The organism is Shewanella sp. GD04112, from assembly GCF_029835735.1.
Lineage (GTDB): Bacteria > Pseudomonadota > Gammaproteobacteria > Enterobacterales > Shewanellaceae > Shewanella.
This window is the reverse complement of sequence record NZ_JAOEAL010000001.1, coordinates 2,881,395-2,938,291: the sequence shown is the minus strand read 5'-3', so window position 1 is coordinate 2,938,291 and position 56,897 is coordinate 2,881,395. Positions and strand designations below refer to the sequence as shown.

The 56,897-nt window shown below is 47.6% G+C and carries 59 protein-coding genes (2 of these 59 cut by a window edge); 39 read left to right on the top strand and 20 right to left on the bottom strand.

Annotation, left to right across the window (positions count from 1 at the left end; all coding sequences use genetic code 11):
• Window positions 1-1,322, bottom strand: the 5' portion of a protein-coding gene (ggt, locus tag N7386_RS13045) for a gamma-glutamyltransferase (RefSeq protein WP_279771022.1). Its footprint begins 418 nt before the window's first position; the window shows 1,322 of its 1,740 coding nt (coding positions 1-1,322); its start codon is at window positions 1,320-1,322; its stop codon lies beyond the left edge, outside the window.
• A 108-nt stretch (window positions 1,323-1,430) separates the two neighbouring features.
• Between ggt and N7386_RS13040 the strand changes: the two genes are divergently transcribed.
• A complete protein-coding gene (locus N7386_RS13040) occupies window positions 1,431-2,699 on the top strand; it encodes a GNAT family N-acetyltransferase (RefSeq protein WP_279768931.1) in 1,269 nt (422 codons plus the stop codon).
• A 109-nt stretch (window positions 2,700-2,808) separates the two neighbouring features.
• Here N7386_RS13040 and N7386_RS13035 read toward each other — a convergent pair whose 3' ends face one another.
• Window positions 2,809-3,432 (bottom strand): LysE family translocator, encoded by a 624-nt coding sequence (locus tag N7386_RS13035; RefSeq protein WP_011626464.1) that lies wholly within the window; start codon window positions 3,430-3,432, stop codon window positions 2,809-2,811.
• 182 nt (window positions 3,433-3,614) lie between these two features.
• Complete coding sequence (locus tag N7386_RS13030) at window positions 3,615-4,064, bottom strand: hypothetical protein (RefSeq protein WP_279768928.1); 450 nt, start codon at window positions 4,062-4,064, stop codon at window positions 3,615-3,617.
• Between the two features lie 306 nt (window positions 4,065-4,370).
• On the opposite strand from N7386_RS13030, the gene N7386_RS13025 reads away from it, so the two are divergent.
• From N7386_RS13025 to N7386_RS12995, 7 genes are all read left to right on the top strand, one after another.
• Window positions 4,371-4,910, top strand: coding sequence for a YbhB/YbcL family Raf kinase inhibitor-like protein (locus tag N7386_RS13025; RefSeq protein ID WP_279768926.1), 540 nt, complete (start codon window positions 4,371-4,373; stop codon window positions 4,908-4,910).
• A 67-nt stretch (window positions 4,911-4,977) separates the two neighbouring features.
• A complete protein-coding gene (locus N7386_RS13020) occupies window positions 4,978-6,153 on the top strand; it encodes an L-dopachrome tautomerase-related protein (RefSeq protein WP_279768924.1) in 1,176 nt (391 codons plus the stop codon).
• Between the two features lie 22 nt (window positions 6,154-6,175).
• Window positions 6,176-6,637: a VOC family protein gene (locus N7386_RS13015; RefSeq protein ID WP_279768922.1), complete on the top strand. Its 462-nt coding sequence runs from the start codon at window positions 6,176-6,178 to the stop codon at window positions 6,635-6,637.
• Window positions 6,638-7,642, top strand: a complete 1,005-nt coding sequence (locus N7386_RS13010) for a glycine betaine ABC transporter substrate-binding protein (protein ID WP_279768920.1) — start codon at window positions 6,638-6,640, stop codon at window positions 7,640-7,642. It abuts the gene before it with no gap.
• Window positions 7,639-8,121 (top strand): Atu1372/SO_1960 family protein, encoded by a 483-nt coding sequence (locus N7386_RS13005; RefSeq protein WP_279768918.1) that lies wholly within the window; start codon window positions 7,639-7,641, stop codon window positions 8,119-8,121. The genes N7386_RS13010 and N7386_RS13005 overlap by 4 nt, the downstream gene beginning before the upstream one ends.
• A gap of 127 nt (window positions 8,122-8,248) precedes the next feature.
• A complete protein-coding gene (locus N7386_RS13000; protein WP_279768916.1) occupies window positions 8,249-8,806 on the top strand; it encodes a sugar O-acetyltransferase in 558 nt (185 codons plus the stop codon).
• A 241-nt stretch (window positions 8,807-9,047) separates the two neighbouring features.
• Window positions 9,048-10,451: a diguanylate cyclase gene (locus N7386_RS12995; protein WP_279768914.1), complete on the top strand. Its 1,404-nt coding sequence runs from the start codon at window positions 9,048-9,050 to the stop codon at window positions 10,449-10,451.
• A 181-nt stretch (window positions 10,452-10,632) separates the two neighbouring features.
• On the opposite strand, the gene hppD is transcribed toward N7386_RS12995, so the two are convergent.
• On the bottom strand, window positions 10,633-11,673 hold the full coding sequence (gene hppD / locus N7386_RS12990; protein WP_011623053.1) for a 4-hydroxyphenylpyruvate dioxygenase: 1,041 nt from the start codon (window positions 11,671-11,673) through the stop codon (window positions 10,633-10,635).
• A 113-nt stretch (window positions 11,674-11,786) separates the two neighbouring features.
• Window positions 11,787-12,947: a homogentisate 1,2-dioxygenase gene (locus N7386_RS12985; RefSeq protein WP_089067590.1), complete on the bottom strand. Its 1,161-nt coding sequence runs from the start codon at window positions 12,945-12,947 to the stop codon at window positions 11,787-11,789.
• Between the two features lie 214 nt (window positions 12,948-13,161).
• Here N7386_RS12985 and N7386_RS12980 point away from each other — a divergent pair, with 214 nt between their 5' ends.
• On the top strand, window positions 13,162-14,076 hold the full coding sequence (locus tag N7386_RS12980) for a LysR family transcriptional regulator (RefSeq protein WP_088211568.1): 915 nt from the start codon (window positions 13,162-13,164) through the stop codon (window positions 14,074-14,076).
• Between the two features lie 160 nt (window positions 14,077-14,236).
• A complete protein-coding gene (locus N7386_RS12975; RefSeq protein ID WP_279768909.1) occupies window positions 14,237-15,031 on the top strand; it encodes a TIGR00266 family protein in 795 nt (264 codons plus the stop codon).
• Between the two features lie 66 nt (window positions 15,032-15,097).
• Here N7386_RS12975 and N7386_RS12970 read toward each other — a convergent pair whose 3' ends face one another.
• Both N7386_RS12970 and N7386_RS12965 read right to left on the bottom strand, forming a co-directional pair.
• Window positions 15,098-15,436, bottom strand: coding sequence for a hypothetical protein (locus tag N7386_RS12970; RefSeq protein WP_279768906.1), 339 nt, complete (start codon window positions 15,434-15,436; stop codon window positions 15,098-15,100).
• Window positions 15,437-15,511: 75 nt separating this feature from the next.
• On the bottom strand, window positions 15,512-15,973 hold the full coding sequence (locus N7386_RS12965; protein ID WP_088211570.1) for an EVE domain-containing protein: 462 nt from the start codon (window positions 15,971-15,973) through the stop codon (window positions 15,512-15,514).
• Window positions 15,974-16,260: 287 nt separating this feature from the next.
• Here N7386_RS12965 and N7386_RS12960 point away from each other — a divergent pair, with 287 nt between their 5' ends.
• The gene (locus N7386_RS12960; RefSeq protein WP_088211571.1) at window positions 16,261-16,641 is read left to right on the top strand and encodes a DUF6508 domain-containing protein; all 381 of its coding nucleotides are present in this window, start codon (window positions 16,261-16,263) and stop codon (window positions 16,639-16,641) included.
• A 128-nt stretch (window positions 16,642-16,769) separates the two neighbouring features.
• Complete coding sequence (locus N7386_RS12955) at window positions 16,770-18,494, top strand: AMP-binding protein (RefSeq protein WP_279768900.1); 1,725 nt, start codon at window positions 16,770-16,772, stop codon at window positions 18,492-18,494.
• Between the two features lie 63 nt (window positions 18,495-18,557).
• Here N7386_RS12955 and N7386_RS12950 read toward each other — a convergent pair whose 3' ends face one another.
• Window positions 18,558-18,824: a PGPGW domain-containing protein gene (locus N7386_RS12950; protein WP_279768898.1), complete on the bottom strand. Its 267-nt coding sequence runs from the start codon at window positions 18,822-18,824 to the stop codon at window positions 18,558-18,560.
• A gap of 266 nt (window positions 18,825-19,090) precedes the next feature.
• On the opposite strand from N7386_RS12950, the gene N7386_RS12945 reads away from it, so the two are divergent.
• From N7386_RS12945 to N7386_RS12935, 3 genes are all read left to right on the top strand, one after another.
• A complete protein-coding gene (locus N7386_RS12945; protein ID WP_279768896.1) occupies window positions 19,091-19,843 on the top strand; it encodes an ABC transporter substrate-binding protein in 753 nt (250 codons plus the stop codon).
• Window positions 19,844-19,949: 106 nt separating this feature from the next.
• The gene (locus N7386_RS12940; RefSeq protein ID WP_279768894.1) at window positions 19,950-20,975 is read left to right on the top strand and encodes a M14 family metallopeptidase; all 1,026 of its coding nucleotides are present in this window, start codon (window positions 19,950-19,952) and stop codon (window positions 20,973-20,975) included.
• On the top strand, window positions 20,975-21,844 hold the full coding sequence (locus tag N7386_RS12935) for an alpha/beta hydrolase (protein WP_279768892.1): 870 nt from the start codon (window positions 20,975-20,977) through the stop codon (window positions 21,842-21,844). The genes N7386_RS12940 and N7386_RS12935 overlap by 1 nt, the downstream gene beginning before the upstream one ends.
• 62 nt (window positions 21,845-21,906) lie before the next feature.
• Here N7386_RS12935 and N7386_RS12930 read toward each other — a convergent pair whose 3' ends face one another.
• On the bottom strand, window positions 21,907-22,314 hold the full coding sequence (locus N7386_RS12930; protein ID WP_011626453.1) for a YccF domain-containing protein: 408 nt from the start codon (window positions 22,312-22,314) through the stop codon (window positions 21,907-21,909).
• 284 nt (window positions 22,315-22,598) lie between these two features.
• Here N7386_RS12930 and N7386_RS12925 point away from each other — a divergent pair, with 284 nt between their 5' ends.
• Window positions 22,599-23,546 carry a 1-aminocyclopropane-1-carboxylate deaminase/D-cysteine desulfhydrase gene (locus tag N7386_RS12925; protein WP_279771020.1) on the top strand — a complete coding sequence of 316 codons (948 nt, stop codon included), beginning with the start codon at window positions 22,599-22,601 and terminating at the stop codon, window positions 23,544-23,546.
• 3 nt (window positions 23,547-23,549) lie between these two features.
• On the opposite strand, the gene N7386_RS12920 is transcribed toward N7386_RS12925, so the two are convergent.
• The 5 genes from N7386_RS12920 to N7386_RS12900 all read right to left on the bottom strand — a co-directional run bounded on the left by N7386_RS12920 (window position 23,550) and on the right by N7386_RS12900 (window position 26,827).
• Complete coding sequence (locus tag N7386_RS12920) at window positions 23,550-23,810, bottom strand: hypothetical protein (protein ID WP_011717391.1); 261 nt, start codon at window positions 23,808-23,810, stop codon at window positions 23,550-23,552.
• 277 nt (window positions 23,811-24,087) lie between these two features.
• Window positions 24,088-24,261 (bottom strand): hypothetical protein, encoded by a 174-nt coding sequence (locus N7386_RS12915; RefSeq protein WP_023265706.1) that lies wholly within the window; start codon window positions 24,259-24,261, stop codon window positions 24,088-24,090.
• A gap of 535 nt (window positions 24,262-24,796) precedes the next feature.
• Window positions 24,797-25,492, bottom strand: a complete 696-nt coding sequence (locus tag N7386_RS12910) for a ChrR family anti-sigma-E factor (protein ID WP_279768884.1) — start codon at window positions 25,490-25,492, stop codon at window positions 24,797-24,799.
• Window positions 25,485-26,153, bottom strand: a complete 669-nt coding sequence (locus tag N7386_RS12905; protein WP_279768882.1) for a sigma-70 family RNA polymerase sigma factor — start codon at window positions 26,151-26,153, stop codon at window positions 25,485-25,487. Before N7386_RS12905 ends, N7386_RS12910 begins: the two co-directional genes overlap by 8 nt.
• A gap of 116 nt (window positions 26,154-26,269) precedes the next feature.
• A complete protein-coding gene (locus N7386_RS12900; RefSeq protein WP_279768880.1) occupies window positions 26,270-26,827 on the bottom strand; it encodes an LON peptidase substrate-binding domain-containing protein in 558 nt (185 codons plus the stop codon).
• A 96-nt stretch (window positions 26,828-26,923) separates the two neighbouring features.
• On the opposite strand from N7386_RS12900, the gene N7386_RS12895 reads away from it, so the two are divergent.
• On the top strand, window positions 26,924-27,538 hold the full coding sequence (locus N7386_RS12895; protein WP_279768878.1) for a class I SAM-dependent methyltransferase: 615 nt from the start codon (window positions 26,924-26,926) through the stop codon (window positions 27,536-27,538).
• Window positions 27,539-27,739: 201 nt separating this feature from the next.
• Window positions 27,740-28,684: a chemotaxis protein CheV gene (locus tag N7386_RS12890; RefSeq protein WP_011717385.1), complete on the top strand. Its 945-nt coding sequence runs from the start codon at window positions 27,740-27,742 to the stop codon at window positions 28,682-28,684.
• Window positions 28,685-28,884: 200 nt separating this feature from the next.
• Here N7386_RS12890 and N7386_RS12885 read toward each other — a convergent pair whose 3' ends face one another.
• Together N7386_RS12885 and N7386_RS12880 are read right to left on the bottom strand one after the other, a co-directional pair.
• Window positions 28,885-29,526: a hypothetical protein gene (locus N7386_RS12885; protein ID WP_279768874.1), complete on the bottom strand. Its 642-nt coding sequence runs from the start codon at window positions 29,524-29,526 to the stop codon at window positions 28,885-28,887.
• A gap of 57 nt (window positions 29,527-29,583) precedes the next feature.
• Window positions 29,584-29,943 carry a DUF2750 domain-containing protein gene (locus N7386_RS12880; RefSeq protein WP_011072081.1) on the bottom strand — a complete coding sequence of 120 codons (360 nt, stop codon included), beginning with the start codon at window positions 29,941-29,943 and terminating at the stop codon, window positions 29,584-29,586.
• 406 nt (window positions 29,944-30,349) lie between these two features.
• Here N7386_RS12880 and N7386_RS12875 point away from each other — a divergent pair, with 406 nt between their 5' ends.
• Window positions 30,350-31,642: a lytic murein transglycosylase gene (locus N7386_RS12875; RefSeq protein WP_279768871.1), complete on the top strand. Its 1,293-nt coding sequence runs from the start codon at window positions 30,350-30,352 to the stop codon at window positions 31,640-31,642.
• Between the two features lie 208 nt (window positions 31,643-31,850).
• On the top strand, window positions 31,851-32,339 hold the full coding sequence (locus tag N7386_RS12870) for a peptidylprolyl isomerase (protein WP_011623029.1): 489 nt from the start codon (window positions 31,851-31,853) through the stop codon (window positions 32,337-32,339).
• Between the two features lie 303 nt (window positions 32,340-32,642).
• Here N7386_RS12870 and N7386_RS12865 read toward each other — a convergent pair whose 3' ends face one another.
• On the bottom strand, window positions 32,643-34,571 hold the full coding sequence (locus tag N7386_RS12865) for a M1 family metallopeptidase (protein WP_279768868.1): 1,929 nt from the start codon (window positions 34,569-34,571) through the stop codon (window positions 32,643-32,645).
• A gap of 390 nt (window positions 34,572-34,961) precedes the next feature.
• Between N7386_RS12865 and N7386_RS12860 the strand changes: the two genes are divergently transcribed.
• The 3 genes from N7386_RS12860 to ushA all read left to right on the top strand — a co-directional run bounded on the left by N7386_RS12860 (window position 34,962) and on the right by ushA (window position 37,993).
• Window positions 34,962-35,189 carry a DUF3389 family protein gene (locus tag N7386_RS12860; protein ID WP_088211703.1) on the top strand — a complete coding sequence of 76 codons (228 nt, stop codon included), beginning with the start codon at window positions 34,962-34,964 and terminating at the stop codon, window positions 35,187-35,189.
• 52 nt (window positions 35,190-35,241) lie between these two features.
• Window positions 35,242-35,907: an alpha/beta hydrolase-fold protein gene (locus tag N7386_RS12855; RefSeq protein ID WP_279768865.1), complete on the top strand. Its 666-nt coding sequence runs from the start codon at window positions 35,242-35,244 to the stop codon at window positions 35,905-35,907.
• Between the two features lie 364 nt (window positions 35,908-36,271).
• On the top strand, window positions 36,272-37,993 hold the full coding sequence (gene ushA / locus N7386_RS12850; protein ID WP_279768863.1) for a bifunctional UDP-sugar hydrolase/5'-nucleotidase UshA: 1,722 nt from the start codon (window positions 36,272-36,274) through the stop codon (window positions 37,991-37,993).
• Between the two features lie 95 nt (window positions 37,994-38,088).
• Here ushA and N7386_RS12845 read toward each other — a convergent pair whose 3' ends face one another.
• Both N7386_RS12845 and N7386_RS12840 read right to left on the bottom strand, forming a co-directional pair.
• Window positions 38,089-38,448 (bottom strand): TraR/DksA C4-type zinc finger protein, encoded by a 360-nt coding sequence (locus N7386_RS12845; RefSeq protein WP_279768861.1) that lies wholly within the window; start codon window positions 38,446-38,448, stop codon window positions 38,089-38,091.
• Window positions 38,449-38,611: 163 nt separating this feature from the next.
• Entirely contained in the window at window positions 38,612-39,559 is a 948-nt protein-coding gene (locus N7386_RS12840) for a tRNA-dihydrouridine synthase (RefSeq protein WP_279768860.1), read from the bottom strand.
• Between the two features lie 258 nt (window positions 39,560-39,817).
• Here N7386_RS12840 and N7386_RS12835 point away from each other — a divergent pair, with 258 nt between their 5' ends.
• From N7386_RS12835 to nadE, 15 genes are all read left to right on the top strand, one after another.
• On the top strand, window positions 39,818-40,228 hold the full coding sequence (locus tag N7386_RS12835; protein WP_279768858.1) for a hypothetical protein: 411 nt from the start codon (window positions 39,818-39,820) through the stop codon (window positions 40,226-40,228).
• 135 nt (window positions 40,229-40,363) lie between these two features.
• Entirely contained in the window at window positions 40,364-41,203 is an 840-nt protein-coding gene (locus N7386_RS12830; RefSeq protein WP_279768855.1) for a DUF692 domain-containing protein, read from the top strand.
• Window positions 41,203-41,943 carry a putative DNA-binding domain-containing protein gene (locus N7386_RS12825; protein WP_279768853.1) on the top strand — a complete coding sequence of 247 codons (741 nt, stop codon included), beginning with the start codon at window positions 41,203-41,205 and terminating at the stop codon, window positions 41,941-41,943. The genes N7386_RS12830 and N7386_RS12825 overlap by 1 nt, the downstream gene beginning before the upstream one ends.
• 156 nt (window positions 41,944-42,099) lie before the next feature.
• Window positions 42,100-42,222, top strand: a complete 123-nt coding sequence (locus N7386_RS12820) for a hypothetical protein (RefSeq protein WP_011623018.1) — start codon at window positions 42,100-42,102, stop codon at window positions 42,220-42,222.
• 120 nt (window positions 42,223-42,342) lie between these two features.
• Window positions 42,343-42,711 carry a YbaN family protein gene (locus tag N7386_RS12815; protein WP_133181407.1) on the top strand — a complete coding sequence of 123 codons (369 nt, stop codon included), beginning with the start codon at window positions 42,343-42,345 and terminating at the stop codon, window positions 42,709-42,711.
• A gap of 181 nt (window positions 42,712-42,892) precedes the next feature.
• Window positions 42,893-43,444 carry an adenine phosphoribosyltransferase gene (apt, locus tag N7386_RS12810; RefSeq protein WP_023265726.1) on the top strand — a complete coding sequence of 184 codons (552 nt, stop codon included), beginning with the start codon at window positions 42,893-42,895 and terminating at the stop codon, window positions 43,442-43,444.
• A gap of 129 nt (window positions 43,445-43,573) precedes the next feature.
• Window positions 43,574-46,654, top strand: coding sequence for a DNA polymerase III subunit gamma/tau (gene dnaX, locus N7386_RS12805; RefSeq protein WP_279768848.1), 3,081 nt, complete (start codon window positions 43,574-43,576; stop codon window positions 46,652-46,654).
• 169 nt (window positions 46,655-46,823) lie between these two features.
• The gene (locus N7386_RS12800; protein WP_047540411.1) at window positions 46,824-47,153 is read left to right on the top strand and encodes a YbaB/EbfC family nucleoid-associated protein; all 330 of its coding nucleotides are present in this window, start codon (window positions 46,824-46,826) and stop codon (window positions 47,151-47,153) included.
• A 12-nt stretch (window positions 47,154-47,165) separates the two neighbouring features.
• On the top strand, window positions 47,166-47,765 hold the full coding sequence (gene recR / locus N7386_RS12795) for a recombination mediator RecR (RefSeq protein WP_023265729.1): 600 nt from the start codon (window positions 47,166-47,168) through the stop codon (window positions 47,763-47,765).
• Window positions 47,766-48,079: 314 nt separating this feature from the next.
• Entirely contained in the window at window positions 48,080-49,993 is a 1,914-nt protein-coding gene (gene htpG / locus N7386_RS12790) for a molecular chaperone HtpG (RefSeq protein WP_279768847.1), read from the top strand.
• Window positions 49,994-50,110: 117 nt separating this feature from the next.
• Window positions 50,111-50,974, top strand: coding sequence for a tetratricopeptide repeat protein (locus N7386_RS12785; protein WP_279768846.1), 864 nt, complete (start codon window positions 50,111-50,113; stop codon window positions 50,972-50,974).
• 141 nt (window positions 50,975-51,115) lie between these two features.
• Window positions 51,116-51,760 (top strand): adenylate kinase, encoded by a 645-nt coding sequence (gene adk, locus N7386_RS12780; RefSeq protein ID WP_011623010.1) that lies wholly within the window; start codon window positions 51,116-51,118, stop codon window positions 51,758-51,760.
• A 79-nt stretch (window positions 51,761-51,839) separates the two neighbouring features.
• Complete coding sequence (hemH, locus tag N7386_RS12775; protein WP_279768844.1) at window positions 51,840-52,886, top strand: ferrochelatase; 1,047 nt, start codon at window positions 51,840-51,842, stop codon at window positions 52,884-52,886.
• Between the two features lie 190 nt (window positions 52,887-53,076).
• Window positions 53,077-54,381, top strand: a complete 1,305-nt coding sequence (locus tag N7386_RS12770; RefSeq protein WP_279768842.1) for an inosine/guanosine kinase — start codon at window positions 53,077-53,079, stop codon at window positions 54,379-54,381.
• A 209-nt stretch (window positions 54,382-54,590) separates the two neighbouring features.
• Window positions 54,591-55,421: an ammonia-dependent NAD(+) synthetase gene (nadE, locus tag N7386_RS12765; RefSeq protein WP_279771018.1), complete on the top strand. Its 831-nt coding sequence runs from the start codon at window positions 54,591-54,593 to the stop codon at window positions 55,419-55,421.
• A 174-nt stretch (window positions 55,422-55,595) separates the two neighbouring features.
• Here the strand turns inward: nadE and N7386_RS12760 are convergent, their stop codons facing one another.
• Window positions 55,596-56,132 carry a hypothetical protein gene (locus N7386_RS12760; protein ID WP_279768840.1) on the bottom strand — a complete coding sequence of 179 codons (537 nt, stop codon included), beginning with the start codon at window positions 56,130-56,132 and terminating at the stop codon, window positions 55,596-55,598.
• A 164-nt stretch (window positions 56,133-56,296) separates the two neighbouring features.
• On the opposite strand from N7386_RS12760, the gene N7386_RS12755 reads away from it, so the two are divergent.
• Window positions 56,297-56,897, top strand: the start of a protein-coding gene (locus N7386_RS12755; RefSeq protein WP_126511503.1) for an alpha/beta fold hydrolase. 866 nt of this gene lie beyond the right edge of the window; the window shows 601 of its 1,467 coding nt (coding positions 1-601); its start codon is at window positions 56,297-56,299; its stop codon lies off the right edge, out of view.

Genomic DNA, 56,897 nt, shown 5'->3' with positions numbered 1-56,897 from the left:
GGGGTGCCAGGTTTAGCGGAGAAATCATCCATTTCGTTATTGAGTAAAATGCCCGTGCCTTTGGCAACTAAACCCGAGCCGTAGCTGAAGTTTAAGGTGTAAGTGTTAGACACCGCATTGCCCCATTTATCAACCACTGAGAAGTGGGTGGTTTGGTCACTCTCATAGGGCGCTAGATTACCGGGTTTGATTTCGGTACTAGGCGTGGTTTTGTTTAGCGCAATTTGGCTGGCAATCTTTTGAGCGTAGTCTTTATTGGTTAACTGCTTGACGGGCACCTTATAAAAATCGGGATCGCCTAAATACTCGCTGCGATCGGCGTAGGCATGCTTCATGGTTTCGGCCATGACATGAATGGTTTGCGCCGTATTGTGGCCGAATTGATCGATTGGGAACTGCTGCAGCACATTGAGCATTTCGATAATGTGCACGCCACCTGAGGATGGCGGTGGCATAGAAACCACCTCATATCCACGGTATTGACCGCGAACGGGTTCACGCTCGACGGCTTTGTAGTGTTGTAAGTCCGCTAAGGTCATGATGCCGCCAGCGTCTTGCACGGCCTTAACCAGTTTCTCTGCGGTTTCACCTTCGTAGAACCCTTTGGTGCCTTTCTCTGCGATAAGTTGCAGGGAGTGGGCAAGTTCTGGCTGCTTTAAAATATCATCCACTTGGTAGTCGCTGCCGTCGGCCTTATAGAAGATGGCTGCCGTGCTGGGCCATTGGCTCATGCGGCGTTTTAAGCCTGCGAGGGATACCGCCAGATCTGGGGTCACACTAATCCCTTCCTGCGCCATTTTGATGGCGGGCGCCGTGACTTGTGCCATGGTCATAGTGCCATATTTTTCAAGGGCTAAACTCATGCCCATCACAGTGCCGGGCACGCCAACTGCAAGGCCATGTTCACGGCTTAATTTAGTCACCGCATCGCCATTCTCATCGAGGAAAATATCTTTTTTCGCCTTTGACGGCGCCATTTCACGGTAATCGATGGCGATAGTTTTGTTTTCTTTGGCCAGATGGACGAGCATAAAGCCGCCGCCGCCAATATTGCCTGCGCGGGGTAAGGTCACGGCTAAACTGAATGCGACCGCCACAGCTGCATCGACGGCATTACCGCCTTGCTTCAAAATTTCGATGCCTGTGCGACTGGCCAGGGTTTCTTGGCTGGCGACCATGCCATGCTTTGCCCATACGGGTTGTGCCGTGGCCATTTGGCTGAAAATCGAAGGCTCTTCAGCATGGAGAGTGGGCGAAGACAACAAAGGCAGTGCCATGGCGATGGCGAGAATAAGAGGTTTAAAAGGTCCTGCGCGGCGCATATTCAATCCTGAATTTATTTTCATTTTGGCTATGCAATGTGCCGAGAATTAGGCTTAATTGCAACCTTGGATCTTGCTTAGTGTGTTTAACGGATAAGAATTCGCCTAATGAGACAACTCATTTTTGCCTTTGCCAGCGCGGCACAGAGTATTGACGCTAATAGCTGGGATAGCTTGATGGGGAAGGACAATCCCTTCTGCCAGCATGCCTATTATCTCAGCTTAGAGCAGAGTTTGTCAGCCTGTGTAGCTACGGGCTGGCGACCAAATCATTTATGTGTGTTCGACGCAACAGGCAGTGAATTAGCACAAGAATTAGCGCCAGATGCCGTGATTGTGAGCCAAAAAGATGCCGCAGATTTTATCGATTTACCCCTGCTGGCATTGATGCCGCTCTATCAAAAATCCCACTCCTACGGCGAGTATGTGTTTGATTGGGCATGGGCGCAGGCCTATGAGCGTCATGGTCTTGAATATTATCCTAAATTGTTAAATGCCATCCCGTTTACACCGGTGCAGGGGCGGCGGCTGGGGCTATCGCCTTCGCTTTCGGCAGAGGAGGTCAAGCAGCTAAGTCGCGCCGTATTTACGTGCTTAAATGAGCAATTAGCGAACGCGGATGTGCCTATTTCTTCTTGGCATTGCTTATTTGTCTCGTCTTCGCAGCAAACACTATTTGCAGAGGCATCTAATCCCACCGCGCTTCGGCGTTTAAGCACTCAGTTCCATTGGCATAATCGCGGCTATGCGGATTTTGACGCCTTTTTAGCGGCGCTCACCTCCCGTAAGCGCAAGAATATTCTTAAGGAGCGCGCCCAGCTCCAGCCCTATGGTTTGCAATATGAATTTGTCGCGGGAGCGGATATTAGCCGTCAGCAATGGCAGCATTTTATTGAATGTTATCAATTAACCTACCTTAAACGCTCCGGCCATAGGGGGTATTTAACTCCGACGTTTTTTAACATGATTGCCGAGCGATTGGCCGAGCAGATTGTCTTGCTCGTGGTGAGTGATGCGAAAGGGCTGATGATCGCAGGTGCGCTGTATTTTTCGGGCCGCAACGAGCAGGGGCAGACATGCCTGTTTGGTCGTTACTGGGGCAGTATTGTTGAGCTTGAGGGATTGCACTTTGAGGCCTGTTATTATCAGGGCATTGAATACTGCATCGCACATGGGATTGATATCTTTGATGCCGGCGCGCAGGGGGAGCATAAAGTGCTGCGCGGCTTCGAGCCTGTGGCTCTTTATTCCTACCACAACATTGCCCATCCCGATTTTAAGCGGGCGATCGCACATTTTACCGAGGAGGAAGCCGCGCAAATCGAGGTGTATATACAGCAGATGCGTGAGGTGTTGCCCTATAAAAAGGGCCAATAGTCACAACAAAAGTAAAGCGTCGCGTCAACAAATGCGTTGGCGCGACGCGAACGGGTCTACATAAAAGAGCGATTTGCTAAGTACATATCACTCAAGAGTGAATATTTGATTAGCTCACCGCTAACCAAATGCCAACGCCAATCATTAGGCTACCGGCAATTCGATTTAACCAACGAATATTATCGCCGCGACTTAAAAATATCCTCAGACTCTTACCGCCACTGGCGTAGGCCAACATAGAAGTAAATTCTGTCACCATGATAATGCTAAGGAGGGCAAGGAGCTGCGGTGCGACTTCGCGCTCGGCATTAATAAATGGCGGCAGGAGCGATACCATAAACGCCCAGCCCTTAGGGTTCGCTATGGCGGTAATAAAACCCTGTGAAATCAGCGTGAAGTTACTGGCTCTTGGGTTAGTGTCATCATCGCTGAGCATGGCCATTTTGCCGCGGGCGCGCCACATCTGCACACCGATATACCCTAAGTAGATGCCGCCAACCCATTTAAATACCTGAAAGACTTCAGGATAGTTAAGCATGATGCTGGCCACACCCATAACCGCTGCGGTGGCGACCAAGGCCACACCCACAAGCTCGCCGAGCATCATCCACAGGGTACGGCGCACACCTATGCTCATTCCAAGCGTCATGGCGAGTGTCATACACATACCGGGGGTGATAGAAACAAAGAAGAAAGTCGGGATAAACACAGCGAGTAAGGCAAAATCTGGCATGGTCTAAAACGGTCTAATAGAAGAGTTAAGGAACGCTAGTGTAATGAAAATGACAGAGTTAGCCAATGCGTCAGTGGTGAAGTCTCTCCCAGAATGCGTTATAGCATTAGGCTTTGGTGCTAAAACCCATTGAACGAGGGAGATAGCATCATCAACATATGCAGGCGCCGATTAAAGACTTATTAGCACAATAAGGGAATTATATCAGGCTCGCATTCGGTATCGATTAAATAAACACATTCCTGACCAATAATATAATAACTGTATAAAGCTTGATAAATATGCTCGCCTAATTGTCCATAACAGTGCAGTCTGGCATTTTTTACCGACTTCCATATTGGCCAAGGTAAATTAAAGTAATCGTACTCTTTGATAGTGTGATTTAATTCTTGTTCTAAAGAAAATGGTGTGTTGTTAACATCGAGTTGATGACAATGGGTTTGATAACTGGACTCATCAATGACTTGTAGTCCTACGATAGTTGGAAAGTAAATCTCCATTACCAGAGGGTGAGTATCTTGCCCATGCCAACTTAGAGTTAATGATAAGTTATTGAGTTGGCAATTAATCAGTGGATAGGGGCTTAGGTTACGCTTAAGGGGGAACCATGGATGGTAACTGGCTGACTCCATTGATATATCCTCCATTTTATCTGTTGTATCCTGATATTGTGATTTTTCATGGCTATTAATGAATGTATTTATTGATGATTATTTAATTTCCTTCAATGTATTTTATGAATCAATAATACGGTAAGTTTTTTACTTTTATTGAATCACCATAATCTAATTGCGAGGTAAAAACATGCGGTAATTATCTAATAATTTTTGAAACTCCTATCAATGAAATCTGGCTTATCAAAAACAGGCTGATGGTTATGCTTACTCACTGTGACTTTTAATTAAAGCGTATACGTTTTAAAGAAAGTGAGTAAACCAATGAAAAAACGATTTCCATCGGCCTATATTGGTCATTTTCTAGGTCATTGTGCATTAATGACGACAGGTTTGTTGCTGAATATTCCAAGTGCCAATGCTGTCATGCCTGATGCTGTGCCCCTATTTAGTTTACAGAGCAATCTCGCACCGAGAGCGCCCATACCCGCTGAATATTATTGGAATCAATTTGGCTGCTCTGGCGCCAATCTTGCCCCCACTTTAACTTGGGAACACGCTCCTAAGGGCACTCAAAGTTTTGCGATGACTTTTTATGATAAAGATGCCCCTACAGGGAGTGGTTTTTGGCATCGTGTGGTCTATAACATTCCATCGCAAATCAATAAATTGGTAGGAGGCATTGATGGCGGTGAATTACCTACAGGCGCCATTGAGGCGAATACGGATTTAGGTCACCCCGGATTTTTTGGACCTTGCCCGCCCAAAGGTCGTGAACATAGATATGTGTGGACTGTTCATGCTTTAGATGTGGCCAAGTTACCGATAGACGCCAATGCCACTCCAGCCCTAGTTGGATTTTAACTTTGGCAGCATCGGCTTGGTGAAGCCAGCTTGACCTTCTTAGCGGGTTCGAAGGAGGGATAAGCCAATGAATCTACATACATTACGTTCAAGTCATAAGAAGTTGGCGACCAGTCTGTTATTAATGAGCCAAATGTTGATGGCTCCACAGGCGATGGCTCAGTCGAGTGAACAGGTGATCGCACAAGTTCAGCCTGAGATTTTTGCCAGTCTTGACGGCGCTGTTGGCGGCATTAGTTTTACCTCAACCGATAGGCTTATCTTTAGTTACCATCCTTTCTATCAACCTAATATCAAGGTGGGGGAACTGTTGGCTAACGGTAAGGTCACTCCCTTTCCGAACTCAGATTGGCAGCAATGTCATGATCCCCAAGGTAAACCCAAAGATCCCGATACCTGCTTGAATTGGGTTTTAGGGCTGCGCACCGACAATCAGGATAAAGTCTGGCTACTCGATTCCGGCCAAGCTGAGCCTCGAATCGAACCTAAGCTGGTGGCATGGGATACCCTTAAAAATCAGTTAGATCGGATTATTCATCTGCCTTTTCCCGTATCGCTCCCTGAGTCGCAGCACAATGACTTTGTGATTTCATCTCGCCATCAAGCCATCATTATCGCCGACGAAGGCATTGCGACGGGTCCTATCGGTGATAAGGCCGCCTTAGTTGTGGTAGATCTCACCACGGGTAAGAGTCGACGGGTATTGCAGGGGGATAACAGTGTGATGCCCGATTTGCAGCGGCCACTCATTATCGATAACCATAGCGCCCAACCTAAACGTATTGATGTCTATGTCGGTGCCGATGGTATTGCCCTAGATAGTGCAGAGCATTGGCTTTACTTTGCGCCAATGAACAAGGACAAAGTTTACCGCGTGGCAATGGAGGATTTACTCAATCCGGTTTTAAGCCCTCAAGCTTTATCAGCCAAGGTGAAAGCCTATGCCGACAAGCCCAACAACGGCGGCCTCAGTATTGATACGGCTAATAATCTTTACCTCACCGAAGTGGGCGAGCGCGCTATTGGCATCATCCCCGCGAACACGCGCCAGTATCAAACCTATGCATATGACAAACGTATGGTTTGGCCAGATGGCGTGAGCTTTGGCAAAGACGGCTACCTATATTCAGGCGCCGCCCAATTACCACTATCCGCCGCGTTAAATCATGGTAAAGCCGAAAACCTGCCGCCGTATTACATTTTTCGCTTTAAGCCCTTAGCCGCTGGCGTGCTAGGCAATTAACACTCACTAGGGAGAAAGTCATATGAACATCGTTGGATTAGATCACTTTACGATCCGTACCCCAAAATTGGCGGAAACTGCTGCGTTTTTTCAAGATGTATTGGGGTTAAAACAGGGTTGGCGGCCTAGGTTTGGTTTTCCTGGGTATTGGCTCTATGTGGCAGAGAAACCTGTGCTGCATTTAGTGGAAGTCGGCAGCCGGGCCTTGGATGCCTATTTAGGGGAAAGTGCCGCCCAGTTTGGCTCTGGTCGTGTTGATCATTTGTCGTTTCGTGGGACGGATTTAGCGCAAATGCAGCAACATCTATGTCGACAAAAGTGTGAGTTTAGGGAGCGGATCGTCCCGGAAATTGGTGAACATCAATTATTTATTGAAGATCCTAACGGCATCACAGTGGAGATGATTTTCCCCTATGCGAGGGATAACGCTGTGGTGGGCGTCGCGATGGAAAGACTCGCGATTCAGCCTGAGGATGAAGTCTAAATGGCTCAAATCGACCCTAAGCGCAGGCAACTGTTACAGACGCGAAGTTTGGCAGGCGTTACCTCATCCAATCTAGTTTCCCTTGGAGCGATAGCGATGAATTTACCGAATATGAAACAAGTTAATCAGGCTGAGCATGGCCAAACTGCGCATGTGTTGAAATCAGCGCAGCGCATCCAGTTAGGAGTTACAGACTTAAGTTTTCATCGAGTCACGGCGGCTGTGGTTGCCCACGTGATGCGACTGATGGGCAAAGAGGTTGAAATAAGCTATGCGCTGCACGAGGCAAATTTTAGTCGGCTCAAGCTTGGGCAGATAGATATGCTGTGTTCGGCTTGGTTGCCCCATAGCCATGGGGTATATCAGCAGCAGGTTGAGACCCAAATCGCGACGCGAGCCTTAGGGCTGCATTACGAGCCCTATGCACTCTGGGGCGTACCAGATTATGTGCCCGAGGATGCGGTTTCTCGCATCGAAGATCTGCTTAAACCTGAGGTAAAACAACGGATACAGCTGATAATTCAAGGCATTGGTGAAGGGGCGGGTATTACCCGTTTCTCTAAAAATATCATGCGAGAATACCAATTAACCGCAGCGGGCTACCAGTTTAGAACGGGTACTCAAGCTGATTGTGTCACGGCATTTGAGTCGGCTGTGTCGGTAAACGAGTGGGTCGTCGTGCCACTCTGGCATCCACAATTTTTACATCACCAATATGCAATTCGTGAGCTTAAGGATGTTAAGGGATTACTTGGAGGTAAAGACAGAGCTGTGTTGCTTGCAAGGGAAGACAGGCTAACGGAGCACTTTACCCCTGAACAAATTGCCGTGTTGGATAAGATTACACTGTCTAATCAAATTGTGGCCGAGTTGGATTATGGCGTGAACCGCTTAGGATTAAGCGAAGATCAAGTAGCGTCTCACTTTTTAACCAATAATCCTGCGATGTTGGCAACGTGGTTAGCCCCGCTGCTGACACAGATGATGCAGGAGGTTGCGTTATGAATCAGTACTATCAACCCACGCCTGAGGTGAGGCTTGCAGAGGCGGGAATTATTTTGCCCGAAGTCGCCAATGCCTTGGGCAATTATGAACCCTATGTAATTGTTGGCTCGCAACTAATGACATCAGGGCAGTTCCCATACTTAAACGGTGTGCTGATGTATAAAGGACAACTTGGGCGCGACTATACCTTGCTTGAAGGCTATGCCGCCTGTCGGCTTGCGGCGCTCAATGCCATTGCTCTGCTTAAACAGGCGTGTGGTGAATTGTCGCGGATCAAGCAAATTTATCGCTTGGAGGGGGTATTAAGTGTCCACGAATCCTGTGTTGAACATCCCCAAGCATTAGATGGTGCTTCTGATTTGTTACTGCAAGTGTTTGGCGAGACTGGCCGACATAGCCGGATGATTTGGACTAATCCTGTGATGCCCTTAAACAGCTTATGTTTGGTGTATTTATTTGCCGAGTTACACCCAGACTAAGTTTGTTCAGGCGGCGCTTTGGGTCGCCATTGCACAAATCTTCCCCACAGTTGTTATGTCACTTGTGTTTTTGCCAGTCGATTGTTAGGGTTGCGTCATTATAACAAGTAGCAAATGTTGAAGTTAGATGACAGAAAAGCAAAAAATGTTGGCGGGTCAACCCTATAAAGCTTCGGATGAAACCTTATTAGCCGAAAGAATGCAGGCTAAATTAATGTGTCATCGGTTTAATCATGCGGATCCTACTCAGCTTGAGGCGCGCATGGCGTATTTGCGGGAATTGCTGGTCATCCCGAATTGTGGCCATATCGAACCTAACTTCTTTTGTGATTACGGTTATAACATTCAAATCGGTAAGCAATTTTACGCTAACCATAACTTAACCATACTCGATGTTTGCCAAGTGGTCATTGGCGACCATGTGATGTTTGGTCCCAATGTGTTGCTCTCTACCGCGACCCATCCCATCGAGCCTAGCGCACGCCTCACCACTGAATATGGTAAGTCTATTCATATTGGTCACCATGTGTGGCTCGGCGGTAATGTCTGCGTGTTACCCGGCGTGACTATTGGCGATAACTGCGTGATTGGCGCGGGGAGTGTGGTCAATAAAGATATTCCCGCTAACAGTGTCGCAGTTGGTAATCCCTGCAAAGTCATAAAACAAATCCACGACACGGTTTAATTGCAACTTTCGCGGTAAATCGAGCGTGCTAAATCATGCACGATAAAACCTCTAGTCAGTTTTATATTACACTTGGCTTACGTTATTGCGCGTTGTCACGCCTTTGGGTATCGAATCCTTGATGGTTAATTGATGCCAAGATAACGACAATTTTTTGAACAGAACTTTTTACTTGAATAGTCGTTTTATCTAAGTAATTCAGCGGTTAATAGCTTTAGCACTTTGCAGGGTTGATGACGGATTGAAGACATTGTTTACGCCATTTTTTCCACTACGACAGAGCAATACCGCGCTGTTATTGGCGGGTATCCTCTACTGGATTACGGGCGCTTTGGGACAAACATTATTTAGTTTACAGCCCGCGAATATCACTTTGATTTGGCTGCCATCGGGCGTGGCATTAGTCATGCTGTTGATGTGGGGACGTAAGGCATTAGCGCTAATCTTCCTTGGTAGTTTTATGCTGAATATCCAAGGGATGGTGCAGGAAACATCGCTGATGCTCTCGATAGCCCATACGGCGATGGCGGCCCTCATTGATATGCTCGCACCTGCTATGTCTATGTATTTGCTGCGACGTTTTTTGCCTCTGGGCACCCGCAGTGCGAACGACTTGATGAAATTTGTGATCGTGGCGGGCATAGTGCCTATTTTAGGTTCGAGTGCCTTACTATCGGGCAACTTAGTGCTGGGCGGCTATATTCAACCGAGTGAGTTTTGGAGTATGGGGCAAATGTTCTTTTTTGCCGATATTCTTGGGATAGTGTTGGTGTATCAGCTTTATGCGGGTTGGGTAGAACCTAATGCCCTGAAAATTGACCATAAACGGCATATTTTATTGCCACTGATTGGTTTGCCATTATTTTGCCTGATAGGCGTAAGATTCGATTTAGGCTGGTTGTTTTACGTTATCCCACCGCTGTTGGTCGTGCTCTCCTTTGAGGTGACCCGTTTTTACCTCGCGCTATTTAGTAGTGCCTCTATGTTGTTTATGATTTTAGCGACGGCACAGGGTTATGGCCCGTTTATTAATCCCACGCCGTTTCAAACCAATGCGGAGATGATGGCCTTTGTGTTGTCATCGGCATTGACGATATTTGGCGTGTCATTACAGCGGGCACAGCTGCGTCGAACCGAGAGAGATAAGCAGACTGCGGTGCAAGAGGCGCTTTACGATCCGCTCTCTGGTTTGTTAAACCGCCGCGGCTTTATGCCACAGCTGGTGAATCTGGATACATCAACGACGTCTTATTCGGTCGCTATGTTGGATCTCGATAACTTTAAGATGATTAACGACACCTATGGCCACAGCGTGGGCGATAGGGTCATCCAGCTGTTAGCGCAGCTGATACACAATCACAGCCGCAGCCACGATATTGCTGCGCGCCTAGGCGGTGAAGAGTTCGCCCTTGTGCTTAGGGATATTGATGCAGCGCAGGTGCAGCCTGTACTTGAGCGTATTAGAAGATCCTTTGCTGAGATGTCGATAGCGGCCGAGGAACACACAATTTACTGCACTGTGAGCATTGGCTGGGTGGAGTATCAGCATGGGATCGCTGGCGAGTCGTTGCTGCATTTGGCGGACAAGGCCTTGTATCAAGCCAAGGCAAAGGGCAAAAACACGATTGTAAAGTATCAAGCTTAAGCGCAATGCCAAGAGGTTTTGTTCGGATTGGTGATGCTCAAGCGGTTTATAGCCAAGGGGGCAAGGGGCGATACTCAAAAGGCCATACGCCAAGAGTGACAAACAAGGGGTGACAATAGGACATAAAAAAAACGGTACGCAGAGCGTACCGTTTTTGTTTCTTATGTATTAAAGGCTGCGATTACAGCACGCCGCGGCGCATTTGATCGCGTTCAATCGATTGGAACAGGGCGGTAAAGTTACCTTCACCAAAACCTAAGTTGTTCTTACGTTGAATGATTTCGATAAAGATCGGGCCGAACAGGTTCTTAGTGAAGATCTGTAATAAATAGCCTGATTCGTCGCCATCCACCAAAATTTGGTGATGCTTGATACGCTCACGGTTTTCAGTCACTTGCGGGACTTTATCGAAAATGGTGTCGTAATATTCGGGAATAATATCCAAGCATTGGATCGAGCTGCCTTCCATCGCATCCAAGGATTTAACGATATCACGGCTTCTAAAGGCTAAGTGTTGTACGCCAGGACCATTGTATTCCTTCAGGTATTCATCGATTTGGTTCTTATCGTTGCCTTTACCTTCGTTAATTGGGATACAGAAACTGCCATCGGGTGAGCGCAGGGCGTAAGACACCAGTGCGGTTTGTACGCCGCTGATGTCGAAGTAGCGCACTTCGGTAAAACCAAAGATGTTTTTGTAGAAGTTAGCCCAATGTTCCATGGTGCCTTTGTAGACGTTATTGGTTAAGTGGTCTACTTCGACAAAGCCTTTCTCTTGGGTGATCACTGGCTCGCTTAAGTCTTCAAAGTCAGTTGCATAGATATTGTTATCGGCACCGAAGGTATCGATAAAATAAATTAAGCTGTCGCCAATACCATAAATTGCAGGATAGGGCAGATCCTTGGCCGAATCGGCCACGGCTTTAGCACCGCGCTCCACCGCCACTCGGTGAGCAAAGCTGGCATCTTCTACACGCCAACCCATAGAGCTAATGGCAGGGCCGTGGGATTTGGCAAATTCTGCCGAAAACCCTTCGCGCTCATTGTTAAGCAGGAAGTTAATATCATTTTGTTTGTAGTACAAAATGTCTTTATTCTTGGCTTTTTTCAGCAGTGAAAAACCAAAGTCGATAAACACTTTGTGCATAAAATCGCTGTCGGGGCTGGCAAATTCGGTAAATTCGATACCGAGTAAGCCCAGTGGATTGAGTTCGCTTGCCATGATCTGTTCCTCTTGATTAATTCAACACGCAGTCACTCTTTTTGCCTTGTTCGCAGTGGTGACTTATGGCTAGTCGGCTTAGTTAAGCCATTCACTCTTGCTGCAGTGCAGCGTTAGTTTTCTAGCCAAGAGCGGTTGTAGTCTTTACTCATGCAATTTTGCACATGTTCGGTTAATTTCAGTGGGGCGAAGGTGTCCACCATCACTGCATATTCATAGGTTTCTTTTTTGCCAATCGAGGCTTCGGTGCGGCCGGGTTGTGGGCCGTGTGCCACCCCTTTTTGATGTAGTGTGATGTAACCGGCTTCAATTCCTGTACGACTCATAAAGTCGCCGTCGACGTAGTACAGCACTTCATCACTATCAATATTGTTGTGATAGTAAGGTGCTGGAATGGCACGCTCGTGGAAGTCATAAGGACGCGGCACAAAGTTACACACCACAAAGTTGTGGGCGGTAAACACTAAGTGATCTGAAGGCGGTAAGTGAATTTTGCCGACTTTAGGTGCGTATTCGGTGATGTTAAATGCCCAAGGGTAAACACAGCCGTCCCAACCCACAAGGTCAAAGGGATGCCACTCTAAGGTGGTCAGTTGGTACTTATCACCAAATTTACATACCAGCGGGAAAGCGCCACGTTCAACCACGGCATCTTGCAATACGGGCGTGCGCAGATCGCGTTCACAATAGGGCGCAGACTCGAGTAACTGACCGTATTCATTACGGAAATGCTTTGGCACTTCCACCATTGAAAAGGCTTCAATCACAAATAAGCGCACATTACTGTAATCGTTGAATTTGAGCTGATGTGTGGTGCCGCGTGGGATCACTAAGTAGTCCCATTTTTTAATCTCTAGGGTGCCATATTCACTGTAGAGCGTACCTTCACCTTCGTGCACAAACACCACTTCATCGGCGTAGGCATTGCGGTAAAACTCCGGCGTGTCTTGAGTCACTTTTGCGGTATAAATGGCCACATCATTGTTATAAAAGATTTTGTTGCGGGCGCTAAAGAAGTTGCCTTCGCGATCGGCCGTGCGAGAGTCCAATTTGTAGTTTTGAACTAATGAATCTTCCCATTGGGCACCGTGACCGAGACGGTAGGGTGCTACTTCCAATGCCTTAGTCGGCATATTGTGATGATATTTATTCGAGTAAATATTGGAAAAACCATGGGTTGAAAACAGCTCCTCACGGTATAGCTCGCCGTTTTCTTTCTCAAATGCGATATGGCGCTTATGGGGGACTTGGCCTTGTTTCACATAAAATGGCATGGTGATTCCTTCAAAGTTGCGCTGCAGGCTTGCCTACACCGCGAGTCGTTATGCTGCAAGTTGCATTAGTGTGATCTTCTTATCAATTTAGTTGCTTGAATGAACAAAAAAAAGAATAATAAATCTGTTGTCTTCATCTAAAAATTAGATGGTATTAACTGCTTTACGCTTCGTAGCGTTTCCGTGACATTTATATTCGCGCCAAGGAGTCCCCATGCGCATCGATATTGATGCTTTTAATGTGCTGCAAGTGCTGGTGGAAGAGGGCAGTTTTGCCAAGGCTGCCGAGCGCTTGCATAAGGCGCAATCGGCGGTCAGCTATCAGGTTAAAAAGTTGGAAGAGCACTTAGGTGTACAACTTTTTAGTCGGGATCAATACCGCGCCGAGCTGACGAGTGAAGGGCGGGTGATCTTGGCCGAGGGACAAAGACTGTTACAACACCTTGCCAATATTGAACATCTTGCCAGTCGTTTCAGTGAAGGTTGGGAGCCTAAGCTTGAGTTAGTGATCGATGGTGCCTTGCCGATGGAGCCGATTATGACGGCACTTAAACGGATGGCAGAGCATCAAATTCCGACAAAAATCCAGCTCAATATGGAGTTTCTCGGTGGTGTGCAGCATAGATTCGAGCGTGATAATGCGGATCTGATGTTGGTTAAAGACTACCGCACTGGCCCCTATTATCACCCACAGCCACTCCCTGCGATAACCAGTGTGCTGGTGACGAGCGCTTCACATCCGCTGGCTCAGCAAAAACACATCAGTCTGCCCGAGTTACAGCAACATGTTGAGCTGACCATCGAAGATTCTTCCCCCAATAAGACCTATCGAGATGAGCTGCAATTTGGCGGCGATAAAGTGTTTTATCTTTCAGGTTTTATTATGAAAAAGAACGCGTTATTAAAAGGTCTCGGTTTTGGTTGGCTGCCAGATTTTCTGGTGCAGGAGGAGTTATTGAGCGGTGAGCTTGTGGAGGTCGACTTTGTCGGTGGCAGTCGCTACACCTTTACTCCCCAGTTAGTGTCGACCCTTGAGCGCCCCTTGGGCCGTGCTGGCAAACTCTTTACCGAATTAATCCTAGAGGAATTTGCTAAAGCAGGGCAGTTTAACGGGGTGGGCTTAGGTTAATCCTCTGCGACTTGTCATGTTTTGAAACAACTTACTGACGCAACCTTGGGATAAAAACGATCGCCTTTTGACATTTTATGTCATAAAGTGAGTCCAATATCGTGGCACTGGTGATTTCGACTCGCCACATTAATTGGACTAACAGAGTAAGGGGAATGGTATGTCTAGACGTTGCCATGAAGTGGACTATGAAATTATCGGCCACAGCATGCAGTTGGTTGAGGTGGAACTCGACCCGCAAGAGACTGTGATCGCCGAAGCCGGCGCGATGAATTATCTAGAGCAAGACATTAGCTTCGAGGCCAAAATGGGTGATGGCTCCGAGCCTGAATCTGGCTTTTTTGGCAAGTTGATGGGGGCAGGTAAACGTGTGCTGACGGGGGAAAGCATCTTTATGACGCACTTTACGAACCTCGGACATCAGAAACGTAAAGTGGCGTTTGCCGCGCCCTATCCAGGGACGATTTTGGCTATCGATCTCGCCCAATATGGCGGAGAGTTGATTTGTCAGAAAGATAGTTTTCTCGCTGCAGCCCTTGGAACTCGCGTTAGCATGAAGTTTAATCGCCGTTTAGGTACAGGCTTTTTTGGCGGTGAAGGGTTTATTCTGCAGAGTTTACAAGGCGATGGCATGGCGTTTATCCATGCGGGAGGCACTTTAGTTAAGAAAGAACTAAAAGGTGAAACCTTGCGTGTCGACACAGGTTGTTTGGTCGGTTTTACCCCGGGGATTGATTACGATATCGAGCGCGCAGGCTCGTTAAAATCGATGGTTTTTGGCGGTGAAGGGCTATTTTTAGCGACCTTAAAGGGCCATGGTACTGTGTGGTTACAGAGTCTGCCGTTCTCGCGAATGGCAGATCGCATAATTGCTCACGCCCCTTCTGCTGGCGGTAGCGACCGCGGTGAAGGTTCTGTCCTCGGCGGACTTGGCCGCATGCTCGACGGACGCTAACCCTAAATGCAAAATGCGCACACTTAACGGGTTAAGTGTGCGCAGGAAGCTGTTTGTAAATTCAGATCAGTAGGTGACCACATTGATGATATCGAGGATCTTACGGCTTTTTTCATCGAGTTTGATGATAGAACCTTCAATCTGAATACTTATCTTACCGTCTTTATCTAGCGGAACTACCACGCGACCACGGTCGTAAATATCGTAATCTAGGATATCGCCACGGTGCAGTTTTTTCTGCCATCCAGGAGGGAGAGGTTGCCCCTTATCGGCTTTCTTTTGTAAACCTGGTGGTAACTCTTTGTCTCGCTTATCGTGTTCATGCTCATTCTTTGCAAAAGCTGCCATTGGGACAACCAAACTGAGTACGACTCCGCCAATCAGTGTTGCAGTTAATTTATTCATACTAGCTCCCTTAGGAATTACGTGGTTGTGGTCAATCTAGCTTAGCTTAGATGAACTTTAGCTGAATATGCGCCTTTAGCGGGCGAGCATAAGCACGGCTTGCCATTGTTCCTCGGTAACAGGTTGAATGCTCAGCCTGGAACCTTTAGAGACTAAGTACATATCGGCCAGTTGCGGCAAACTTTTGATCAAACTTAAAGGGATGATTTCCTTGAATTGTTTGACGAAACGAATATCCACCCTTAACCAGCGTGGCTGCTGTGGATCGGACTTAGGATCAAAATATTTTGATTCGGGATCAAAGGCCGAGCTGTCAGGATAGGCCTCAGTCACGACTTCGGCAATGCCGACGATGCCGGGGACTTTGCAACTTGAGTGGTAAAAGAAGACTTGATCGCCAATTTGCATCGCATCTCGCATAAAGTTACGTGCTTGGTAGTTACGGATCCCAAACCAAGCTTCAGTTTGATTGGGACAAGCCTTAAGATCGTCGATACTAAATTCGTCGGGTTCCGATTTCATCAGCCAGTAGTTCATCTTTTATCCTTCACAAAAACAGCCTGTCTCTTCGAGTTAATGCATTGAGTTTATCTTACTTTTTGTTTGCCTCACAGTTAACCGTACTCTGAGCAGATTATTGAGAGCGTTAAGTCAGCGTTCAGTTAACCCAGCTTACCCTGTTGTCACTATCGAGTCTGGTATGCCTTATGCACTGGTGCTATGACGCCGCGAATTGATGCAAAGTTGGCAGCTTTAGATCCTAATCCAAGCTTTTTTCAATACCCGACTTTTATATGAGTGATGTTGAGACAGTGAGGTGTGCTATGGAAACTTCAGCAATGACCACAGACAGTGGCCTATACACTAAATACCTTAAAGATTTTACCGCGGGTGATGTGAGCCTGCACCGCGATCGTATGTTGGAATTTGTCAGCGATTTAACTACTCAGGGCTGGTTATTGGCGAATTTCACTTGGGATTATTGGTATAACAACAGTTACTTAGTTGATAAACCTGCTTATATCCGTGATGCCAGTGTCGCGCAATGCCGCCTGTTATTAACTGCGATGACTCGCCTTGAAGTGTTCAGCCCTGGGGTGTTAGAGAATATGCGCCGCCAAGGAGTGTTACTGGCGATTATGGAGCGTTTGCAGCGTTTAGAGGTGGTAACTTCCGATAAACAGGTAGCGTTTATTACCCGTTAATCAAGACGTTCGAGTAACAGAACATCCTTACTCTTTAGTCTAATACCGTGCTTTTTTACTTGTGACATGTTCCGAGGATTGGTTAGTTTGAATCCCGCTAACCATAATAAAAAAGCACGGAGGCCTTAATGTCTGTTTCAACGACTCAAGCAACAAATCAAGCCACTCATCCTCTCAAATACAGTGAGTTCCGGGGGCCTAATTCCCCAGAGCTCGTTGAAAAAACCATAGGACAGTACCTTAACGATATCGCTAACGTTTATCCCGAACAGTTAGCCGTTGTCGTGAATCATCAAGATATCCGCTGGAATTACCGCCAATACCTTGCACAAATTGATGCCTTGGCCACAGGTTTACTCAAACTGGGCATAGGTCCTGGGGATCGCGTGGGCATTTGGTCGCCAAATAATATAGAGTGGTGTCTAACCCAATTCGCCACCGCCAAAATTGGCGCCATCATGGTGTGTATCAACCCTGCTTATCGGCCAGAAGAATTACAATATGCGCTGACTAACGTAGGCTGTAGGGCGGTGATCTGCGCCGATAAATTCAAGTCCAGTAATTACTTGCAGATGCTCTACGAGTTAGCGCCAGAGCTTAAGGTGTGCGCCGCAGGGCAATTGCAGGCCAAGGCGTTACCCGAATTACAATTTGTGATCCGCATGGGGGCAGAGCAGTCTCCCGGCATGTTGAACTTTGATGATTTATTGCTTGAGGTGACGCCAGGTGACAAGGCAGTGCTTGAGCAAATCGCCGAATCACTTAGCCCTTATGACGCCATTAATATTCAATTTACCTCTGGCACCACGGGCAGCCCAAAGGGCGCGACCTTATCGCACCACAACATCCTGAATAATGGCTACTTAGTGGCCGAGGCAATGAAATTTACCTGTGAAGATAAGCTTTGCATTCCTGTGCCTTTATACCATTGTTTTGGCATGGTGTTGGGTAACCTTGTGTGCCTCGCTAAGGGCGCCGCGGCGGTCTTTCCTGGGGATTCCTTCGATCCGCTGACCACCCTAGAGGTGGTAGAGCGTGAACGCTGCACCGCACTACACGGTGTTCCAACCATGTTTATTGCCGAGTTAGAGCACCCCGAATTTAAACGCTTTGACTTAAGCTCGCTGCGTACCGGTGTTATGGCGGGAGCGACTTGCCCAGAAGAAGTGATGCGCCGGGTACAAAACCTGATGTATATGCAGGAAGTGTTAATTGGGTATGGTCAAACCGAGTGCAGCCCGCTGAACCACATTACTGAAATCGACTCACCAGTTGAGAAACGTGTGCTTACCGTTGGCCGTGCTTTACCTCATACCGAAGTGAAAATCGTCGATGAGTTTGGTGAAGTGCTGCCTATCAATACGCCAGGTGAAGTCTGCAGCCGCGGCTATTGCATCATGCAGTGTTATTGGAATGATCCCGAAAAAACGGCTGCAACTATCGACAGTGAAGGCTGGCTGCATTCTGGCGATATCGGCCAAATGGATGAGCAAGGTTATGTGCAAATCGTTGGCCGTATTAAAGATATGATTATTCGCGGCGGCGAGAATATTTATCCCCGTGAGATTGAAGAGAAACTCTATACCCATAAAGATGTGCAAGATGCAGCAGTGTTTGGGGTGCACAGTGATAAATACGGCGAGGAAGTGTGCGCGTGGATCAAGGTTCGCAGTGGCGCCACGATTTCAGAGGAGGATATTCGTCATTTCCTCACCGAAAAATTCGCCTACTTTAAAGTGCCTCGCTACATCAAGTTTGTGGAGCAATACCCCATGACTGTCACGGGCAAAATCCAGAAATTTAAAATGCGTGAGCTGATGTACCAAGAGTTATATGAAGATATTAATGCATAGGGCACTAAGATACATCAACCCAAGTTCGATGGCTTGGGTTGATATTTAGGTGGAGATTCAAAATTATCGACGGTGTCGGCGAATTTGATTATCGAGCCAAGCCGCACTCTTCCTTAATTGTCGCTGACTTAGGCGCAGCCAACGTTTTGCCCAAGGATACTGGGTACTTAAGAGGGGTAACCCTATCAGGATAAACAGCAGTCCCGGTCCGGGTAAGAGTAAAAATATCCCTCCGACTAAGGTAAAGCATGCCCCTATCACGGTAATGACGGTTCGAGTCATCGCGGGATGCATAAAAGTCAACTTACTGTCTTTGAAAGAAATTACCATATCGCGTCCCCTCAGATTGACTTCATCAGCTTGGCCTCATCTTCTACTTTTCGCCGCGTGCATGACGACAGTGAGTATCGATGCTCGTTTCAGTCTACTCTTATCATTTCTGCTTAAGCTAGGTTCTCGTCGGGTAAATATGTAACAAATATTCACTGTACCTTGAAGCATCGCTGATTATACTGAAAAGAGTTTAACCGATGAGCATGTGATGAATTGTTTGTTTTTCAATCCATTAAAACAGATGATCCTTTGAGGGAGGTGTTATGTTCCGCTGGTGCCTACTGATGCTCTGCTGCCTTTTCGCCACGGCCAATAGCGCATTTGCCGATACGCTTAAGCTCACCTCATTACTCTGGCCGCCTTATTCCGGTCAGCAACTGGCACAACAAGGGGCCAGTGTCGCGGTCGCTCAAGCCGCCTTCGAACATATGGACCAGCAACTGGTCGTGGATTTTTACCCTTGGAGCCGGGCGATAAAATTGGCGGCCATGCCAAGCTCCGATTACATTGGCTATTTTCCAGAATATTATTTTGAAACGGACAAATTTGTTTTTTCAAAACCAATAGGGATCAGTCCATTAGGCATTGTTGAGCAAAAATCACATCCCATCAGCTGGCACTACTTAGCCGATCTGAACCGCTATACCTTAGGGGTGGTGAAGGACTATGTGAATACCGACTCCCTAGATCTGATGATTGCTTCCGGTACACAACCCGTCGAGACCGTGACCTCCGATGAACAAAACATCAAGAAGGTGGCAGCCGGTCGCATCGATGGTGCAGTGATAGATGTCAACGTGCTCTATTACCTGTTAAAGCAGCCTCATCTCCAGCCATTGGCGGATAAATTACAGCTGAATAAACAACTGCTTGCGAATAAACAGCTCTACGTCGCGTTTCGTAATACCGAGGAGGGGCGCCATTGGCGAGATGTTTTCGACCAAGGCTTAGCTCAGCTGGATATTGAGAGCATTATGGGGGAGTTGTTGTTTCAGGAGGAAGTTATACGCCACTAAAGTGAGCTTGGCTCTGGCTTAATCTGTTGTCATAAATGTGTCGTGGTTCGCCATTAATATCGTCCTAAGGCTATGAGTCGATGCTCATTTCACTTTCTAGGATGATATGAATAACATTCCATTCGAGTTAGATACACTATCGCAACTCATTGATACTCATCATCTTAAACTCAAATATCAGGTTCTTGCGGACATTCCATTTCGGCACCAACATTTTCCGCTCTACAGTGTCGAGTTAGGCGTCACCGAACGCCCTTGTCCGACCGTGTTATTCGTTGGTGGCGTGCATGGGGTGGAGCGGATTGGCTCTCAGGTGATTTTAGCTTTGCTTAACAGCCTGTTGCAGCGTCTTGCGTGGGACAAACACCTACAAGCGTTATTAACGGACATCCGCTTAGCCTTTGTCCCTGTGGTGAATCCCGTCGGGTTACTGCTGGGGAGTCGTGGTAATGGAAATCAGGTCGACTTGATGCGCAATGCCCCGATAGAGTCCCGGGAAAAAGTGTCTTTTATGGTTGGAGGGCAGCGGCTCTCCTCTAAGTTACCTTGGTTTCGTGGCCTTGGCGGCATGGAGCTTGAAACCGCGGGGCTGGTGGCCTATGTGCAACAACTGCTCAGGCAAAGCACCAGTCTTATTTCCCTGGATGCGCATTCTGGTTTTGGTTTGACGGATCATATCTGGTTTCCCTATGCCCACACGCGCGCGTCCTTTGAAAATGCCCACTTCATTTATCACTTAAAGCAATTATTTGAAGCCAGCTATCCCCATCATGGCCACTATCGGCTTGCGCCCCAGAGCCAGTTTTATCGCACCCATGGTGATATTTGGGATTACTTGTACCGCCAGCATCATGCCCAAGATCCTCAAGCAAACATTCCATTCTTACCCTTAACGTTAGAGATGGGCTCTTGGGCATGGATTAAGAAAAATCCAAGGCAAATATTTAATTTTGCGGGATTTTTTAATCCGCAAAAAACACACAGGCACCACAGGATTTTGCGTCGGCACACAGTACTGATGCAGTTCTTGATGGAGGCGGCGTATGCACGGGAGTTAGAAGGACTGACGCCCGAACATCTCACACAACTGTCGCAGAGTGCGCAGCAGTTTTGGTATCGGGAGCGCTTTTGATGACAACTTGGGTATTACTCAGGGGCTTAATGCGGGATCAACGCCATTGGAATGGTTTTGATCAGAGGTTAAGGCAAAGGGGTTGCAGAGTTTTCACCCCAGACTTGCCCGGCAATGGGCTCCTCATTCACCAGACCAGCCCTTTAATTATCGCTGAATATGCCAGCTCGGTATGGCAACAATTGGATGAGCAATTAGCGGGACAAGCCTTTTATCTGCTGGGATTATCGATGGGCGGCATGCTCGCCATGGAAATGGCTAAGCAGCGCCCGGAGCAGATAAAGCACCTATTTGTATTGAATAGCAGTGCGGCTAACTTATCGCCATGGTATCAACGATTTAATGGATTGAATGCCCTGAGTGCTTGGCTCAAACGTTGCCGTGGAAGTGGGCTTAATCCTATCGAGTCGACGATTGTTCGCTTAACCAGTTATCGCCATCGGCGCGATATTGCCTTGATTGAGCGTTGGAGCCGATATCGCCACGAGTCGACGCCATATTTTAACAATGCATGTCGTCAATTGTGGGCGGCGTTTCGCTATTGTTGTCCTGCCTCTTTGCCTGTGCCAGTCAGTATTTTATCGGGTGATCGTGATGCCTTAGTGAATATTCAAACCAGTAGGGCATTGGCACAACAGTTTAAGGTCGACTTGGTTGTCTTGGCCTATTGTGGTCATGATATCACCATAGATGCGCCAGCTAAACTGGCGCATTATCTATTCGAAATCATAAGCCTAGAGCAAGGGGATGGGAGTGCGTCGTTTGCAGATTGTGGCGATTTGCTCGATGAGGAAACCGCCTTTCATGAGGCAAGGTTAGTGCAGTCACTGCCAAACTATTTATCAGCACTCCCCACTGACGTAGAGTAGTGCTGTGTGTTTTGCCTTATGCCTTAGCGACTATGATTATTTGGCTTTCGCTACTGTGTTTATTATGCTTTCGCTACTATGGTTTGCCCAATCGGCGTCAGGCTTAATAGCGCCAGCTTGATATGTTGGATCCCGAAGGGGATACCAATAATTGTCACAAAGCAGGCGAGGGCATGGGCTAAATGACCTATGGCCAACCAAATCCCAAACAGCAAGAACCAAATAATATTGCCTACCATGCCAAAGGCGCCTGTGCCTAAATCTTCACGTCCGGTTAAGTGACGACGATTCATTTGTTCTTGCCCAAAGGGCCAGAAGGTCAATTCGCCAATTACGAAGCAGGCACGGCCGAAGGGAATACCGATAATACTGATAAAACACAAAATCCCCGCGAGCCACCAGGCGAGTCCCATTACAAATCCACCAAGGACAAACCAAGCAATATTGAAAATTAACCGTAAAAGCGACATTGAATACTCCTTAACTCATTTTAAATCTGTGTTGGAATGATGTTGACCAACACACAGGATCATTAATTGATACTTAAATGGTGTAAGCTAGAATTGTGCCAAAATATTTTTCTTTATTTATCATAAAGATATTAATTTTTATGACTATGTGATGTTGTAAAATATGCTAGATTTTCGCGAAAATGCTTAATAATTACGGACGATGTAGACAAGCTCGCGGTACACTAACGGCCTTGTTTCCTTCGAGTGTATTCATGTTAGCCAATAGCCTGTTGACTCAAAGCTTGCTCTCTAAGAGTCCAGTAGAGTCTTTTTCCTTTGCCGGGCGCGAGATATTTCTCAAGCGAGACGATTTATTGCATCCTGCGTTTAGTGGCAATAAAGCGCGTAAGTTTGCCTATTTTCTAGATCATGAGTTTACTGGTGTGACTAAGCTGATTGGTCATGGCTCTGCGCAGGCTAACTCGTTGTATTCTCTGTCGGCGCTCGCCAAGCTAAAGGGCTGGCAGTGCGATTTTTATGTGGTTCATATCGCTAGCCATGTCCGCACATTGCCGACGGGTAACTATGCCGCTGCTATTGCTAATGGTACGCGTGTCATTGATTTATCAAGCCTGATTGCAGTCAACCCTTCTCTTCATCGTGAGCCTAATTGGACTTGTCAGGATTATATTGAGCAGCAAGTCTTGCCTGCAGAGCCTAAGGCTTTGTTTATTCCCGAGGGCGGGCGCTGCCAGTATGCGCAATATGGTGTCAGTCAGTTAGCCGCCGAAATAGCTGCTTGGGCCGAGTCACAGCATATTTCCGATCTCAAGGTTTTTTTACCTGCAGGTACAGGTACGACGGCACTCTTTTTAAATCAGTATTTTGTGCGTCAGCAATTGAATATTCGAGTGCTTACCTGCGCCGTTGTCGGCGGCGATGAGTATTTAACGCAGCAGTTTTATGAGTTAAATCCCAACTCTGCCGAACATCCGCAGATTTTGAATGTGGGGAGGAAATACCATTTTGGAAAACTCTACCCTGAGTTTTATGCCATGTGGCAACGACTTTGTGCCAGCGGTGTGCAATTTGAATTACTCTACGATCCATTAGGCTTTATGGTGTTAGAGGATTATTTACGGCGCGAGCAACATGCCTCCATTCTCTATATTCATCAGGGGGGGCTATTAGGGAATCAAACCATGTTGCCAAGATACAGACGAAAATACGGTGAGGGCGATGCCGGATAGCATTTAGCCAACTAACTTATTGCGCTTTAATATTTTGTGTGTGCGAGTGGCGATCTTTTCCAGATGTTTAAGATCTTTCAATCCCGGCGTATCGGTTGAATATTGCCAATAGCTTATTTCAGCATCCAACATTTCCAGCATTTTTTTAGAGCAGCCTAAACACTCACCTTGGCACATTTGTGCTTCATCTAAGTTGAGCGGAATAACCTGTTTAATCTGGGTTATTAAGGTCAGCATAGCCGTTTTAGTATCGGGTTTTGACATAGAAAATACATTCACAAACTGAGTGAGTGATTATATTAGCAGGGGCAAATGCAGATTAATTTGATCTAGGTTGGCGGAATACACATTTGGTTCGGCACGTATCTGTGTGAGCTAGATACCGCCTGAACCAAACGAGTTCGTCATTCGACGTAAAGGGATAGCAAATCGTGATATTGGGCTATCTATTACGGTCATTAGGCTTCGGTATGGCGAGGAAAATGGGAACCGAATAAACCTAAACACCGTTTTGGGTACTCTCAGGAGTACACAAGGAGACTTATTTATTTGCCGACAATAGCCATTTCATAAAGTTTAAGGCTTCGGTACGCTTTGAAAAAGTCTGCTTGTTTTTACCTTGTCTATCGGTAAAAGCAATGGATGTTTTGTTAACTGAAATAGAGTCTACAGGGAAGTTCACTGTGATTTCATGTCCGTTAATTTTGTATGACATAGGCCACACTCCTTTTAATTCAATTCACCCTTGGGTGAGTAAGTTATAACAATAAAATATCCTTAGCATAATTGCGAAAGATGATACTAATGAGTCTTGAGGTTACCCATTCCATGATCATTAATCAAGAGATGCCTTATTGATAACTAATGCATATCAGCGATTATGTCAATGGAATATCTCAATTAGCCCAGTTGACCATAGTAAAGTGACAGTACTATGACATTGGTTTAATTAAATAGTTCACTGTTTTTGAGTCGATGCAGAAAATCACTAACTCATTATTTTTTGTGGGACTTACTTGTAGTAGGCTTTCTTCGTGAGGATCGTTTTTGTCATTGCTTACGCGAATGTACAAATCGATATAAAAAGGATAACGACAAGATACTTCTCAAAACGGCGGGCAGTATAACAGCAAAATTCCCGCTGGCAAGTTTATTTTTTACTCAGCGGGAAAAAGGCTTGTTGGTATTTTGTTGTGAGTTCGTGTTTATCGGTTATTCACTCTGCCAGCTTATTTTAAATGTCAGCGAGATTAATAAATCAGCTCACCAATGGGATTCAATAATTTACTGAGCCCTTTGGTAAAATATAACGGCGCATCTAAAACTGTGTAGCAGAGGCAGCCTGACTGGGTTTTAGGTGAATGATGTGTGTTGCCATCTAAGATGATGAAATCGCCGGGAACATACTGCCCGTTGAGGTCCGAAAATTCCCCCGCCAATAATAGGGTCAGCTCGTATCCCTTATGCGTGTGCTGCGGGATTTCACCTAAGGCGTCGATATGCAATAGGCTGGCGCGGGTATGGCTTTCATCCACATCGAAACGCATTCGGCTGACTTTACCAATCTGCTGCCATGGATGAGCAATATGTTGGCGAAATACTGTCGGGATCTCATAGCGAACATGCTTATGATTAAGGGAAACCGTCGCTTTGGCGGGATAGTCGCTTTCAGCTGGCGTTGCTTCGGGCAAGTCCATAATATGCGACAACATTTGCTGCCAAGCGTCGTCTTGTGCTGAATCGGTTTCGTTGATTAAAGCTTGTTCAGTGATGTTGCTCGGCGCTAAAAAGGCCTGTTCTGCAGCTTGCTCCGTAAGGCGGCTAACTTGCGATTGGCATTCGTGGCAAAGGGCACAATGGGCCGCAATGGCAATTGACATAGACAAAGGCAGCTCGCCTTGAGCATGGGCTAACAGCAAATCGGTATGGGGATGATGTTTAATCATGTTGCGTCTCCAAAAAGCTTTTCAGCTTTTCTAACCCCAATCTGAGTCGCGATTTTATCGTACCAATCGGGACTTTTAAGGCATCGGCTAATTCTTGTTGCGTGAGTTCTTGCATATAGATCCCTTGAACCACTTGGCGTTGGGGCAGGGGTAGGGCATCTAAGTGCGCGAGTAGCTTGGCGGTGAGTTTATGATCTGGGCCGCCTTCTTGACTGACGGCCACATCGTAAATAGGCCAAATATCATCTCCGAAGGCATCTTCACGGTTATGTTGGATGCGCCTGAGCATGTCGAAACACTGGTTGCGCATAATGGTAAATACCCAAGTCGCCACCGAGCCTTTGTCGGCATTGTACAAATGGGCTTTGGTCCACACTAAGGTCATGGTTTCTTGCACCAGATCCATGGCCAGCCCTTGCTGATTTAAGCGTTGCAGACCGAATGCGCGAATTTGGGGCATAAAATGGCTGAACAATTCTGCAAAGGCGGCTTTATCCCGTTGATTTGCGACTCTTATAATGGCGCGCGTCAAAGGATCCGCATCTGTGATTGGCTCATTGGCGGTTGAAATAGTGCTATCGTTTTCCATAGCCATATCGATAGGGGATGATAACTGCCTATCATAGCGATTTTGCGCTAAATGTGATTGAAAATTTTCCATTATTGAGCTCTTTACTTAAGGTTCAATCCAGTCTGAACATCACAAAAGATGTTACGTCAGGGCCGACATTCGATAAGCATACAGAGCAATACGTGGCGCGCGGGAAGTTGGATCACTCAAGCGGATTGAATGACAGTATGTAATAAATCCTGTGTCAGTTGATGATCTAACGCATTGATGCAAGAGTATTTCTCTGCTGCTTGCACCGGCAGAATTTCTAACCAGCGTTGGCACACCCAGGCGATATCTTCAAATTGTTCCACCTGATAATGTTGCAGGTGCTGGGGGAACTCCTTAAGAATGTTTTGCAGCATCTCACTCAAGTAACGCTCATTGTCTTCAATCGGCGTACTCGGCCAATTATCGATAAGCTTCACCTCGGCGCGTTTTAATCCGTCCGACTCTATGCTGATATCGCCGAATGTGAAACGTTGTTTTCCTTGAATGCTGATTCCGAGCATTCCATCGGGTAAGGTTTCAAAATCGATGATATGCACCAGCGTTCCGATGGGATAAAGGGTTTTGCCATCTTCCGATGTCATACACAGGCCAAACCCATCCGCCGATTTTAGTGATTCAGCGACTAAGCGTTTATACCTAGGTTCAAAAATGCGCAACTGAGTATATCCCTCTGGTAATAAACAGATTGGCAAAGGAAAAAGAGGTAATTTCATAGTGGCCTCAAGTGAACTTATGTCTATATCATTACGTACCATATACAGAATTTGATCAGTGTACCAAGCAATAACCGATTCATTTAAGGGGATGAGATGAAGTTAAATCCATTCGAGAAAAAGTTAGTCCAGCATCCACTGCGTTTTTGGTTGCAAAACCATGTTGAAGCGCCACTACTGACTTCTATGATGCCCAAACCCCTTCCTTATCTACGTCATGCCCTCGAAATTGGTTGTGGTTTTGGTAACGGAATTCAGTTGATCCGCGATCATTTTGGGGCTGAGCAAGTGACGGCCGTCGATCTTGATCCTGAGATGGTCGCCGCCGCTAAAGCGCGCTGGCATGATTCACCCCATGGGTTAAGCCAATTGGCATTCAGTGTTGCCGATGCTACTGCATTGCCTTTTGCAAATGCCCAGTTTGATGTGGTGTTCAATTTCGCCGTGTTTCACCATATTCCCGATTGGCAAGCGGCGGTTGCCGAGGTGGCAAGGGTGCTAAAACCCAACGGCTACTTTGTGGTGGAAGATTTATACCGCGCCGCCATTTGCAATCCCTTGAGTCGACGGTTGTTTGAGCATCCACAACAGAATCGATTTAACCATCAAGAATGGTTAACAGGACTGCGCCAAGGGGGATTTGAGATCCTCTGCGAGAGAAATCTTCTCAATCTTTCGGGCATGCTGTTGGCCCAAAAACGCATGGCATAAAGGGGATAAATTGCGGCGATAGCCGTAAGCGAATCATTTATTTATTGGGGCGCTTGCGAAGGATAAAGGATTGCCGAGTGATTGTAATTTTTAGATAAAATCGACTTATCGCATGGTTCTCATGGTGAGTTTACCGCTATAATTTAGCTTAATCCGTCACTGGTGAGGAAAGCTGTTCCTCCAAAGTAGAGAAGTCGCATTATGGCAAACGTGCTTGCAACCGTAGATCAACGAACCAAACTCGTCGGTGAAAATCGGCTCGAACTGCTTCTGTTTCGAATTAACTCTACCCAGTTATTTGCGATTAACGTCTTTAAAGTCAAAGAAGTCGTCAAGTTACCGCCATTAAATTCTATGCCCGGCAGTCATCCCCATATTTTTGGGGTGGCGAATATTCGTGGCATGTCGATTCCCGTGATTGACCTGCGTTCGGCTATCGGTTTTAAGCCTGTGCCTCCGGGAGATGATGCCAATATGATCATCACCGAATATAACCGCAGTGTGCAGGGTTTCTTAGTCGGTAAGGTCGAGCACATTATCAACATGACCTGGAGCGATATTATGCCGCCACCTAAAACGGCTGGGCGAAATAATTACCTCACGGCCATTACCCGCATCGAATACCAAGGCCAGTCGCAACTGGTGTCGATTATCGATGTCGAGAAAGTATTAGCGGAAATCGTCCATTACGATATTCGTCTCTCCGAAGGGGTGTTAGATGAGAGTCTGTTAGACAAGATGCCCGGTAAGAAGGTGTTGATTGTCGATGATTCTTCAACAGCAAGGCGTCAAGTGCGTGAGACCTTAGGCCAACTCGGGATTGAAATTATCGAAGCCTCAGATGGCTTGCAGGCATTGCATTTACTGCAAAAATGGCGCGATGAAGGCAAGAATGTCGCCCAAGAGCTTTTGATGATGATAACCGATGCCGAAATGCCGGAGATGGACGGCTACAAACTGACCTATGAAGTGCGTAACGATAAGGCCATGTCGGACTTATTTATCACCTTAAATACTTCACTCAGTGGCAGCTTTAATAATGCAATGGTCGAAAAGGTAGGCTGCGACAGGTTTATTTCTAAGTTCCAGCCCGACTTGTTGGTAGAAGTGGTGCAGGACAGATTAAAACAAGTTATTGGCAAATAACGCCACTGATTTAACCGATTATTCAATAACAGGTTTGAACCCCATAGGCCGCCCTAGCAACCTGCGATTGGCGGCCTCGTTATTTTCAGTACTCGATTTGAGTATTTCACTTGTGACTTGTGACTTGTGACTTGTGACATGTACTACTGGCCGTAACTCGGGCTATTTGCTGTGATATAGACGATTTACCGTGATACGGCTTATTGATTGAGTTCGGCTTTAACATCGGCAAGGACTTGGCGCTTCATCTCTTTGGCGGCGGCGATATGGATCCGCGCAAGCCTAAGGGCATAGTTAAATCTCTGCCTGCCGACTAATCGGATAAGCTCGGCAAAAAATACTGGATCCAAGCAGAATTGTTGGCTGTAGTAGTGAATCGCGGCGGGTAAAGAGGTGTAAGTTACCCCATCAAACTCAAAGCGGGTACTGTCTAACTGGCATTCGAGTTCGACTCCTTCAAGCTGGATCGGCCAGCCCGGAAAGTTAATCCTGTCACGGGCTATTTGATACATCATCCAAGCGCTTTTTTTAAAGCCTTCAAACACTTTGCAGGAAAATTCAGACTCGGCTAGCTCTTCCTCTGTCCAATTAATCCCAATGGCTAAGTGCTTGGCATAAATGCTCATAAGGGCATCTTTAACCGCCACACGGCAATCCCAGATAGAGGTTAAGGTATGTTTTTGGGCCAATTTTAAGCATTCGGCGCAGCAAGGGACGGCTAATGCTGGGTGGGGCGTGTGTGACTCAGCTTGATATTCCAATCGGTCTTTGCAGGGTTCGCCGCAAAACCAACAGAGGTGACGTTTATCGAAGGGAATGTCGATACAAGGGAAAGCGGACATCAAGAGCTAAATACCTCAGCCCTTGATGCCTTAAACTTGCTGTTTTGGTTGATGGAATTAAACCTCTTCAACATCAACTAAATCTTTCGCCAGAACGATAGGATCTAACTCTAAGCAGTCTTCATCACTCTGCCAATCAACACCAATCAACACGCCATCATCGTTAAGATCCGATACCCAGTACTCGAGGAATTCTTCGAGACTAATGGCCACCGCTTGGTAGTCTTTCCATTCTTCGGTGCAGTGAGATTTTGCCTGCGCTTCACTCGACCATAAAGGCATCACATCAGTATCTTCGAACTCGCCCGAGTCACAAACGACCCAGCCTTCGCCAGTTTCATCCATCAAACCCCAGAGTGTTTGATGTTCTTTTACGTTTTCGATAAAGCCAGCCAACGCCGCGTTGATTTCAGTCATGATAGGTCTCTTTGAAGTATGCTGTTAACTTGTCCATTATACGGCAACGGATAGATAGTCCAAGGGATTCTTTGCTAAGATTTTTTCGCTGTTGGTTAACTGAGCAATAAGTGAATTTATCTGGCGATTTGTGGTGATAAGCATTGTGTTAGCGGGCGCTATGGGTCAGGATGTGCCGAGCAGAGGCACCGATAATGTTTACTGATTGTTGGTGAGTATCTGGCTCGATTTTCTGGGGGAGAAAATAGTTTCGTGGATGTTTGGCCGTTGCTCTGTTTGTTGTCCCATCAACACAGCGGCAACCTGTTTATGGCTAAATATCGTATCTCTCTTGGCTTGGGGTGATCCACCTCTTGCCTCGCTCAGCTAAGATACATTCTTAGCGCTGACTGAAGGAGTAATTGATTTGATCAAACTGAAAGGAATGTCCTATCTTGCTGCCAGCATCGCCGCGTGTGTGAGCTTAAGTGCGTGTTCGAGCGCGCCAACCTCCGGCGGTACGACTCAAACTGCGATCGCCGAGACGCAGGCCGCCGTGCAAGAAATGCCGCTCAGTGACACCATCGCCGCCCATGCCGCGGCATTTCCGACCTGTGTGGCTAACCTACAGGAGCGCGCACGTACCGAAGGCTTATCCGAAGCCACTATTCAAGATACAGTCGCCAGTTTGCAGTTTGTGCCTAAAGTGATTGAGCTTGACCAAGCTCAGCCCGAATTTAGCCAAACCTTCAACAATTATTTTACTAAGCGGGCGACCGATTGGCGGGTGAATGAAGGCCGCCGTTTACTGAAAAAACACCGTGCACTGCTCGATAAATTGGCGCAGGAATACGGTGTGCCACCACAATATATTCTGTCTTTCTGGGGACTTGAGACTAACTACGGTTCCTACAAAGGTAAAATGTCCGTGTTAGATTCCCTTGCTACCTTGGCCTGTGAGCCGCGTCGCAGTGGCTATTTTACGACTGAGCTGATGCAAGCGCTTAAGTTAAAAGAAAAATACGGCTTTGATAAGAGTACGATGGTGGGCTCTTGGGCCGGCGCCATGGGGCACACCCAGTTTATGCCCTCGGCCTATGCAAAATATGCCATCGATGGGGATGGCGACGGTAAGGCCGATTTGTGGAATAGCACCGAAGATGCACTCACTTCGGCGGCGAATTTTTTGCAGCACTTAGGCTGGCAACGCAATGAGCGTTGGGGGCGTGAAGTGATATTGCCGCGCAATTTCAACTATGAAAACCTTGGCGCTAAACAGGCGCAGCCGCTATCCCAATGGGCGGCGCAATCCGTAGTGCAAAGTAATGGACTGCCTTTACCCGCTATCGATATGAAGGCGGCGCTGTATTTGCCCTCGGGTCATACTGGTCCCGCGTTTTTAGGCTATGAAAACTTCAATGTGATCATGCGTTGGAACCGCTCTGAGTTTTACGCCATTACCGTTGGTCATTTGGCCGATAGAATTAATGGTGGCGAACCATTAAAAGTGGCACCGCCCGAGCAGCCACGTTTGAGTCGTGAGCAAATCAAACAGTTACAAACCAAGTTGAATGAATCAGGCTTCGATGTCGGTAAACCCGACGGCGTACTTGGGCGTAACTCTTCGGCGGGGATCCAAGCATTCCAGCGCAGTAAGAATATGATTGCTGACGGTTTCCCAAGCCCTGAAGTCTTTAGCGCATTGGGGATTTCACTCTAAAGTCTTTAGGTAGTGTCGGACTGCCTGCGAATATTGCCGCAAGTGGCCTGTGGTTTACTCAACCCATGCCACTTTAGGCGTGGGGCTTGCTGAACCGCTGCCGCTTAAGCTTTGGTGATGTATCGCAGGGATAAAACAGTGGAGTGCAAAGGCCAGTTTTGTTAAGCTCGGCCGACATTTGAAATCGAAGCAAATCAAAGGATATTCGATGAGCATTAAAGACGATATGGTTGTGCAGTTTAACTACACCCTGCGCGACGAAAAAGGCGAAGTGATCGAGACGAACGAAGGTCGCGAACCGATTGCTTACTTACACGGCCATGACAACATGATGCCAGGTGTTGAGAATGCGATTAATGGTAAAGCGATTGGTGAAAAGTTCACTGTTACTCTGCCATGCACTGAAACCTATGGTCAACGTATCGAAGGTGAAGCGGCGCAGCAGCGTGTTTCTGTGAAGCACCTGTTAGGCGCTAGCGTGTGGAAGCCAGGCATGACGGCTGTGGTTCACACTGATCAGGGTCAACGTCAAGTGACTATCGTCAAAGTGGGTAAGTTTATGGCGACTGTGGATGTTAACCATCCATTAGCGGGCCGTGACTTAACCTTCGATATCGAAGTGGTTGGTGCCCGTGATGCGACCGATGAAGAAATCGCCCACGGTCATGCCCACGGTGTAGGCGGTCACCACCACTAATCTGTGTGGTTTTCCCGTTAATACTCTGCAACAGCAGGCATGCCCGGGAATAACGACCAGATAAGTAAACAAAAGCCCAAACCTAGGTTTGGGCTTTTTTGTGCGCTAATGCTTTGTTTTGCAATCCATGTTTTGTAATCAAAATCTCGCAATCACAGTTTCGTAATCGCAGCTTCGCAATCAACGTTTCGCAATCAAAATCGTGATTTGGTGCAAAGGATTCACCGCTAAACTTACGCCCACTTTATCTTGGCGAGGCTCGAGCACAGGCTTTCCTGCGCCCAATCCCAACAAGCGATCGGCTTAATGGATATGCTCCATCGGTTGATCACTAAACATCATATCGAGACTGGCTTGGGTCTGCGGGTGGTAACCACTGCGGGCCGCTAAGTAAACGGTTTTTGCCCAGTCATAGTGCTCGCTGCTTGCCAGTTTTTGATACAGAGGCACAATCAGCCTGCGCCGGCCAATCTCGGTTAAATGCTGTTTCAGTGCCGGCAACACACTGTAATAACCGTTATCGAGGGCGAGGGCATACCAGGCAAAGGCGATTTCATTATTGTGGGTGCCAGTAAAATGAAAGGCCGTATCTAACTCGGCTAATTGCTGCTCTGTGAGATTTAGCCTTGGCATTTCATTAATAAAGCGTAGCCATTGATGCACAGTCCAGTCCTGAGTGTTTAGCGCGCTGGCCTCACGCTTGCCCTCTAACCACGCTTGGCGCTGAGCATCGATATCATCGAAGGCGTGTGAGTTCGGTGGCACTAAAAAGCTGGGTAAGCCTTGCCCCTCAACCCAAGTATCCACTTCGGACTCGCTGACGATATTGGGATATTTTTGCAATAACTGCTGCGTGAGGTAACTTCGGAACTGCTCCGTGGTAATGCTTTGAAACGCAAAGTGATCGAAGTAGCTTTTCACAAAGGTGTCGAACCGCTCACGGCCAAATTTTTGCTCGAGGAAGCGCAAAAATAATTGCCCTTTCACATAGGGGACGCCGCTAAAGGCATCGTCGGGATCGCGATCGCCTAAGTCAATATGCAGCACTGAATCGCTGGCGGGCAACTCGGCTAATTCGGCCAACAGCTCAGAGTAACCAATGGTTTGCTCCATCAGGGCGCGGTCGCGGCCATAGAGATCTTCCATAATGCGATTTTCCACATAGGTGGTAAAACCTTCGTTAAGCCAGAGATCGCGCCAGGTGGCGTTAGTGACTAAATTGCCCGACCAAGAATGTGCCAACTCGTGGGCGATTAAACTCACTAGGCTTTTATCTCCCGCGATGACTGTGGGGGTAATAAAGGATAAACGTGGATTCTCCATCCCGCCGAAGGGGAAACTCGGCGGAAGGATCAGTAAATCGTATCGGCCCCAACGGTAATCCCCGTAGCGTTTGGCGGCGATGGCAATCATCTTCGGCGTATCGGCAAATTCTTTGCTGGCCTTGTCGAGCATTTCGGGCTCGGCCCAAATGCCTGAGGTGTCGTCAAAAGCGGCAAATTGCAGGTGTCCCGCGGCAATCGCAATCAAATAGGCCGGAATCGCCTGCGGCATAGTGAATTGGGTTTGCGTCGCAGACACGTTCTTTCGGTCGGCACTCATGACGACACTTATACCTTGCCTCGCTGTGACAGTGGCGCTGTAGGTTTGGCGCACTGCGGGCGTATCTTGCAGCGGGATCCAGCTTCTGGCATGGATGGCTTGGCTCTGGCTAAACATAAATGGCCATTGCTTACCTTGGGTTTGCTCTGGAGTCAGCCATTGAATACCTGATGGATTCTTGGAGGTATGATAATTAACTTTGACTTTAGCGACTCGCTCTTGAGGCAGATTGATGGTGAGCGCTGCGCCTTTGACCTTATCGGTTGTGCCTAAACCAAAGGGCACGGATTGCCATTGGCCGTTTGCATTTAACATGCTGACACTGTTAATCGTAAGGTCACGGGTGTCTAGCACTAGTACTTTTCCGGCCTGATGCCAATCCAGTTCGAGAATCGCATCCCCCGAGAGTTGCTGCTGCGCAAAATCTACCTTTAATGCCAATGCGATGTGATGAATGCTCACTTGCTGGTAATTGGCAAAGGTCAGCTCATCGGTGACAGAGTGCATTTGGCTTGCTGTGGTACTTGCCAGGCTGGTATTCGGTAAGTTATTGGCCGCATTGGCATAATGTACTAATGGCAGCAGCATCAAGAGTGCGCTGCTAATGAGGGTACGACGGGATAAAAACATATAACCACCCAGTGTTGTGATTCTTGTTATGGTGTAAAACGCGCTAGCCGTGAGCGGCTTGTCATCGCTGATGCGGGATTTTACTCGAACTGTTCTGCTTTTTGGGGCAATTTAGCTGACACTAAAATGTAATTAAACTTTATCTAGACTGTAGGATTGCCTTGTTAAAAGGCTGGGTTAAGCGTCTATGCCGAGCGGATAAGGACTTGACGTAAGCGGACTCTAATACTGCAGCTGTGTGGATTTGATGGTGATGAATAAACCTAAGCTTGCTCAACCTATGGTGTGTCTGTCATCAACCCTAATGCGAGTTTAAAAGTTCATCCTTGGCGAAATAACTTTGCTATCATGGCGCGTTTTAACAGTGACTATCACGAGAGCGGAATTGCTATGCTAGTGGAATTTTCTCAGGGTAAGTTGATTGCCACTGAATTTGAAGTGCAGATCCGGCTGAACATGGCCAATGTGGTGCTTCAAGCCGCGGCCGAAGACATCAGCCTTAGGCAGGAGCCGCCGATGATCATCGCCAATGGCGGTGGCGTACGTTGGAGCATTAAATTAGATAACACAAACCAGCTCGACGCTTTGCAAGTTCTCCTCGGTATTGATTATCTGTAAAGCGCTCGCGGGGCGAGAATAATAAATTTTGATTTATAAGGGATTTGTTAGTATGACACTTGAACGTATTGTGATTGAGCCTCAAGTTGAGGCGACGGCGGCGGTGATTTGGTTACACGGTTTAGGGGACTCGGGCGCAGGCTTTGCACCTGTGGTTCCGGCGCTAGGCTTACCTGCGGGGCATAGCATTCGCTTTATCTTCCCCCACGCCCCAGAGCAAGCGGTGACCATCAACGGCGGCTACATTATGCGCGCTTGGTATGACATCAAAAGCATGGATTTGCACGATAGAGCCGATATGCAGGGCGTGATGGCCTCGGAACTGAGTGTGCAAGCCTTGATTGATGAACAAATCGCGGCTGGTATTCCGAGTGAACGCATCGTCTTAGCTGGTTTTAGCCAAGGCGGGGTGATGAGCCTATTTACGGGGTTACGTTATCCTCAAAAACTCGCTGGCATTATGGCGCTTTCCTGTTATTTACCGACGGGTGGTGTATTACCCAGCCAATTAAGTGTCGCCAATGCGAAAACGCCTATTTTACATCAGCACGGTGAACAGGATGATGTGGTGCCATTATCCGCAGGTTTATTAGCGAAAGACGCGTTAATGGCTGGGGGATATTCGGTGCAATGGCAAACCTACCCTATGCCACATTCGGTCATTCCGGTGCAATTAAAAGCAATAAGCACTTGGTTACAACAGTGTTTTGAAATGTAGAAAAATCTAAATGCTGATAAAAACATCATGCGGTAAGGTGTGTTTTTACCGTTTGATGTTTTTTATTCAGAACAATAGGATTTTTTGTTATTAATTGCTAACTTGCTTAAATTTAACGAGTTAAATTTAATATTTCGGTATTTTTCTGTCATTGAAACAAAAAGTAAAAATCAGCCGTTTAGCTTATTTTTTATTTGAAACAAATTTGTCTTAAATCCTCCTTGTGATTCCACATTAAAGTCACGTTTATTAATAAAAATGACACAATTCGTCTTTATTCTTTGCTATTATGCGTGACGCGAATTGGATGGACTTCGCGACAATCTATCTATGATAAAATAATTAAAATCAAGGGGTTGATGTAATGACAAATAAGCTTATTAAAGGACTAATTGCGACTGCAGTGCTGGCTGCGCTAGCAGGTTGTAATAGTGATGATGATAATACTAAAGTACCAACAACCTGTGCCGAAGCGGGCAGTGCTTGTAAAACTTTTACCGTATTACACACCAATGATAACCATGGCCGTTTCTGGGAAAACAGTGATGGCGAATATGGTATGGCAGCGCGTAAAGCGTTAATTGATCAAATTCGTGCTGAAGTCAGCAAGAATGGCGGCCAAACATTATTATTGTCTGGCGGTGATATTAACACTGGCGTACCAGAATCTGATTTACAGGATGCGATTCCTGACTTTACCGGTATGAACAAAATTGGTTACGACGCAATGGCGGTTGGTAACCATGAATTTGACAACCCATTATCTGTATTAGATATGCAGCGTCGTTTAGCCGAATTCCCAATGCTGGCGGCGAACATTTACCGTAAAAATGCTGAGGGTGGTCAAGGTGAACGTTATTTCGAGCCTTACAAAGTGTTCGATATTAACGGTCTTAAAGTGGCTGTGATTGGTTTAACCACCGAAGACACTGCAAAAATCGGTAACCCAGAATTTATCAGCGATTTAATTTTCACCGATCCTAAAGTGGAAGTGGCGAAAGTTATCAAAGAAATTAAAGACGCCAAAGCGGCTGATATTATCTTCGCAACGACTCACATGGGTCACTATGCCGATGGCCAAAACGGTAGCAACGCCCCAGGCGATGTAGCTATGGCTCGTGCGTTGAATAAAGGCGATTTACAAGTTGTTATTGGTGGTCACTCACAAAATCCAGTGTGTATGGAACCGGGTACTGACAATAAGTCTTATGCCGACTTCAAACCTGGTGATGACTGCGCGCCAGATCAACAAAACGGCACTTGGATCATGCAAGCCCACGAATGGGGTAAGTATGTTGGCCGTGCGGATTTCCAATACTTCAACGGTGAACTGCATTTAGCCAGCTACAAGCTGATCCCAGTTAACATGCGTAAACTGGACGAAGCGGGCAAGAAAACCACAGAACTGGCTGGCACTAAGATTGAGCCAGATGCTGAGTTAAAAGAGCTGCTGTCTTACTACCAAGAGAAAGGCCAAGCTAAGTTAGACGAAGTGATTGCGACTACCGATGCGCTGCTCGATGGTGAACGTGCAAACGTACGTAACAAGCAAACCAACTTAGGCCGCATGTTAGCCATGGCACAAAGCGGTAAAGTGTCTGCTGACTTTGGTGTAATGAACTCAGGTGGTGTGCGCGCTTCTATCCAAGCGGGTGACATTACTTACCGTGACGTGCTGACGGTTCAACCTTTCGGCAACATGGTCACCCTGAACGAAATGACGGGTACTGAAGTTGCGGCTTACTTAGGCGCTGTGGGCAGTATCCAAATCGGTTCAGGTGGTTATGCCCAGATCACTGGCGTGAAAATGACCATCGACTGTGCGGCTAAGACGGCTAATATCAGCGAAATCAATGGCAAAGAGTTCAGTGCGACAGCAAGCTATAAGTTCACTGTACCTAGCTTTAACGCTGCAGGTGGTGACGGTTATCCAAAACTGGCTAGCCCAATCCAAACGGGTTATGTAGATGCGGACTTACTCTATTCATTCCTGAAAGAGAAACAAGCTATCGTAGCTGCTGACTACAACCCTGTGGGTGACATTGTTTACGAAAACTCAAACAGTGTTGAAGGCTGTCAGCTGTAATCACTCGCGATAAATTATCGTAAAAAAATGCCACTCGTTTGAGTGGCATTTTTTATTGGTGAACTAACTGAGTTAACAGATAAAGCCTAAAGCAGTTAATGGCTTAGCCTAAGCTCATGGCGATGCTCATGCTGATAATGCTCGGCGCAGCTGCTGCAACGTTGCTCCGTGGGATCTTGAGTTAAGCGCTCGGCTTCGATTTCGGTTTCGCAATCGGAGCACAGGCCGTATAAGCCTAAGTCGAGTTGACAAAAGGCGGCATCGAGGCGGTTTAAACGGCAAAATAGCGGATGTTCAGCGAGGTGACTTTGTGCCAGGCGGTCAATCAATTCGCCTAAGCTGAGGCTGGCATGATGTGCCCCAAGTATTTCAATAAACTGAGGGAGCGCGCCGATTTCCTTCCTTAGATTAGCTTCAAGCTCTGACAATTCTTGTCTGATATGGGTGGTGCTCACGTAAAATCGCCTGTTTTATCTGACTCTGGACATTCAGTCTAATAGTTCCACTATCAGCGACTATGATAAAGATCAAGTATCTGTGCGATTTATGGGGATTAAGTGGTGGTTTACCTAAAAATTCACCACTTTCTCATGGGATTATCCTATGCGCTATCCACAGTTATTCGCCGAGACGCTGCTGCGCCTCTTCCAGCACCCGCACAATTTCCTCAGTGGTTTTATAGATGCGCAGTTCCCTAAACAGGGTGTCCGCCTCGGGGTATTGGCGATTTAAGTAACTAAACCATTGCTTAATTCGCGCCGGATAATAATCACTCTTACGACCGCTCAGTTCACGTTGGGTGTAGCTCAGCATCAAACCCAATGTATCTGCCCAGCTGTAGGGCGCCGCGCCAGTCTTAATGGTATCGGCAAGATTGGGCAGCGAAATCGCGCCACGGCCAATCATAATGCTGTCGCAGCCTGTGACCGCCATACAACGCTTGGCATCATCGCTGTTCCAAATCTCACCGTTGGCAATCACTGGAATGGGCAAGCGTTCGCGCACTTCGGTGATGTATTCCCAGTAGGCGGGTGGTTTATAACCATCGACCTTACTGCGGGCATGGATAGCCAGCTCAGTCGCGCCCGCTTCATACACGGCTAGCGCATTCTCCATAAACAGGGATTTGTCTTCGTAGCCTAAACGAATTTTCGCCGTCACTGGATGTTCGGCGGGCACCGCTTGGCGCATCGCACGCACAATATCGTGAATGGTATTGGGGTACTGCAACAGTACAGCGCCGCCATTACTGCGATTGACCATCTTGGCAGGGCAACCAAAGTTAGCATCGACGCCGTGGGAGCCTAGCTCAATCGCACGCATGGCATTTTCGGCCATGCAGTTGGGTTCTTGCCCTAAAAGCTGTACACGAACGGGCGTACCTGAGGGGGTAAAGCCACCATTAAGCAGCTCGGGACAGAGTTTGAGGAACACTTTTTCTGGTAAGAGTTGGTCAACCACGCGCACAAATTCGGTGACGAGCAAATCGTAGGGGTTAATTGAGGACAAAATATCTCGCATTAAGTCGTCAACCACGCCTTCCATCGGAGCCAAAATTACGCGCACTGCTACTAACCTATATCCAGTTTCAAAGGGCGTGCATTCTATCCTATTGGGCAGAGGTAACAAAGCATAGCAAGGGAATGATAAAGGACGTTTAGGGTATTTTTACGGTTAAATTTTGCGCCCTATCAGCATATTTTGATTATTTCTGTGATTTGGTGATATTTTTTGAAATGAAACCGAGATGGGGCGGGTCTTTTGCAGTAAGCCAGCTACAACACTGTTGTTGGCCACCATTCATCAAATAAAAGGAAGAAGCATATGAAGTCAGTTAAGCATACAGCCGTTGCAGTAGCCTTAGGTACAGTCGTGGTCGGTTCTGCATTCGCCGTGAATGCGCAAACCAACCCATTCGGATTTGAAACCATGGAAGCGGGTTATCAAATCGTCGGTTCAGAAGGAAAATGTGGCGAAGGTAAATGTGGTGATATGAAAAAAGCCGCAGCCGAAAAAGCCAAAGAAGGTAAATGCGGCGAGGGCAAATGCGGTGGTGATATGAAAAAAGCTGCCGATAAAGCCCATGAAGGCAAATGCGGTGAAGCTAAATGTGGCGCGGATATGAAAAAAGCCGCAGCCGATAAAGCCCACGAAGGTAAATGTGGTGCAGATATGAAGAAAACCGCAGAAAAAGTGGATGCCAAGACAGAAGCGGTCAAAAAAGAAGTGAAATAAACGCGAGTCGAAGTAATCAAGCTTTTGCTCTGACACTTGGCCAGCCTTTGCTGGCCTTTGTTTAGCAGCATTCGAGTGTGGGCTTGCCAGAACGAAAAGGTAATCTCGACAAGCCCTAGGTGAGAGGTGAAAGCAATGCAAGAGAGTGGATTGGTTGGATTAGGCTTACGGCGTGAAATGCTCAGTGAGTTTTGCCAAGCGCTGCCAACGGCTATCGATTTTTTAGAGGTCGCCCCTGAAAACTGGATGACGCTCGGTGGAAAATACGGCAAGCAATTTAGGCAACTTACTGAGCAACATACTTTTTTCTGTCATGGTCTGTCACTCTCTATCGGCAGTCCTGCCCCTTTAGATTTGGCGTTTGTCCGCCAAGTGAAGGCGTTTATGGATCTGCACCAAATTGATGTTTATTCAGAACATTTAAGTTATTGCTCAGGAGCTGGTCATTTATACGATTTGATGCCCATCCCCTTTACCGATGACGCCGTTAAGCATGTGGCGACGCGGGTCAAACAGGTGGAGGATATTTTAGAGCGGCCTTTGATCCTCGAGAATATTTCCTTTTATGCCGCGCCGAGTGCGCAGATGAGTGAGCAGGCGTTTTTGACCGCAGTGTTAGAAGAGGCCGACTGTAAGCTGCTGTTAGATGTAAATAATATTTATGTGAACTCGATAAATCATCAATATGATGCCGAGGCTTATTTAAAGGCCATGCCAACGGAGCGTATCGCCTATTTACATATTGCAGGGCATTACCAGCAGTCAGAAACCTTGCTGATCGACACCCATGGCAGCGACATCAACGATCCGGTTTGGGCACTGTTGGATAAGTGCTATGCCCAGCATGGCGTCTTGCCGACGCTGCTCGAGCGTGACTTTAATTTGCCTGAAACGGTGCAGTTATTGGATGAGATTAATCAAATCCATGCCTATCAAGCATGGGCAAAAAATAACTTAAACAAGAGGATTGCCTAATGGATTTTAAGCAAGTACAGCAATCCTTTATCGATTATATTCGTGATCCCCAAAAGCCAGTGCCAAGCGGTGTGCCCCTCGAGCGGATGCAGGTTTACCGAGAGCTGTTTTTTAATAATGTGATGGGCTTTGTCTCTAATGCTTTTCCCGTGCTCAAAAGTCTCTATAGCGATGCACAGTGGCAAGCATTAGTGCAGGCTTTTTTCAGCCAACACGATTGTAAGTCTCCAATTTTTATTGATATTGCCGGAGAGTTTTTACAGTTTCTGCAGTTTGAATATTCGCCAGCAGAAAGTGATCCGCCTTTTATGCTGGAGTTGGCGCACTATGAATGGCTCGAGCTGCGAGTGGCAACGGCGCTGCAAACGAGTGAGCAAGTATTGCTATCCAAAGAGGATATTCTGCAACGTCATCTATGTTTAGCAACAACGGCCAGTGTGGCCCAGTACCAGTATCCGGTGCAGCAGATCCGCCAAGATTATCGCCCAGAAGAGCCATTGCCGCAGCCAGTGTTTTTTTGCCTCTATCAGGATGAAGCGGGCGAGGTGGGCTTTTTACAATTAACGCCATTAAGTGCGCAAGTGCTGGGATATTTGGCTGAACAAGGGCAGCGTCGCCTTGATGAGATACTGAACTGGCTGCAAGGGATTTATCCGCACATGCAACCGGAGATCTTAACCCAAGGCTGTATTCAATTACTCGAGCAACTCGCGGTCAAAGGAATCGTGCGTGGGATTTAAGTAGTATGTTGCTAAAATCAGCAAAATAAATGCAATAACCTTACATAAAAAGGGTTTTTGTTGATTTGACAAACCGCTACAATGGCGCCCGTTTTGTGATCTTAATCACTGTATGATTCCTGCGCACTTATCTTTGCACACATTTGAGGAGCTGTAATGAGCAGTCAGCCATTTAAAGACCCATTTAACTTTATGTATTTTATTGGTTTTATTTTAGTCTTACTGTTGCCGACGCTTCCAGCAAGCCTGACTTGGTTAAAGCAATTAGGCTTAATTTAAGCAGGTTTTAATCTCAAATTGAGTATACTACTGGCCACTCTTTGAGTGGCTTTTGTTTTCATGTTTTAGGCACATTAACATACTTTACTTATCTACAAACTATATGGTCATCTACAAACTATGATATTGAAACGCGGTTTGTTTTTATTGATAGGCTGTCTTGCGTTGGGCCTTGGACTGCTGGGTATCGTAGTACCGCTTCTGCCGACTGTGCCGTTTATCCTATTGGCGGCGTATTGTTTTGCCCGCTCAAGCGAGCGATTACACCAGTGGTTGATGACACACCCGTGGTTTGCCGATGCGTTGACCCAATGGCAACAACATAGGGCGATGCGCCCAGGTCTTAAACGCAGGGCGATGTTACTTACGGGACTTAGTTTTAGCATCAGTATCCTGGTGGTCCCGATTGTATGGGTGAAGTTGCTGCTGCTCACCATGGCTTGCGGATTACTCTGGTATCTTAAAACCATTCCTGAAATCGAATCCTAAGCACATTTGATCTAAGGCACAAATTGGTAACCAATTCGTCACTTGAATACGCTGCTTATTGCAACTCAAACCAAAGCGGCATAAGCTTTGTGCGAATGATTAAAGCTCGTCCACACTCGCTGTGGACGTTTTGTTTTTACCGCCAGCAATTACGCGTGGCGAAACGATTAAGTTAAATTAAATGGCTATGAATACAGAAACCTTATCCTTGATAAAGCAAAGCATTAAAACCATTCCTAATTATCCTAAGGAAGGGATTCTATTTCGCGATGTGACCAGTCTGCTGGAAAATGCTGCCGCCTATAAAGCGACTATCGATTTATTAGTTGAGCATTACCGCAACAAAGGCTTTACCAAGATTGTGGGTACCGAAGCCCGTGGTTTCTTATTTGGTGCGCCTTTAGCACTGGAATTAGGCATTGGTTTTGTGCCAGTACGTAAACCTGGTAAATTGCCACGCGCGACTATTAGCCAAAGCTATGAGCTGGAATATGGCCACGATAGCCTTGAAATCCATACCGATGCGATCACCGCGAATGACAAAGTGTTAGTGGTTGACGATTTGCTGGCTACCGGTGGCACTATCGAAGCTACAGTAAAACTTATCCGCCAACTGGGTGGTGAAGTACAAGATGCGGCCTTTGTGATTTCATTACCTGATTTAGGTGGCGAAGCCCGTTTAACTGCCTTAGGTCTTGAGTTGGTTAAACTTTGTGAGTTTGAAGGCGAATAATTCTTCAGCCAAAGGCGCCTAGGGATAGTTTAATGGCATGTCGCTAATTGACATGTTATCTTGCAACTATCTCGGGGCGCGATCCCCTTTTTTGTACCAACATTCTTGTCATGCACATTGGGGAGTTCCATGTCATATCAGGTGTTAGCCAGAAAATGGCGCCCTGCCACATTCGAACAGATGGTCGGCCAAAGCCACGTGTTGCACGCGCTCACGAATGCGTTAACGCAACAACGTTTACACCATGCTTATCTTTTTACGGGTACTCGCGGTGTGGGCAAGACCAGTTTGGCGCGCCTGTTCGCTAAAGGCCTCAACTGTGAAAAGGGCGTAACGGCTTCCCCCTGTGGTGTGTGTGGCAGCTGTGTCGAAATTGCACAGGGCCGCTTTGTTGACTTGATCGAAGTCGATGCCGCCTCGCGCACTAAAGTCGATGACACCCGTGAACTCTTAGATAATGTGCAATATCGTCCGACCCGTGGCCGTTTTAAGGTCTACCTGATTGACGAAGTACACATGCTCTCCCGCAGCAGTTTTAATGCGCTGCTAAAAACCCTCGAAGAACCACCCGAGCATGTGAAGTTTTTGCTGGCGACAACCGATCCGCAAAAGCTGCCAGTAACAGTGTTATCTCGCTGCCTGCAATTTAACTTAAAAAGCTTAACTCAGCAGGAAATTGGCACTCAGCTACAGCATATCTTAACCCAAGAGCAATTGCCCTTTGAGCACGAAGCCTTAACCCTGCTCGCCAAAGCGGCCAATGGCAGTATGCGTGATGCCTTAAGTTTGACCGATCAGGCCATTGCCTTCGGTGGTGGCACGGTAATGCTCAATCAAGTGCAATCTATGTTGGGTAGCATTGATGAGCAGCATGTGCTGCGCTTACTTAAAGCCTTAACCGATGCCGATATCGGCGTATTGATGCAAAGCTGCGCACAGGTGCTCGCCTATGGCGCGGACGCCCAAGAAGTGCTGCGTAGTTTGCTAGAATTATTGCATCAAATTACCCTGACTCAATTTGCGCCAGCCGCCGCGCAGCAATCCCTTTACAGCGCGCAAATTCAAGCCTTTGCCGAGCAGTTAGCGCCGGAACAAGTGCAGTTGTATTACCAAATTTTACTGACTGGTCGTAAAGACTTACCCCATGCTCCGGATCCTAAATCGGGCCTTGAAATGGCGCTGCTGCGGGCAGTGGCATTTGTTCCCGAAAAGCCAGTAAAACGTTGGCAGGTTGAAGACGCTGCAAAGGTGAGTTTGCCTGCTCAGCAGCCGATGTCTGCGACGCCCGCATCAAATATGCCTGTAGTAGAACAGACAGTTAATCAGGCTCAGGCTGAAAAAAAAACTCCGCTAACTGCTGAGTGTGACTCACAGGTTCTGCCACAAGTAGCAACGACTGAGCCTATGGCTAAGAGTGAGAACGCTACTGCTGTGCAACAAGCCTTATCTGCTGAGGATATGTTAGCTGTCGATGATGCGATTGATGATGGGGCTGAACTGAATGCCGCATTAATTGCCGAGCAGCAAGTGATCTTAAGCCAAGCTCAAAGCCAAGGCTTTGGTGCAAGTGCGGCATCGAGTACTGAGGCCGTCTTAATTTCAGAATCAAGCCCTAACTCAAAAACTGACGCAAGCCCTGACTTAAGCGCTGAGTCGAGCTCAGTTTCTATGCCGGCATCGAACATTGATGCAGAGCAAAATCAAGCTGTGATGGTGGATTCTGAGAGCCTTAATTCTTCTTCCTCGGCATTAACAGCAGTTGACTTATCCGCAGAGGAATATGCTCAAGCGAGTGTTAATGAGAGTACAGATGCGCTAGTGCCAGACGAATATTCCGCTGAGGATTACGGACAATACGATTATGCCGCCGCGCCGCTCGATGCCTATCAGGATGATTATTCACAATTTATGGCTGAGGAGCAGGGCGGATTCTCTGGCATGGAAGATAGTTCGCTTAATCGCGACAGTGCTCAGTCTATTGGCGAAAGCTTAGCTTCAACAACCTCTCAGGCTTCAACACCTCCAGCGTCAACTACTACCGTGTCCCTCGAGGATGACGATATTTTATCGGCGGTATTAGCGGCGCGTGACTCCTTGTTATCCGATCTTGATGCGCTCAGCACCAAGGAAGGTGATGGAAAAAAGTCGGCAGCGGAAGTTAAGCTTAAAACTCCGAGCCAGAGTGCGCATACCACGCCAGTCTCTAACGCGACTTCACATAACACGTCCTCAGTTGATGTATCTACCAAGCATCAAGTGGTTAGTAACACGTCCGATAACGACTTTGAGCTGCCCTTTGACGATGATTTTGAGGCCGAGCTCCATCTTGAGTCACAATCAAATGTCACGCTAACTCAGCCGCTTGATCCGAACGATCGTTCACCATGGGAAGAGCCGTCCGTTGCGGGGATGGATGATGTCAACGCATCGGCTGCAAGTGCTAACCTACAGCGTGAAACCGCTGTTGTGCTACAAACAACTGTTGATGAGTTAGGCGCTGCGAACGTCGCCGCTCAAATATCACCAAGGAATAGCGAAGCGACACCGTTTGGGCAAGTGCTAGAACAAGAGCCTGTACAAGAGAGCGAGCCAGCTGTGCAAAGCCCTGAGATGAATACCGCGCCGCAGCCGCCTCAGGCACTTACACCACAACTAACGCAGCAACAAATACGGCAACCGGCTCAGCCACAAGATTCGGTGCAGTCACAGCCAAATGAGACAGTACAACCAACGTCATCCACCGCATTAGCGCTGGCGCAATCGATTACAGGGCATCCCTTAGACTTGCACTGGTATAAGCTCATGGCGAGCCTAGAGATTGGCGGCCGTGTGCGTCAGTTGGCGGTAAACTCGATTTGTCAGCTGCAGGCTAACCCTTTGCCATTGCTGCTTAAACCCGACCAAAAACACTTGGCGGCGCCTGTGGCGATTGAGCAGCTCGAGCAGGCATTGACAGCCGCATTGGGGAACCCGAGGCAGGTTGAGGTGGTCATAGGAAGCGATCCTTCGCGGGAAACGCCCTTAGAGATGCGCAAACGTTTTCACCAAGAGCTACTGCAACAGGCACGTCAATCGCTAATGATGGACGATAATGTGCAATGGCTGATTAACCGTTTTGGCGCCGAGCTGGATCAGGATACCTTACTTTATCCTCCAGAATTGTTAGCTCAGCGTAGTGGGCTCATTCCCGCGCTGCCTGAGCCCGAGTAATATTTCCTCTGTGCATATGCTGCGTGGAGTGGCAGAGTTTGTTAAAAACTCGCTATCAAGATCATAAGTTTAGTGATGGGATATCGGCATTGATTGCCAATCCCATTTATTTCAGTAAGATTAGCCAGCTTAAAAGCTTGCGACTAACCCTAATAGAAGAGAAATGACTATGTTTGGAAAAGGCGGTATGGGCAATCTGATGAAACAAGCCCAGATGATGCAAGAAAGAATGGCAAAAATGCAGGAAGAAATTGCCCGCATGGAAATGGTCGGTGAATCGGGTGCGGGTCTGGTTAAAGTGACCATGACTGGCTCACACACAGTACGTAAAGTCGAAATCGATCCAAGCTTGATGGAAGACGATAAAGAGATGTTAGAAGATTTGATTGCCGCAGCGTGTAACGATGCCGCGCGTCGTATCGAAGAAAACCAAAAAGCCAAAATGGCCGAAGTGACTGGCGGTATGCAATTACCACCAGGCATGAAAATGCCATTTTAATTGAGATAGACAATGAAATTTAGTCCCCTGCTTGACGAGTTAATTCAGTCCCTGCGCTGTTTGCCAGGGGTTGGGCCTAAATCGGCTCAACGTATGGCGTTTCAATTGCTTGAGCGCGATAGAAAAGCTGGGCTTAAATTAGCCTCGGCGCTGTCGAGTGCCATGAGCGATATCGGTCATTGTCAGTCTTGCCGAACCTACACTGAAGAAAGCCTCTGTCCGATTTGTGCTAGCCATAAACGCGGCTCCTCGTCGACGATTTGTGTGGTCGAAACGCCGGCCGATGTGTTAGCCATTGAAGCGGGTGGACATTTTACCGGTCGCTACTTTGTATTGCTGGGCCATTTATCACCACTCGATGGGGTGGGGCCTGAGGAGTTAGGTTTGGCGCTATTAGAGCGTCACTTAGCCTCGGGCGATGTTGCTGAGCTTATCCTCGCGACCAATCCAACGGTAGAAGGTGAGGCCACCGCCCACTTTATTGCCGATATGGCACGGCGCCATAAGGTGGTGATCAGCCGTATCGCCCACGGCGTCCCCGTGGGTGGTGAGCTGGAATATGTCGACAGCACCACCTTAGCACTGTCCTTCAATGGGCGTATCCCGCTGTAGCGTGTGATGGCCTAAAGAGAAAACCCGCCAGTCCTGTGCTCGCGGGTTTTTATTTTATGGGCGCAGGATGATGTGAATAAAGAGTATTGAGCAGATGCTCTTACGTGTTGTTGTTCGCCGCGTTAGCCTCACTTGTTTAAGACTAACTGCCCAAATACTCGGCCATTTGCCGTGTTTTGGCCCCAAATTGCCTTATTTTTCGCCATTTGATCTGTGATTTTATCTCCCCCCTTGAAAAGTGGATTTACAGCCCCATTTTATTAATCACTAAGCGTTTGCTTTAACCAAATTGCGTAACAAATAAGGAAAATTTCATGTCACAACAAGAAACTCATGGTTTTCAAACTGAAGTCAAACAGCTGTTGCATTTGATGATCCATTCTTTGTATTCCAACAAAGAAATTTTCTTGCGTGAACTGGTCTCCAACGCTGCGGATGCGGCCGATAAGCTGCGTTACCTTGCCTTGACCAACGACGCACTATATGAAGGTGACGGTGAGCTACGTGTGCGCATCAGCGCAGACAAAGAAAAAGGCACTGTGACCATCGAAGACAACGGCGTAGGTATGACCCGCGATGGCGTGATTGAGCATTTAGGCACGATCGCCAAATCGGGCACCGCCGAATTCTTCAAAAACCTCTCTGGCGAAGCCTCAAAGGATTCGCAGCTGATCGGTCAATTCGGTGTGGGCTTCTATTCCGCCTTTATCGTGGCGAAAAAAGTTACAGTACGCACCCGTGCTGCCGGCCATAAGGCCAATGAAGCCGTATTGTGGGAATCGGAAGGTGAGGGCAGTTTCACCGTCGATACTATCACTAAGGCGAGCCGTGGTACTGAGATCACTCTGCATCTGCGTGATGAAGAGAAAGAGTTTGCCGATGAGTGGCGCCTACGTTCCATCATCACAAAATACTCAGATCATATCTCTGTACCCGTTGAAATGTGGCAGGAAGGCACCCCTGAGCGCGATGGCCCTGATGGTGAAAAAATCCCCGCAACCGAAGGTTACTGGAAGGTCATGAACAAGGCGACTGCGCTGTGGATGCGCAATAAGTCTGAGATCAGTGACGAAGAGTACCAAGAATTTTATAAGCACATTTCCCACGACTACACAGACGCACTGCTGTGGAGCCATAACCGCGTTGAAGGTAAACAGGAATACACTAACCTGTTGTATATCCCTTCAAAAGCGCCATGGGATCTGTGGAACCGCGACCGTAAGCATGGCCTGAAGCTCTTTGTTCAGCGCGTGTTTATCATGGATGATGCCGAGCAGTTTATGCCATCTTACCTGCGCTTTGTGCAGGGGTTAATTGACTCAAACGATCTGCCGCTGAACGTGTCTCGCGAGATTTTGCAGGACAACCACATCACCAAGGCGATGCGCACCGGTATCACTAAGCGCGTGTTGGGTATGTTGGAAAAACTGGCAAAAGACGATGCGGAAAAATACCAACAATTCTGGGCCGAATTTGGTCAAGTGTTGAAGGAAGGTCCAGCGGAAGACTTTGCAAACCGTGAACGTATTGCTGGCTTACTGCGTTTTGCGTCTACCCATACTGGCAGCGCGGCCCCAACAGTGTCACTCGATGACTACTTAAGCCGCATGAAGGAAGGCCAAAACAAGATTTACTATATCGTTGCCGACAGCCACGAAGCCGCGGCTAACAGCCCACACTTAGAACTGCTGCGTAAGAAAGGCATCGAAGTGTTGCTGATGTCAGAACGTATCGACGAGTGGTTAATCAATCACTTAACCGAATACAAAGAGAAGCAACTGCACTCAGTCACCCGTGGCGAGCTGGAATTAGGTGAGCTGGAAGATGCGGCCGAGAAGGAAGCGCAGGAGAAACTCGCCGAAGAGTCTGCACCTTTGGTTGAACGCATTAAAGCGGCATTAGGCGCTAGCGTGGCCGATGTGAAAGTCACTTCACGCTTAACCGATACCCCAGCCTGTGTGGTGACGGGTGAAGGTGAGATGTCGAGCCAGATGATCAAACTGATGCAAGCTGCGGGTCAGCCAGTGCCAGAGGTCAAGCCGACATTTGAGATCAACCCAGCGCACCCATTAGTGTCGCGCTTAAACGATCTACAAGATGAAGTCGCCTTCACCGATTGGTCGAATTTGTTATTGCAACAGGCGCAATTGTCGGAGAAGGGCAGCCTAGCGGATCCATCGGCCTTTATTAAGTTGATGAACCAAATGCTATTGGCGAACCTGAAGTAAGACATTCGGGGCACTTGAGTCGAGACACAAGTGCCCCGATTCCGTTTTAGGCAGCGCGAGTCGCATTATCCTAGGGCATTTCTCTGTAGAGGTGTCAGTTTGGGAGTAAGGAAAACCATGGACAATATCCTCGATCTAACGAAAGACAATATTCAGCAAGTGGTTGATGCTTCGATGCAGCAACTGGTGGTGATGGTGTTTTGGGCCCAGCCACAGCCGCAGAGTGTTGCCATGGTGCAAACACTCGAGCAACTTGCCACGCAACATGCTGGCCGTTTTGTGCTGGCGAAAGTGAACTGCGAAACCGAGCTGGAAATCGCTAACTATTTCCGTATTCAAGCACTGCCGACCACCTTAGTGCTTGATAAGGGCCAGCCAATAGATGGCTTTGCGGGCATGCAAGAGGTAGCGCAGGTCAACGCTATGCTGGAGAAACACTTGCCACCCTTATGGCAATTACAGCTTGAGCAAGCCAAAGCCCTGTTAGCCTTAAGCCAAGTATCGGCGGAAGATTTATCCACGGCGGCCGTGTTACTGAAAGACGCCTACAGCGCCTCCAATCAGGCGGCCGAGGTGAGTTTAGTGCTTGCCGATGTGTACTTGATGCAAGGTGAACTCGCCCAAGCGCAGCTGCTACTCGAGCAGATTGGCCTTGCCGACCAAGATGGTTATTACCAGAGCTTAAAGGCGAAATTAACCCTTGCCTTGGATGCGGCGGACACGCCAGAAATTCGTGATTTGCAGCAGAAGTTCGAGCATAATCCGCAGGATTTAGTGTTATTACTCGAACTTTGTAAGGCCTTGCATTCGGCCCACCGAGACGAAGAAGCGCTCGCACATTTATACAGTGTCTTATCTAAAGACTTAACCGCTGAAAATGGCAAAGTAAAACAAGTCTTTATGGAGATTTTAACGGCGCTTGGGCAAGGCAATAGTCTGGCGAATCAGTATCGCCGTAAGCTCTATACCTTGCTCTATTAAGGATTAAATTGGCCGCAAAACTGCGATTTATTTGCGGTTTCTGAGGCTAAAGTCGAAGCTAAAAGCCTTCTCAATGGCGGCCAGATGTGCGAAGATCGCCGCCCTAAGAAGAATATCAATGCGAAAAAGAGGACTCTTGAGATGCGCATTATCCTATTGGGCGCCCCAGGTGCCGGTAAAGGTACCCAGGCCCAGTTCATTATGGAACAGTATGGTATCCCACAAATTTCTACTGGCGACATGTTACGTGCTGCCGTTAAAGCCGGTACTCCGCTGGGTTTAGAAGCGAAGAAAGTGATGGATGCAGGCCAACTGGTTTCTGATGATCTGATCATTGGACTGGTTAAAGAGCGTATCGCACAGGACGACTGTGTTAAAGGTTTCCTGTTAGACGGTTTCCCACGCACTATCCCACAAGCGGATGCGATGGCGGCAAACGGTATCAGCATTGATCACGTGATCGAAATCGATGTGCCAGACGAAGAAATCGTTAAGCGCATGAGCGGTCGTCGCGTTCACCCTGGTTCTGGCCGTGTTTACCACGTGGTATTCAATCCACCTAAAGTGGAAGGCAAGGACGATGTAACAGGCGAAGACTTAGCGATTCGTCCAGATGACGAAGAAGCCACAGTGCGTAAGCGTTTAGGCATTTACCACGAGCAAACTAAGCCATTGGTTGAATACTATGGCAAAGTGGCTGCGGCGGGTAACACTCAATACCACAAGTTTGATGGTACTCAGTCGGTAGCGGCTGTGAGTGCACAATTAGCCAGCGTGCTGAAATAAGCATCATTGCTAAATTCGAGAACAAGTTCTCATATTAGGAAAAAGCCTGCTATTGCAGGCTTTTTTTATTGGCAACTGAATGTTAGCCTGCCGTGGTATTTGGCTGATAAAAGGTACCACATTGACTTCTCCCTCTCCTGCGTTTGGCGTGTTATTGGTCAATCTCGGCACGCCCGATGAACCCACTCCCAAAGCGGTTAAGCGATTCCTCAAACAGTTTTTAAGTGATCCTCGGGTCGTCGATTTGTCCCCTTGGCTGTGGCAGCCGATTTTGCAGGGAATAATCCTTAACACCCGACCCGCCAAGGTGGCCAAACTGTATCAGAGCGTGTGGACGGAGCAGGGCTCGCCGCTGATGGTGATAAGCGAGCAGCAGGCGCAAAAGTTAGCTACGGATCTGAGCGCGACCTTTAATCAAACCATTCCGGTGGAACTGGGCATGAGCTATGGCAATCCTTCGATTGATAGCGGCTTTGCCAAACTTAAGGCCCAAGGCGCCGAACGTATCGTGGTTCTGCCGCTGTATCCGCAATATTCCTGCTCAACCGTCGCCAGTGTGTTCGATGCGGTGGCGCAGTATTTTACCCAAGTGCGTGACATTCCTGAGCTGCGTTTCAGCAAACAGTATTTTGACCATGACGCTTATATCGCGGCCTTAGCGCATTCGGTTAAGCGCCACTGGAAAACCCATGGGCAGGCCGATAAGTTGATTTTATCCTTCCACGGTATTCCGCTGCGTTATGCCACCGAAGGCGATCCCTATCCTGAGCAGTGCCGCGCGACGGCCAAGTTATTGGCGCAAGCGCTGGAGTTAACCGACGGACAATGGCAGGTGTGTTTCCAATCCCGCTTCGGAAAAGAAGAGTGGTTAACCCCCTATGCCGATGAGCTGCTGGCCGATTTACCCCGCCAAGGCGTAAAAAGTGTCGATGTCATTTGCCCAGCCTTTGCCACCGATTGCCTTGAAACTTTAGAAGAAATTTCCATTGGCGGTAAAGAGACTTTCCTGCATGCGGGCGGTGAGGCCTATCACTTTATTCCCTGTCTAAATGATGATGAGCTCCATATCGAGCTGCTCAGGCAACTGGTGCAAGAACAAGCTCAACCTTGGATACGCGCAGAGTGACGGTAAATTTCTCCCGTTGAAACCGAAAGACGGCCTAGTTTCATGCTGATTTTATGGTAGAATCTGCGCCCTTTGTGGCTCGGGAGTGGATTTTTTATCTCTCTAGCCTAGACTCATTATTTTTAGGACACGATGAGCGCAGGCTCATTGTAATGCCCATTAGCATGGATGCCAGGAAAAGAGAGCCACTATGAAGTTTCCCGGTCAGCGCAAATCGAAACATTATTTTCCGGTCAAAACCCGTGACCCATTGCTTGAGCAATTAACGCAGCAACCTCAACCCTTTTCGACTTATGTCAGCGGTATCGATCAAACCCTAGTGGATATCGAAGCCAAGGTAGAGGATGAGTTGCTCGGCCGTTATGGTTTACCTAAGGGAAATTCGACGCTTATCAATGACGAGCAAGCGCATGCTCTGTATACCGAGCTGAAACAAAACGGTTTGATCAGCGATGAGTTTGCGGGTGGCACTATTGGTAACACAGTGCACAATTATTCTATTTTGGCCGATGACCGCTCAGTGTTGTTTGGGGTGATGAGCCAAAATATCGAAGTCGGCAGTTACGCCTACCGTTATCTTTGCAACACTTCCTCTAAGGTTGACCTTAACTTCCTGCAACCCGTCGATGGTCCTATCGGCCGCTGTTTCACCCTGATTTCCGATTGCGGTGAGCGTACCTTTGCGATCAGTAAAGGCGCGATGGACAAGTTGACCCCTGAATACATTGATAAAGACGTAGTGCAGGGCAGCTCTGCTTTGGTATTAACCGCCTATTTAATGCGTGCCAGCGGCGGCGACAGGATCACCGATGCGGCCATGTGCGCGATTGAATATGCCAAAGCGGCCGAAGTCCCGGTGGTATTGACCTTAGGCACACGCTTCTTAATCGAAGAAGATCCGGTCTGGTGGCAAAACTTTATCCAAGAGCATGTGACCATTTTGGCGATGAACGAAGATGAAGGTGAGGCCTTAACCGGATTTCGCGATCCGCTGCTTGCCAGCGAAAAAGCCCTCGAGTGGTGTGATATGGTGTTAACTACTGCTGGCCCAATCGGGCTTTACACCGCGGGTTATACCGATGATGCCGAAAAGCGTGAAACCACCCATACACTGCTGCCCGGTGCAATCCCCGAATTTAACCGTTATGAGTTCTCGCGTCCTAAGCTGAAGCGTGACTGCGAAAACCCGATTAAAGTCTATGCCCATATTTCGCCTTACATGGGCGGCCCAGAGAAAATCGGTAACACCAACGGTGCCGGTGATGGCGCGTTGTCAGCGTTGTTGCACGACTTGGCGGCCAATACCTTCCACAAGACCAATGTGCCAGGTTCAAGCAAGCACAAGCGTGATGGTCTGTGCTATTCGTCATTCTCCCAAATTTGTAAGTACGCTAACCGCGTGGCTTACGAGGTGTTAGCGCAGCATAGTCCGCGTCTCTCCCGCGGTTTACCTGAGCGTGAAGACAGCTTAGAAGAATCTTACTGGGAAAGATAAGCCTACATAGGTTTAAGTAAATAAGGGCAATAGCGGCAAACCGTTATTGCCCTTGTTGTTTTTGGGAGAGACAAAAATTTGAGCCAATGACGTTTTCTCAACAATTAACCCTGTGGATGTTAATTTTTGCTACAGGCAGACCCGAATAAATGATAACGTTAGCCGAATCACTGCTCCCAATAACAGCGAATATTAAGGTGGAATTTTCGGTGAAAGCGCAGATCTTAACAGAAATGAAGGTACTCAAGACAATCGATCCTGAGTTCGAAGTGCAGCGCCGTGTGGCGTTTATAAAATCTAAACTGCAAGCAGCCCGCAGCAAAGCCTTGGTCCTTGGGATCAGCGGTGGTGTGGATTCGTCCACGGCAGGACGTCTATGCCAGTTGGCCGTTGATAGCCTCAATAGCGAGAATCCTGACGGCGGCTATCAGTTTATTGCGGTGCGCTTACCCTATCAAATTCAAAAAGATGAGCACGAAGCTCAGCAAGCTTGCCAATTTATTCAGCCGACCAAATTAGTCACCATCAATGTGCATCAAGGGGTTGATGGTGTGCATCAAGCCACCTTAACGGCCTTTGTCGAAGCGGGATTGCATTCACCGGATGCGGCAAAAGTCGATTTTATTAAAGGTAACGTGAAAGCGCGGATGCGCATGATTGCCCAGTATGAGTTAGCCGGTTTAGTGGGTGGCTTAGTGGTGGGTACAGATCATAGCGCCGAGAATATCACGGGTTTTTATACTAAATGGGGCGATGGTGCCTGCGATCTCGCGCCTTTATTTGGCCTCAACAAACGCCAAGTGCGTCAGGTAGCGGCGTATTTGGGCGCACCAGAGTCCTTAGTCTATAAAGCACCAACCGCGGATTTGGAAGACAATCAACCGCTACTCGAAGATGAAGTGGCGCTCGGGCTGACCTATGAGCAAATCGATGATTTCCTCGAAGGGAAAGCCGTCGATAAGGCCGTGGAAGAAAAGCTTATCAATATCTACCAGGCCACGCAGCATAAGCGTCAACCTATCCCCACGATTTACGATTAATTGAAGACGCTTACGGTCTGAAAATTAACGAAAAAGCACCCTAATCGGGTGCTTTTTTATGTGCGAATGCTTAATGCAATCTCGCCAAGTTGTTTTCGGCTTAGTCACTTTGTGCTTAGCCGTATTGAACTGAGTTGCATTGAGCAGAGTTGCATTGAGTTCAGCTGCATTCCTTTAGCTGTGCTTCGCTTTAAGGTGGTGACGCGTCAGGGCAATCAAAGCGTTTGAGTATTGGCGATAGTCTAAATAGGGCGTGAGCAGTACACAACTTGTGTGCGGGGATTGTACTTGCAGCATCGCTGTGACGTCTTGCAGTTTAGCCTGTGAGTCTTGCATCAATTGCAGCTCGGTTGTTCGCTGCGCGTTTGTTTGCAGTGCGTTAGTGGCGATGTGGCTATCGGCAGCAATCCCTAATGCCGTGGCCGCGGCTTGCCCACAGACAATATGAATATTGGCATGTGGCGAGAGGGCATTGGCACCTATCAATAACATTTGCTGCTGTTTGAGTAACTGATTGTCGCGATAATTGCGCCAATCCTCACTGGGCGCGCAAATTTTTGCCATAATTGTGAATATCTTACGCCAGTGATTACCATTTAAGGCGATGAGTTCTGCTATCGCGTTATCCTGCGACCAATGCCAATCTTCAGGCAGGAGTGGGGGATTGGGGAGATAAAACGCATAGGTGGCTGCGGCTGGGCCAGTGTGCATAAGAGTCGAATATGGGAGTCAAAGTGGGGCGGATCTTACCCTAACTTAGGCACGCTGCCGAAACTAAATGGTTGCGAGATCAAATCTTAAACATGAAAGTTGAGGTTTTTTTTTATCTAACCTTATAATCTAATTGCGCATTTTATGGGATCCAAGGGACGAGAATGAAAGCCATCATCATAGGCTCAACCAAGCATCTATTTTTCGCGGCATTTTATGCCTGTTTGGGGATTGCCGTCGCCCTATTGGTGACAGGGATACACTTTCTCAATGCTAGGCCCGATCTCTCCCTCTGGCACACCACAGAACTTAAAAACGAGTTTCGCTATAACACCAAATTAGACAAATTCAGTGATTACATCGCCTTAGAAGATAAGTTATTTGCCGAAGTGGAGAATAAAGTCCTTAAAAAAGTCTCGGCGACGGATGCATCACCCGTGAATCGTTATGTTAAAAATAGCCTGTCGGATCCCGCCCGTTGGCCCCATAACTGGAATCGCACCTTCGAGTGGCCTAAGGCCAATGCGCCCTTTGGTGTACTCCTTCTCCATGGTATGTCGGATTCGCCCTATGCCATGTCAAATGTGGCGGCACATTTTAAGGGTAAAGCCCATGTGCTCGGATTAAGACTCCCTGGCCATGGCACTATTCCGAGTGGTTTGACAAGCCTGTACTGGCAGGACTTAGCCGCCGCGATGAATTTGGCGACGGCGCATATGAAACAAGAGCTTAAAGGTAAGCCGCTGTTTGTGATTGGCTTTTCAA

Excerpts from the sequence above, each read along its gene's own strand:
- N7386_RS13040 (WP_279768931.1), top strand. The coding sequence starts at position 1,431 with ATGAGACAACTCATTTTTGCCTTTGCCAGCGCGGCACAGAGTATTGAC.
- N7386_RS12855 (WP_279768865.1), top strand. The coding sequence starts at position 35,242 with ATGACACTTGAACGTATTGTGATTGAGCCTCAAGTTGAGGCGACGGCG.
- N7386_RS12960 (WP_088211571.1), top strand. The coding sequence starts at position 16,261 with ATGGAAACTTCAGCAATGACCACAGACAGTGGCCTATACACTAAATAC.
- dnaX (WP_279768848.1), top strand. The coding sequence starts at position 43,574 with ATGTCATATCAGGTGTTAGCCAGAAAATGGCGCCCTGCCACATTCGAA.
- N7386_RS12935 (WP_279768892.1), top strand. The coding sequence starts at position 20,975 with ATGACAACTTGGGTATTACTCAGGGGCTTAATGCGGGATCAACGCCAT.
- N7386_RS13005 (WP_279768918.1), top strand. The coding sequence starts at position 7,639 with ATGAATCAGTACTATCAACCCACGCCTGAGGTGAGGCTTGCAGAGGCG.
- adk (WP_011623010.1), top strand. The coding sequence starts at position 51,116 with ATGCGCATTATCCTATTGGGCGCCCCAGGTGCCGGTAAAGGTACCCAG.
- N7386_RS12965 (WP_088211570.1), bottom strand. The coding sequence starts at position 15,973 with ATGAACTACTGGCTGATGAAATCGGAACCCGACGAATTTAGTATCGAC.
- N7386_RS12760 (WP_279768840.1), bottom strand. The coding sequence starts at position 56,132 with ATGCACACTGGCCCAGCCGCAGCCACCTATGCGTTTTATCTCCCCAAT.
- N7386_RS13000 (WP_279768916.1), top strand. The coding sequence starts at position 8,249 with ATGACAGAAAAGCAAAAAATGTTGGCGGGTCAACCCTATAAAGCTTCG.
- N7386_RS12785 (WP_279768846.1), top strand. The coding sequence starts at position 50,111 with ATGGACAATATCCTCGATCTAACGAAAGACAATATTCAGCAAGTGGTT.
- hppD (WP_011623053.1), bottom strand. The coding sequence starts at position 11,673 with ATGGCAAGCGAACTCAATCCACTGGGCTTACTCGGTATCGAATTTACC.
- N7386_RS12890 (WP_011717385.1), top strand. The coding sequence starts at position 27,740 with ATGGCAAACGTGCTTGCAACCGTAGATCAACGAACCAAACTCGTCGGT.
- N7386_RS12885 (WP_279768874.1), bottom strand. The coding sequence starts at position 29,526 with ATGTCCGCTTTCCCTTGTATCGACATTCCCTTCGATAAACGTCACCTC.
- N7386_RS12835 (WP_279768858.1), top strand. The coding sequence starts at position 39,818 with ATGAAGTCAGTTAAGCATACAGCCGTTGCAGTAGCCTTAGGTACAGTC.
- N7386_RS12955 (WP_279768900.1), top strand. The coding sequence starts at position 16,770 with ATGTCTGTTTCAACGACTCAAGCAACAAATCAAGCCACTCATCCTCTC.
- apt (WP_023265726.1), top strand. The coding sequence starts at position 42,893 with ATGGCTATGAATACAGAAACCTTATCCTTGATAAAGCAAAGCATTAAA.
- N7386_RS12980 (WP_088211568.1), top strand. The coding sequence starts at position 13,162 with ATGCGCATCGATATTGATGCTTTTAATGTGCTGCAAGTGCTGGTGGAA.
- N7386_RS12985 (WP_089067590.1), bottom strand. The coding sequence starts at position 12,947 with ATGCCATTTTATGTGAAACAAGGCCAAGTCCCCCATAAGCGCCATATC.
- N7386_RS12900 (WP_279768880.1), bottom strand. The coding sequence starts at position 26,827 with ATGAAATTACCTCTTTTTCCTTTGCCAATCTGTTTATTACCAGAGGGA.
- N7386_RS12895 (WP_279768878.1), top strand. The coding sequence starts at position 26,924 with ATGAAGTTAAATCCATTCGAGAAAAAGTTAGTCCAGCATCCACTGCGT.
- hemH (WP_279768844.1), top strand. The coding sequence starts at position 51,840 with ATGTTAGCCTGCCGTGGTATTTGGCTGATAAAAGGTACCACATTGACT.
- N7386_RS12770 (WP_279768842.1), top strand. The coding sequence starts at position 53,077 with ATGAAGTTTCCCGGTCAGCGCAAATCGAAACATTATTTTCCGGTCAAA.
- N7386_RS13010 (WP_279768920.1), top strand. The coding sequence starts at position 6,638 with ATGGCTCAAATCGACCCTAAGCGCAGGCAACTGTTACAGACGCGAAGT.
- N7386_RS12870 (WP_011623029.1), top strand. The coding sequence starts at position 31,851 with ATGAGCATTAAAGACGATATGGTTGTGCAGTTTAACTACACCCTGCGC.
- N7386_RS12820 (WP_011623018.1), top strand. The coding sequence starts at position 42,100 with ATGAGCAGTCAGCCATTTAAAGACCCATTTAACTTTATGTATTTTATT.
- N7386_RS13035 (WP_011626464.1), bottom strand. The coding sequence starts at position 3,432 with ATGCCAGATTTTGCCTTACTCGCTGTGTTTATCCCGACTTTCTTCTTT.
- N7386_RS12970 (WP_279768906.1), bottom strand. The coding sequence starts at position 15,436 with ATGAATAAATTAACTGCAACACTGATTGGCGGAGTCGTACTCAGTTTG.
- N7386_RS12860 (WP_088211703.1), top strand. The coding sequence starts at position 34,962 with ATGCTAGTGGAATTTTCTCAGGGTAAGTTGATTGCCACTGAATTTGAA.
- N7386_RS12825 (WP_279768853.1), top strand. The coding sequence starts at position 41,203 with ATGGATTTTAAGCAAGTACAGCAATCCTTTATCGATTATATTCGTGAT.
- N7386_RS13030 (WP_279768928.1), bottom strand. The coding sequence starts at position 4,064 with ATGGAGTCAGCCAGTTACCATCCATGGTTCCCCCTTAAGCGTAACCTA.
- N7386_RS13015 (WP_279768922.1), top strand. The coding sequence starts at position 6,176 with ATGAACATCGTTGGATTAGATCACTTTACGATCCGTACCCCAAAATTG.
- N7386_RS12975 (WP_279768909.1), top strand. The coding sequence starts at position 14,237 with ATGTCTAGACGTTGCCATGAAGTGGACTATGAAATTATCGGCCACAGC.
- htpG (WP_279768847.1), top strand. The coding sequence starts at position 48,080 with ATGTCACAACAAGAAACTCATGGTTTTCAAACTGAAGTCAAACAGCTG.
- N7386_RS13020 (WP_279768924.1), top strand. The coding sequence starts at position 4,978 with ATGAATCTACATACATTACGTTCAAGTCATAAGAAGTTGGCGACCAGT.
- N7386_RS12950 (WP_279768898.1), bottom strand. The coding sequence starts at position 18,824 with ATGGTAATTTCTTTCAAAGACAGTAAGTTGACTTTTATGCATCCCGCG.
- ushA (WP_279768863.1), top strand. The coding sequence starts at position 36,272 with ATGACAAATAAGCTTATTAAAGGACTAATTGCGACTGCAGTGCTGGCT.
- N7386_RS13025 (WP_279768926.1), top strand. The coding sequence starts at position 4,371 with ATGAAAAAACGATTTCCATCGGCCTATATTGGTCATTTTCTAGGTCAT.
- N7386_RS12945 (WP_279768896.1), top strand. The coding sequence starts at position 19,091 with ATGTTCCGCTGGTGCCTACTGATGCTCTGCTGCCTTTTCGCCACGGCC.
- recR (WP_023265729.1), top strand. The coding sequence starts at position 47,166 with ATGAAATTTAGTCCCCTGCTTGACGAGTTAATTCAGTCCCTGCGCTGT.
- N7386_RS12865 (WP_279768868.1), bottom strand. The coding sequence starts at position 34,571 with ATGTTTTTATCCCGTCGTACCCTCATTAGCAGCGCACTCTTGATGCTG.
- N7386_RS12815 (WP_133181407.1), top strand. The coding sequence starts at position 42,343 with ATGATATTGAAACGCGGTTTGTTTTTATTGATAGGCTGTCTTGCGTTG.
- N7386_RS12915 (WP_023265706.1), bottom strand. The coding sequence starts at position 24,261 with ATGTCATACAAAATTAACGGACATGAAATCACAGTGAACTTCCCTGTA.
- N7386_RS12910 (WP_279768884.1), bottom strand. The coding sequence starts at position 25,492 with ATGATTAAACATCATCCCCATACCGATTTGCTGTTAGCCCATGCTCAA.
- N7386_RS12930 (WP_011626453.1), bottom strand. The coding sequence starts at position 22,314 with ATGTCGCTTTTACGGTTAATTTTCAATATTGCTTGGTTTGTCCTTGGT.
- N7386_RS12830 (WP_279768855.1), top strand. The coding sequence starts at position 40,364 with ATGCAAGAGAGTGGATTGGTTGGATTAGGCTTACGGCGTGAAATGCTC.
- N7386_RS12920 (WP_011717391.1), bottom strand. The coding sequence starts at position 23,810 with ATGTCAAAACCCGATACTAAAACGGCTATGCTGACCTTAATAACCCAG.
- N7386_RS12940 (WP_279768894.1), top strand. The coding sequence starts at position 19,950 with ATGAATAACATTCCATTCGAGTTAGATACACTATCGCAACTCATTGAT.
- N7386_RS12905 (WP_279768882.1), bottom strand. The coding sequence starts at position 26,153 with ATGGAAAATTTTCAATCACATTTAGCGCAAAATCGCTATGATAGGCAG.
- N7386_RS12800 (WP_047540411.1), top strand. The coding sequence starts at position 46,824 with ATGTTTGGAAAAGGCGGTATGGGCAATCTGATGAAACAAGCCCAGATG.
- N7386_RS12880 (WP_011072081.1), bottom strand. The coding sequence starts at position 29,943 with ATGACTGAAATCAACGCGGCGTTGGCTGGCTTTATCGAAAACGTAAAA.